The 53,755-nt window shown below is 64.4% G+C and carries 60 protein-coding genes and 2 tRNA genes (1 of these 62 only partly in view); 29 read left to right on the top strand and 33 right to left on the bottom strand.

Features of this window, described 5'->3' with window-relative positions:
• Positions 1–111, bottom strand: the start of a protein-coding gene (locus ACXYMR_RS02690) for a pirin family protein (RefSeq protein ID WP_458941208.1). 744 nt of this gene lie to the left of the window's left edge; only the first 111 of its 855 coding nucleotides appear in the window; the start codon lies at positions 109–111; the stop codon falls past the left edge of the window.
• A 160-nt stretch (positions 112–271) separates the two neighbouring features.
• On the opposite strand from ACXYMR_RS02690, the gene ACXYMR_RS02685 reads away from it, so the two are divergent.
• Positions 272–868: a hypothetical protein gene (locus tag ACXYMR_RS02685; protein WP_458941207.1), complete on the top strand. Its 597-nt coding sequence runs from the start codon at positions 272–274 to the stop codon at positions 866–868.
• Positions 869–910: 42 nt separating this feature from the next.
• Here the strand turns inward: ACXYMR_RS02685 and ACXYMR_RS02680 are convergent, their stop codons facing one another.
• Positions 911–2,833 carry a hybrid sensor histidine kinase/response regulator gene (locus ACXYMR_RS02680; protein WP_458941912.1) on the bottom strand — a complete coding sequence of 641 codons (1,923 nt, stop codon included), beginning with the start codon at positions 2,831–2,833 and terminating at the stop codon, positions 911–913.
• A gap of 187 nt (positions 2,834–3,020) precedes the next feature.
• On the bottom strand, positions 3,021–3,371 hold the full coding sequence (locus ACXYMR_RS02675; RefSeq protein WP_458941206.1) for a Kazal-type serine protease inhibitor family protein: 351 nt from the start codon (positions 3,369–3,371) through the stop codon (positions 3,021–3,023).
• A gap of 80 nt (positions 3,372–3,451) precedes the next feature.
• On the opposite strand from ACXYMR_RS02675, the gene fmt reads away from it, so the two are divergent.
• Together fmt and truA are read left to right on the top strand one after the other, a co-directional pair.
• Complete coding sequence (fmt, locus tag ACXYMR_RS02670; RefSeq protein WP_458941204.1) at positions 3,452–4,384, top strand: methionyl-tRNA formyltransferase; 933 nt, start codon at positions 3,452–3,454, stop codon at positions 4,382–4,384.
• Positions 4,384–5,136: a tRNA pseudouridine(38-40) synthase TruA gene (gene truA / locus ACXYMR_RS02665; RefSeq protein ID WP_458941203.1), complete on the top strand. Its 753-nt coding sequence runs from the start codon at positions 4,384–4,386 to the stop codon at positions 5,134–5,136. The genes fmt and truA overlap by 1 nt, the downstream gene beginning before the upstream one ends.
• Here truA and ACXYMR_RS02660 read toward each other — a convergent pair.
• Positions 5,133–5,720 (bottom strand): hypothetical protein, encoded by a 588-nt coding sequence (locus ACXYMR_RS02660; RefSeq protein WP_458941202.1) that lies wholly within the window; start codon positions 5,718–5,720, stop codon positions 5,133–5,135. The two genes, truA and ACXYMR_RS02660, sit on opposite strands and share 4 nt — an antisense overlap.
• Entirely contained in the window at positions 5,717–6,883 is a 1,167-nt protein-coding gene (dapE, locus tag ACXYMR_RS02655; protein WP_458941201.1) for a succinyl-diaminopimelate desuccinylase, read from the bottom strand. Before dapE ends, ACXYMR_RS02660 begins: the two co-directional genes overlap by 4 nt.
• A 50-nt stretch (positions 6,884–6,933) precedes the next feature.
• Between dapE and ACXYMR_RS02650 the strand changes: the two genes are divergently transcribed.
• Positions 6,934–7,431 carry a cupin domain-containing protein gene (locus tag ACXYMR_RS02650; RefSeq protein WP_458941200.1) on the top strand — a complete coding sequence of 166 codons (498 nt, stop codon included), beginning with the start codon at positions 6,934–6,936 and terminating at the stop codon, positions 7,429–7,431.
• 58 nt (positions 7,432–7,489) lie between these two features.
• Positions 7,490–7,939, top strand: coding sequence for a hypothetical protein (locus ACXYMR_RS02645; protein ID WP_458941199.1), 450 nt, complete (start codon positions 7,490–7,492; stop codon positions 7,937–7,939).
• A gap of 10 nt (positions 7,940–7,949) precedes the next feature.
• On the opposite strand, the gene ACXYMR_RS02640 is transcribed toward ACXYMR_RS02645, so the two are convergent.
• Positions 7,950–8,291: an aspartate decarboxylase gene (locus ACXYMR_RS02640; protein ID WP_458941198.1), complete on the bottom strand. Its 342-nt coding sequence runs from the start codon at positions 8,289–8,291 to the stop codon at positions 7,950–7,952.
• 136 nt (positions 8,292–8,427) lie between these two features.
• Between ACXYMR_RS02640 and ACXYMR_RS02635 the strand changes: the two genes are divergently transcribed.
• Complete coding sequence (locus tag ACXYMR_RS02635; RefSeq protein WP_458941197.1) at positions 8,428–9,645, top strand: BaiN/RdsA family NAD(P)/FAD-dependent oxidoreductase; 1,218 nt, start codon at positions 8,428–8,430, stop codon at positions 9,643–9,645.
• Here the strand turns inward: ACXYMR_RS02635 and dapD are convergent.
• The 7 genes from dapD to rpmH form a co-directional block, all read right to left on the bottom strand.
• Positions 9,642–10,466, bottom strand: coding sequence for a 2,3,4,5-tetrahydropyridine-2,6-dicarboxylate N-succinyltransferase (gene dapD, locus ACXYMR_RS02630; protein WP_458941196.1), 825 nt, complete (start codon positions 10,464–10,466; stop codon positions 9,642–9,644). The two genes, ACXYMR_RS02635 and dapD, sit on opposite strands and share 4 nt — an antisense overlap.
• Positions 10,463–11,173 carry a pyrimidine 5'-nucleotidase gene (locus ACXYMR_RS02625; RefSeq protein ID WP_458941195.1) on the bottom strand — a complete coding sequence of 237 codons (711 nt, stop codon included), beginning with the start codon at positions 11,171–11,173 and terminating at the stop codon, positions 10,463–10,465. Before ACXYMR_RS02625 ends, dapD begins: the two co-directional genes overlap by 4 nt.
• Position 11,174: 1 nt before the next feature.
• Complete coding sequence (locus ACXYMR_RS02620) at positions 11,175–12,170, bottom strand: DUF1036 domain-containing protein (RefSeq protein WP_458941194.1); 996 nt, start codon at positions 12,168–12,170, stop codon at positions 11,175–11,177.
• On the bottom strand, positions 12,167–12,751 hold the full coding sequence (gene yihA / locus ACXYMR_RS02615) for a ribosome biogenesis GTP-binding protein YihA/YsxC (protein ID WP_458941193.1): 585 nt from the start codon (positions 12,749–12,751) through the stop codon (positions 12,167–12,169). Before yihA ends, ACXYMR_RS02620 begins: the two co-directional genes overlap by 4 nt.
• Positions 12,752–12,816: 65 nt before the next feature.
• Complete coding sequence (gene yidC / locus ACXYMR_RS02610; RefSeq protein ID WP_458941192.1) at positions 12,817–14,604, bottom strand: membrane protein insertase YidC; 1,788 nt, start codon at positions 14,602–14,604, stop codon at positions 12,817–12,819.
• 14 nt (positions 14,605–14,618) lie between these two features.
• Complete coding sequence (gene rnpA, locus ACXYMR_RS02605; protein ID WP_458941191.1) at positions 14,619–14,996, bottom strand: ribonuclease P protein component; 378 nt, start codon at positions 14,994–14,996, stop codon at positions 14,619–14,621.
• 5 nt (positions 14,997–15,001) lie between these two features.
• Positions 15,002–15,136, bottom strand: a complete 135-nt coding sequence (gene rpmH / locus ACXYMR_RS02600; RefSeq protein ID WP_236955547.1) for a 50S ribosomal protein L34 — start codon at positions 15,134–15,136, stop codon at positions 15,002–15,004.
• A gap of 168 nt (positions 15,137–15,304) precedes the next feature.
• Between rpmH and ACXYMR_RS02595 the strand changes: the two genes are divergently transcribed.
• Both ACXYMR_RS02595 and ACXYMR_RS02590 read left to right on the top strand, forming a co-directional pair.
• On the top strand, positions 15,305–16,048 hold the full coding sequence (locus ACXYMR_RS02595) for a TVP38/TMEM64 family protein (protein ID WP_458941190.1): 744 nt from the start codon (positions 15,305–15,307) through the stop codon (positions 16,046–16,048).
• An 18-nt stretch (positions 16,049–16,066) separates the two neighbouring features.
• Positions 16,067–17,530 (top strand): sensor histidine kinase, encoded by a 1,464-nt coding sequence (locus ACXYMR_RS02590; protein ID WP_458941189.1) that lies wholly within the window; start codon positions 16,067–16,069, stop codon positions 17,528–17,530.
• Between the two features lie 9 nt (positions 17,531–17,539).
• Here the strand turns inward: ACXYMR_RS02590 and ACXYMR_RS02585 are convergent, their stop codons facing one another.
• Genes ACXYMR_RS02585 through ACXYMR_RS02575 form a run of 3 tightly spaced genes read right to left on the bottom strand, consistent with a single transcriptional unit; the run spans position 17,540 to position 19,335 of the window.
• Entirely contained in the window at positions 17,540–18,136 is a 597-nt protein-coding gene (locus tag ACXYMR_RS02585) for a demethoxyubiquinone hydroxylase family protein (protein ID WP_458941188.1), read from the bottom strand.
• Positions 18,133–18,669: a disulfide bond formation protein B gene (locus tag ACXYMR_RS02580; protein ID WP_458941187.1), complete on the bottom strand. Its 537-nt coding sequence runs from the start codon at positions 18,667–18,669 to the stop codon at positions 18,133–18,135. The genes ACXYMR_RS02585 and ACXYMR_RS02580 overlap by 4 nt, the downstream gene beginning before the upstream one ends.
• A gap of 30 nt (positions 18,670–18,699) precedes the next feature.
• On the bottom strand, positions 18,700–19,335 hold the full coding sequence (locus ACXYMR_RS02575; protein WP_458941186.1) for an exopolysaccharide biosynthesis protein: 636 nt from the start codon (positions 19,333–19,335) through the stop codon (positions 18,700–18,702).
• A gap of 121 nt (positions 19,336–19,456) precedes the next feature.
• On the opposite strand from ACXYMR_RS02575, the gene ACXYMR_RS02570 reads away from it, so the two are divergent.
• The 9 genes from ACXYMR_RS02570 (at position 19,457) to ACXYMR_RS02530 (ending at position 27,840) form a co-directional block, all read left to right on the top strand.
• Positions 19,457–19,541, top strand: a tRNA-Leu gene (locus ACXYMR_RS02570).
• 172 nt (positions 19,542–19,713) lie between these two features.
• Complete coding sequence (locus ACXYMR_RS02565) at positions 19,714–20,583, top strand: YkgB family protein (protein ID WP_458941185.1); 870 nt, start codon at positions 19,714–19,716, stop codon at positions 20,581–20,583.
• 138 nt (positions 20,584–20,721) lie between these two features.
• A complete protein-coding gene (locus ACXYMR_RS02560) occupies positions 20,722–22,515 on the top strand; it encodes a long-chain-acyl-CoA synthetase (RefSeq protein WP_458941184.1) in 1,794 nt (597 codons plus the stop codon).
• Positions 22,512–23,087 (top strand): DUF924 family protein, encoded by a 576-nt coding sequence (locus tag ACXYMR_RS02555; protein WP_458941183.1) that lies wholly within the window; start codon positions 22,512–22,514, stop codon positions 23,085–23,087. The genes ACXYMR_RS02560 and ACXYMR_RS02555 overlap by 4 nt, the downstream gene beginning before the upstream one ends.
• A 168-nt stretch (positions 23,088–23,255) precedes the next feature.
• Positions 23,256–23,480, top strand: coding sequence for a hypothetical protein (locus tag ACXYMR_RS02550; protein WP_458941182.1), 225 nt, complete (start codon positions 23,256–23,258; stop codon positions 23,478–23,480).
• Between the two features lie 56 nt (positions 23,481–23,536).
• Entirely contained in the window at positions 23,537–24,457 is a 921-nt protein-coding gene (locus ACXYMR_RS02545; RefSeq protein ID WP_458941181.1) for an alpha/beta hydrolase, read from the top strand.
• A gap of 117 nt (positions 24,458–24,574) precedes the next feature.
• On the top strand, positions 24,575–25,954 hold the full coding sequence (locus tag ACXYMR_RS02540) for a protein adenylyltransferase SelO family protein (RefSeq protein WP_458941180.1): 1,380 nt from the start codon (positions 24,575–24,577) through the stop codon (positions 25,952–25,954).
• Positions 25,947–26,735: a peptidoglycan editing factor PgeF gene (gene pgeF / locus ACXYMR_RS02535; protein WP_458941179.1), complete on the top strand. Its 789-nt coding sequence runs from the start codon at positions 25,947–25,949 to the stop codon at positions 26,733–26,735. The genes ACXYMR_RS02540 and pgeF overlap by 8 nt, the downstream gene beginning before the upstream one ends.
• A 61-nt stretch (positions 26,736–26,796) precedes the next feature.
• Positions 26,797–27,840, top strand: coding sequence for an NAD(P)-dependent alcohol dehydrogenase (locus ACXYMR_RS02530; protein WP_458941178.1), 1,044 nt, complete (start codon positions 26,797–26,799; stop codon positions 27,838–27,840).
• A gap of 15 nt (positions 27,841–27,855) precedes the next feature.
• Here ACXYMR_RS02530 and ACXYMR_RS02525 read toward each other — a convergent pair whose 3' ends face one another.
• From ACXYMR_RS02525 to ACXYMR_RS02510, 4 genes are all read right to left on the bottom strand, one after another.
• Positions 27,856–28,581, bottom strand: a complete 726-nt coding sequence (locus ACXYMR_RS02525; protein ID WP_458941177.1) for an outer membrane protein OmpK — start codon at positions 28,579–28,581, stop codon at positions 27,856–27,858.
• A 76-nt stretch (positions 28,582–28,657) separates the two neighbouring features.
• Positions 28,658–28,734 (bottom strand) — tRNA-Arg (locus ACXYMR_RS02520).
• Positions 28,735–28,745: 11 nt separating this feature from the next.
• A complete protein-coding gene (locus ACXYMR_RS02515; protein ID WP_458941176.1) occupies positions 28,746–29,402 on the bottom strand; it encodes a DsbA family protein in 657 nt (218 codons plus the stop codon).
• Positions 29,403–29,505: 103 nt separating this feature from the next.
• Positions 29,506–30,063 carry a methyl-accepting chemotaxis protein gene (locus ACXYMR_RS02510; protein ID WP_458941175.1) on the bottom strand — a complete coding sequence of 186 codons (558 nt, stop codon included), beginning with the start codon at positions 30,061–30,063 and terminating at the stop codon, positions 29,506–29,508.
• Between the two features lie 282 nt (positions 30,064–30,345).
• Between ACXYMR_RS02510 and ACXYMR_RS02505 the strand changes: the two genes are divergently transcribed.
• Entirely contained in the window at positions 30,346–31,203 is an 858-nt protein-coding gene (locus ACXYMR_RS02505; RefSeq protein ID WP_458941174.1) for a thermonuclease family protein, read from the top strand.
• Between the two features lie 39 nt (positions 31,204–31,242).
• On the opposite strand, the gene ACXYMR_RS02500 is transcribed toward ACXYMR_RS02505, so the two are convergent.
• From ACXYMR_RS02500 to ACXYMR_RS02470, 7 genes are all read right to left on the bottom strand, one after another.
• On the bottom strand, positions 31,243–32,169 hold the full coding sequence (locus ACXYMR_RS02500) for an RNA polymerase factor sigma-32 (RefSeq protein WP_458941173.1): 927 nt from the start codon (positions 32,167–32,169) through the stop codon (positions 31,243–31,245).
• Positions 32,170–32,329: 160 nt separating this feature from the next.
• Positions 32,330–32,848 (bottom strand): CarD family transcriptional regulator, encoded by a 519-nt coding sequence (locus ACXYMR_RS02495; RefSeq protein WP_458941172.1) that lies wholly within the window; start codon positions 32,846–32,848, stop codon positions 32,330–32,332.
• 220 nt (positions 32,849–33,068) lie between these two features.
• Complete coding sequence (gene fdxA, locus ACXYMR_RS02490; RefSeq protein WP_458941171.1) at positions 33,069–33,410, bottom strand: ferredoxin FdxA; 342 nt, start codon at positions 33,408–33,410, stop codon at positions 33,069–33,071.
• 63 nt (positions 33,411–33,473) lie between these two features.
• Positions 33,474–33,926, bottom strand: coding sequence for a tellurite resistance TerB family protein (locus ACXYMR_RS02485; RefSeq protein ID WP_458941170.1), 453 nt, complete (start codon positions 33,924–33,926; stop codon positions 33,474–33,476).
• 14 nt (positions 33,927–33,940) lie between these two features.
• Positions 33,941–34,240 carry an RNA-binding S4 domain-containing protein gene (locus tag ACXYMR_RS02480; protein ID WP_458941169.1) on the bottom strand — a complete coding sequence of 100 codons (300 nt, stop codon included), beginning with the start codon at positions 34,238–34,240 and terminating at the stop codon, positions 33,941–33,943.
• 4 nt (positions 34,241–34,244) lie between these two features.
• Entirely contained in the window at positions 34,245–36,845 is a 2,601-nt protein-coding gene (locus ACXYMR_RS02475; protein WP_458941168.1) for a helicase-related protein, read from the bottom strand.
• A gap of 40 nt (positions 36,846–36,885) precedes the next feature.
• Positions 36,886–37,698, bottom strand: a complete 813-nt coding sequence (locus ACXYMR_RS02470; protein WP_458941167.1) for a DUF3108 domain-containing protein — start codon at positions 37,696–37,698, stop codon at positions 36,886–36,888.
• A gap of 192 nt (positions 37,699–37,890) precedes the next feature.
• Between ACXYMR_RS02470 and rpmB the strand changes: the two genes are divergently transcribed.
• Together rpmB and ACXYMR_RS02460 are read left to right on the top strand one after the other, a co-directional pair.
• Positions 37,891–38,175 carry a 50S ribosomal protein L28 gene (gene rpmB / locus ACXYMR_RS02465; protein WP_458941166.1) on the top strand — a complete coding sequence of 95 codons (285 nt, stop codon included), beginning with the start codon at positions 37,891–37,893 and terminating at the stop codon, positions 38,173–38,175.
• A gap of 111 nt (positions 38,176–38,286) precedes the next feature.
• Positions 38,287–40,044: an amidohydrolase gene (locus ACXYMR_RS02460; RefSeq protein WP_458941165.1), complete on the top strand. Its 1,758-nt coding sequence runs from the start codon at positions 38,287–38,289 to the stop codon at positions 40,042–40,044.
• Here ACXYMR_RS02460 and cobT read toward each other — a convergent pair.
• The gene (cobT, locus tag ACXYMR_RS02455) at positions 40,041–41,954 is read right to left on the bottom strand and encodes a cobaltochelatase subunit CobT (protein ID WP_458941164.1); all 1,914 of its coding nucleotides are present in this window, start codon (positions 41,952–41,954) and stop codon (positions 40,041–40,043) included. The two genes, ACXYMR_RS02460 and cobT, sit on opposite strands and share 4 nt — an antisense overlap.
• On the opposite strand from cobT, the gene ACXYMR_RS02450 reads away from it, so the two are divergent.
• The 3 genes from ACXYMR_RS02450 (at position 41,947) to ACXYMR_RS02440 (ending at position 44,409) form a co-directional block, all read left to right on the top strand.
• Positions 41,947–42,417, top strand: a complete 471-nt coding sequence (locus tag ACXYMR_RS02450; protein WP_458941163.1) for a hypothetical protein — start codon at positions 41,947–41,949, stop codon at positions 42,415–42,417. The genes cobT and ACXYMR_RS02450 overlap by 8 nt on opposite strands.
• Before the next feature lie 114 nt (positions 42,418–42,531).
• Positions 42,532–43,359, top strand: a complete 828-nt coding sequence (locus ACXYMR_RS02445) for a flagellin (protein WP_458941162.1) — start codon at positions 42,532–42,534, stop codon at positions 43,357–43,359.
• Between the two features lie 81 nt (positions 43,360–43,440).
• Positions 43,441–44,409: an NAD(P)/FAD-dependent oxidoreductase gene (locus ACXYMR_RS02440; RefSeq protein ID WP_458941161.1), complete on the top strand. Its 969-nt coding sequence runs from the start codon at positions 43,441–43,443 to the stop codon at positions 44,407–44,409.
• Here the strand turns inward: ACXYMR_RS02440 and cobS are convergent, their stop codons facing one another.
• Positions 44,410–45,399, bottom strand: coding sequence for a cobaltochelatase subunit CobS (gene cobS, locus ACXYMR_RS02435; protein ID WP_458941160.1), 990 nt, complete (start codon positions 45,397–45,399; stop codon positions 44,410–44,412).
• A 129-nt stretch (positions 45,400–45,528) separates the two neighbouring features.
• Positions 45,529–46,143 (bottom strand): J domain-containing protein, encoded by a 615-nt coding sequence (locus ACXYMR_RS02430; RefSeq protein ID WP_458941159.1) that lies wholly within the window; start codon positions 46,141–46,143, stop codon positions 45,529–45,531.
• A gap of 65 nt (positions 46,144–46,208) precedes the next feature.
• On the opposite strand from ACXYMR_RS02430, the gene ACXYMR_RS02425 reads away from it, so the two are divergent.
• Positions 46,209–46,493, top strand: coding sequence for a BolA family protein (locus ACXYMR_RS02425; RefSeq protein WP_458941158.1), 285 nt, complete (start codon positions 46,209–46,211; stop codon positions 46,491–46,493).
• Positions 46,494–46,540: 47 nt separating this feature from the next.
• Positions 46,541–47,272: a DUF3313 family protein gene (locus ACXYMR_RS02420; protein WP_458941157.1), complete on the top strand. Its 732-nt coding sequence runs from the start codon at positions 46,541–46,543 to the stop codon at positions 47,270–47,272.
• Here ACXYMR_RS02420 and ACXYMR_RS02415 read toward each other — a convergent pair.
• Genes ACXYMR_RS02415 through ACXYMR_RS02405 form a run of 3 tightly spaced genes read right to left on the bottom strand, consistent with a single transcriptional unit; the run spans position 47,269 to position 50,197 of the window.
• On the bottom strand, positions 47,269–48,552 hold the full coding sequence (locus tag ACXYMR_RS02415) for an HlyC/CorC family transporter (protein WP_458941156.1): 1,284 nt from the start codon (positions 48,550–48,552) through the stop codon (positions 47,269–47,271). The genes ACXYMR_RS02420 and ACXYMR_RS02415 overlap by 4 nt on opposite strands.
• Complete coding sequence (gene aroB / locus ACXYMR_RS02410) at positions 48,549–49,652, bottom strand: 3-dehydroquinate synthase (RefSeq protein WP_458941155.1); 1,104 nt, start codon at positions 49,650–49,652, stop codon at positions 48,549–48,551. The genes ACXYMR_RS02415 and aroB overlap by 4 nt, the downstream gene beginning before the upstream one ends.
• Positions 49,649–50,197: a shikimate kinase gene (locus ACXYMR_RS02405; protein WP_458941154.1), complete on the bottom strand. Its 549-nt coding sequence runs from the start codon at positions 50,195–50,197 to the stop codon at positions 49,649–49,651. Before ACXYMR_RS02405 ends, aroB begins: the two co-directional genes overlap by 4 nt.
• Positions 50,198–50,302: 105 nt before the next feature.
• Between ACXYMR_RS02405 and ACXYMR_RS02400 the strand changes: the two genes are divergently transcribed.
• The 4 genes from ACXYMR_RS02400 to ACXYMR_RS02385 all read left to right on the top strand — a co-directional run.
• Entirely contained in the window at positions 50,303–50,437 is a 135-nt protein-coding gene (locus ACXYMR_RS02400) for a hypothetical protein (RefSeq protein WP_458941153.1), read from the top strand.
• Positions 50,412–52,052 (top strand): hypothetical protein, encoded by a 1,641-nt coding sequence (locus tag ACXYMR_RS02395; RefSeq protein WP_458941152.1) that lies wholly within the window; start codon positions 50,412–50,414, stop codon positions 52,050–52,052. The genes ACXYMR_RS02400 and ACXYMR_RS02395 overlap by 26 nt, the downstream gene beginning before the upstream one ends.
• Entirely contained in the window at positions 52,049–52,978 is a 930-nt protein-coding gene (locus ACXYMR_RS02390; RefSeq protein WP_458941151.1) for a site-specific tyrosine recombinase XerD, read from the top strand. The genes ACXYMR_RS02395 and ACXYMR_RS02390 overlap by 4 nt, the downstream gene beginning before the upstream one ends.
• Before the next feature lie 105 nt (positions 52,979–53,083).
• Positions 53,084–53,755 (top strand): carboxyl transferase domain-containing protein (locus tag ACXYMR_RS02385; RefSeq protein ID WP_458941150.1); only part of this gene is annotated, 672 nt, incomplete at its 3' end.

Genomic DNA, 53,755 nt, shown 5'->3' with positions numbered 1-53,755 from the left:
ATGACCGAGCATGCGTGTGAGCTTGACGCCGGCACCGTCCGAAGTCGGCAGGCCGCGCGAAATGCGGGTGATCGGGCGGACGCGGGGCCGGGTTTCGGTCGCCTGGGACATGATATCCTCTGGTTCTGCTTGCCCTACAAGATAGGGGCGCGCCGGCGGAAGGGCAGCGTTCGCCTCTGGAAAGTCGGTGTTTCCGCTCTGGACAGAATCAAGCCCAAGGTCGACCGTCCCAGCTTGAGGTCGTTGCGCGACCAGGTTCATGGAGACTTTGATGCATTTGCCACCACACCGCCGCGTTGGCCGCTCTGTCCTGGCTGGCGCCGGCCTTGTTGCCTTGTCGGCGTGCAGTCCGCAGACGCCTGAAGCCGACTTGTTCGACCGACTGTCCGAGCATTGCGGCCGGGCCTACCAAGGCCGGGTCGTGTCTGACGATCCCCAAGATGCGGACTGGCGCAGCGAAACCCTGGTCATGCATGTGCGCAGCTGTACCGACGAGGTGATCCGGATCCCCTTGCATGTTGGTGACGACCGTTCCCGAACCTGGGTGATCGAGCGTGTCGGGGCAGGTCTGCGCCTCAAGCATGACCATCGCCATGAAGACGGTAGTGAGGATGCGGTCACCCAGTATGGCGGCGATACGGTGGAGGCGCCCAGTGAGATCCGCGCTGAATTTCCCGCCGACCAATTCTCCCGTGACCTGTTCGTACGCGAGGGGCTCGACGTGTCGGTCGACAATGTGTGGTCGCTGACCTTGGACGAGGGCACATTTACCTATGGGCTGGAGCGCCCGGGACGCGATTTCAGAGCCCAATTCGACCTTGAAAACCCGGTTGATGCCCCGCCACCGCCGTGGGGCGCGTCCGACTAGCCCCCAGGAGACGCTGCTGTAGCGCCGGCCGCAGGGCCCGGCTCAATCGGCGACCGCGCGAATGGCTTCCGTTAGCTCACGTTCGGTGAAGGGTTTGGGGAGGCGGGGGGCGTCGAGCTTGTAGCCATCTGGCAGATCGGCGTAGCCGGATGCCAAGATGACCTTGAGATCAGCGCTTCGACTAAGCGCTTCCTCGATCAGCTCTGCGCCATTCATCTGAGGCATCGCGAAGTCCGTGATCATCAGGTCGACGGAGTGCCGGGATAAGATATCGAGGGCTTCCTTGCCGCTGTAGGCCTCCAGCACCTCGTGTCCCATCTCGGCCAACATGGTCGTCGTGTTGAGGAGGATGATGGCATCATCGTCCACCACCAGGATTCGGCACGGACGGTTGGCTGCTGTCGAGGCGCCGGGTTTGGTTTCAGTTTCCGAAACCGCGCTATTCGCGATGGGTAGCCAGATTTCTGCGGTGGTTCCTCTTCCGATCTCGCTGTCGAGTATCAATCGGCCGCCACACTGCTCGACCATGCCGCGCACCATGGACAAGCCCAGCCCGGTTCCCTTGCCTATGCCTTTCGTCGTGAAGAACGGTTCGGTTGCTCGCGCGAGAGTCTCGGCATCCATCCCTTCGCCCTGGTCTTCGATAGTCACCCGGACAAACCGGGTATCGCAGTCCGGCGCATCATCGACGGCATTGGCATGGAGCGTAATGTCGCCCCCGTCCGGCATGGCGTCTCGGGCGTTGACCACGAGATTCATGATGGCCAGCTCGAGCTGAGACCGATCGCCGAGGACAGGGCTGAGGCTGTCTGGAAGATTGGTGTTGATCGTGATGCCGGGGCCGATCGTGCGTTGCAGCAGCTCGGCTGTATCCTTGAGAGAGCCGATGATGTCCATCGGCTCAAGGTTCAGTTCCTGTTTGCGGGCGAAGGCCAGCATGCGCTGGGTAAGCGTTGCGCCCCGTTCCGCAGCCTTCACCGCATTGCTGATGAAGCGTTCCGCGTCCTGTCCAGCCCTCAGCCGGCGCTGAGCGATACCCAGACTGCCGAGAATGGCTGAAAGGATGTTATTGAAATCGTGAGCGACGCCGCCGGTCAGCTTGCCGATGGCTTCCATCTTCTGAGCCTGAAAAAACTGCTCCTGTGACTGTTCCAGAGCCTCTTGTGCCCTTCTGCGCTCAGTGAGGTCGCGGGTGATCTTGGTATAACCAAGCAGTTGGCCGTCGTCGTTGTGTATCGGGTCGATGACGACGTGTGCCCAGAAGCGTTCTCCGTCCTTTCGCAGCCTCCAACCCTCTGCTTCGAAACGGCCCTCAGATGCCGCCGTGGCCAGAGCTTTCTGCGGCACCCCGGCGGCCCGGTCGGCAGGTGGGTAGAAGCGGGAGAAGTGCTGGCCGAGTATCTCGTTTTCGGAATAGCCCTTGAATCGTTCCGCGCCCGCGTTCCAGCTCGAGACCCGGCCGTCCGGGTCCAGCATGTAGATTGCGTAGTCCGTTACTCCTTGAACCAGGAGCCGGAAGCGCTCTTCGCTCTTGCGCAGGGCTTCTTCGGTCTGGCGTTGGACAGACATGTCACGAGTGATCTTGGCGAACCCGATATGCTCCCCGGTTTCATCAAGGATCGGTTCGACGACGACACTGGCCCAGAATCTTGAGCCGTCCTTGCGTATACGCCAGCCTTCGGCTTCGAAGAGGCCGGTCTGAAATGCCGTATGGAGCACCTGTGCGGGGACCCCGCCCTCACGGTCCTCGACAGTGTAGAAACGCGAGAAGTGCTCGCCGATGATTTCATCTGGCGTGTAGCCTTTCAGACGCTCCGCCCCGGCATTCCAGCTGGTGATGAAACCCTCGGGGTCGAGCATATAGATGGCGTAGTCCGTCACGCTCTGGATCAGCAGGTCGGCGCGATGACGGGAAAGCTGCTGTGGTGGCTGTCCCTGACTCGCTTCAGTGCTCTGCGTGTCCATCATCAGATGGCATTCCTTCGGCACCATTCAGGCGGTGTCGTCAATTCCGACTCCCGAGACATCATTCGGCAGTCTAAGTCTTTTCCTGAGCTGATCCAAGGTGGGCCGCCGCTCGAAACCTAAGGCTGGATTCTGACACTTCCGCGGCGGCCCCGCCAATCGCTCGGCCGCTTGAAACGAGCGGCGCCTACCCTCGGCACTCTCCCGCATAGGCGACGCTGGCTCGTTGTGCTGCAGCCTCGCAGGCATTGCCATATGTGCGGCCGTCGCAGCCGCACACTGGGTCATATACCTGAACGCAGGCTTCCGGTGGACGTTCGCAGGTGCCGGTCTGGTCGGCAGCACCACACTGAGCATACGCCGGATAGGCGCAGTAGGTTGCCGGATCGGTACAGATCGCCCCCATCAGGCCGCCACACATGGCGCCTTCACCGCCGCCCGGAGGTTGGTCGGGCGGATAGGTCGGTGGCGGTGTGTGAGCCGCGCAGGCTGACAGGAAGGCTACAAGGACAAGGCTAGGCAAGACACGTATCGGCATGGTGTGGCTCCTGCTTGGCTGGCAGACTGCCGGGACGCTATCACACTCCTACGCCGCCGCCAGCTGGAATTGGACCGATCATGACGCTTCGTCTCGCCTTCATGGGTACGCCCGACTTTGCCGCCCGGTCTCTGGCCGAGATCGCAGCGGCCGGCCATGACATTGTCCGTGTGTACACCCAGCCGCCGCGTCGCCGCGGTCGGGGCCAGGCAGAGCGCAAGACCCCGGTGCACCAACTGGCGGAGGTGCTCGGCATTCCGGTCTCGACACCGGTGAGTTTCCGCGACCCGGAGGTGATTGAGGAGTTCGCCGGCCTGGATCTCGACCTGGCCGCGGTGGTCGCGTATGGCCAGATCCTGCCCCAAGCGGCACTGGACGCACCACGCATGGGCTGTCTCAACCTGCACGCTTCCCTATTGCCGCGATGGCGCGGGGCGGCCCCTATTCAGCGTGCGATCATGGCGGGCGACAGCGAGACCGGGGTGCAGATACAGCAGATGGAGGCCGGGCTGGATACCGGGCCGATCCTGCTGTCAGAGAATGTCGCCATCCGAGAAACCGATACGGCAGCCAGCCTGCACGACCGGCTGATGGATGCCGGTGCCCTGATGTGGCCGCGGGCCCTGGCAGCACTGGAGCGCGGTTCTCTGGAAGCTGTGCCGCAGTCGCAAGACGGGGTTACCTATGCCCGCAAGATCAGCTCGGAAGAGGCGCGAATTGACTGGGCCCGACCTGCATCGGAACTGGCCGCTCACGTGCGGGGCCTGTCGCCTTTTCCCGGTGCGTGGTTCGAGTGGGTCGGCGACAAGGGCAGGGTCCGCGTGAAAGTATTGATGGCCGAAGCCGAGGCTGGGGCAGGCGAGCCCGGAGTCGTGCTGGATGACGCGCTGCTCGTCGCGACAGGCGAGGGCGCCTTGCGCCTGAAACGTCTGCAACGCGAAGGAAAAGGAGCCATGGAGGCAACCGATTTCCTGCGCGGCACCTCCATTCCCGCAGGTGCGGAGCTGGACTGATGCCGCGGTACAAGCTCACCCTGGAATACGACGGTACGCCTTATGCCGGTTGGCAGAGGCAGGACAATGCGCCCTCCGTGCAGGCGGCTCTGGAGCGCGCCGCTGAGCGTCTCGACCAGGCTCCGGTCCTGGTTTATGGCGCCGGCCGCACGGATAGTGGCGTGCACGCGCTGGGGCAGGTCGCCCATATCGACCTGGTCAAGGACCTCGCCGACGACAAGGTGCGCGACGCGCTCAATTATCACCTCAAGCCGGATCCGGTGGCGGTTCTTGAGGCAAGCCGCGTCAGCGACGCGTTTCATGCCCGCTTCTCCGCCACACAGCGCCATTACCTGTACCGTATGATCGATCGACGGGCACCGCTGACGCTGGATCGCGGGCAGGTCTGGCGCGTGACGCGGCGCCTCGATGCCGAGGCCATGCACCATGCCGCGCAGCACTTGGTTGGCAGCCATGATTTCACGACCTTCCGCGATGCCCAGTGCCAGGCGGAAAGTCCGGTCAAGACGCTCGATGCGATTGCCGTGGCGCGCTATGGCGAGGAGGTCCAGCTGACCTGCTCGGCGCGCTCATTCCTGCACAGACAGGTGCGATCCATGGTTGGTTCCCTGGTGGAAGTCGGTGTTGGCAAATGGTCGGTCCGGGATTTCGGCGCTGCCCTGAAGGCCGCAGACCGCAGTCGCTGCGGCCCTGTGGCGCCGCCGGACGGGCTCTACCTGACCGCTGTCGATTATCCCGTGGACGCGGTCTAGGTCGGAATTGCTCCCGGTGACTGCGCGCTGGTCATGGCGAGGAAAACGGCGGTCGAGACGATATGGCCGACCAGGATCGGCACGGCTGCAACCAGGGCTGAAGTGATTGTCGGCAAGCCGAGTGCGCCATAGGCGATCCGCCAGTGCACAAGAATGCGGACGTAGATGTAGAGCCATGAGAAGAGCGCCAGCAGCTCTATACTGAGCAGGCCGGCCACGAACAGTGCGGCCATGCAGGCCTGCAAGCCGTAGAGCCACAATACGCTCCAGTTGTGGATGATGATCCAAGGCACGATGCGGTGCTTGGCGCCGGCCATCCTGGCGGCCACGGCGGCGGCAATAGGGAAAGCCAGCCAAGACAGAACGTACTGCGTTGCCAGGAACGACATTGGCACCGGGTATCCGGCCCGCGTTGCACCGGCCTGGGCCAGAGCAAGTAGCGGAACCGCAAGCCCGGCGGCAGCAAATGATCGCCAGAAGCCGCCGACAGAGATGTTGAAGCAGTTTTCCCAGCCGGACCGGAAGGTCAGCAGGCGCCAGCTACCGATCAGCCCCCGGGCGGCTTCGTTGGCCAGCTTGGTCATGCGGGTGGGTCGCTGAAGTACTGGTCAAGAATACGAGTATAGATCCGGGTCAACGTCTCGATATCGCTGATTGCAACTCTTTCATCAATCTGGTGCATGGTGGCTCCGACAAGCCCGAATTCGGCAACCGGCCCATAGGCCTGAATAAAGCGTGCATCGGACGTACCGCCACCGGTGGTCAGAGCCGGGCGGCGGCCGGTCTCTGCCTCGACACAATCCTGGAGCAGCGAGGTAAATTCACCGGCCGGTGTGAGGAAGGCCTCGCCGGACACCTTGATGTCGGTCTCGACCCGGCCGTCAAAGTGCAGGCCGACGGCGGCGCTCAGATCCTCGATCCAGCGCGTCAGGTCGGCACCGGTATGATTGATATTGAAGCGGATATTGAAGCGGGCACGGGCCTCCGCGGGAATTACATTGGTGGTCGGATTGCCGACGTCGACGGTGACAACCTCCAGGTTGGACGGTTGGAAATGCGGGGCGCCGTCGTCCAGCTTGCGGGCCAGCAGCCGGGATAGCAGATCGAGCAGAGGCGGGATCGGGTTTTCAGCCCGTTCGGGGTAGGCGACATGTCCTTGGCGGCCAACCACGCGTATTTCGCAATTGAGACTACCGCGGCGCCCGGACTTGATGGTGTCGCCGAGCTGGTTGGGGTTGGTCGGCTCACCGACCAGGCAATGGTCGAACCTTTCACCTTCCTCGGCCAGGGCGGCAAGTACACGCTTGGTCCCGTTGATGCCCGGGCCTTCCTCGTCGCCGGTAATCAGGAAGGCGATTGAGCCGTTATTGTCGCCATCTTGGTCCAGATGGCGACTGACCGCGGCCACCATGGCGGCGATGGCGCCTTTCATGTCGGACGCACCGCGGCCCCACAGCATCCCGTCCGCCTCGGTGGCATCGAAAGGCGCGTGCTGCCAGTCTGCCTCGGGACCGGGCGGGACGACATCGGTGTGACCGGCAAACATGAAGCAGGGCGATCCCGTGCCCCGGCGGGCGTAAAGATTGTCGACTTCTTCGAAAGGCATTCGCCGGCACTCGAACCCCAGCCCTTCTAGCGCCGACTGCAGACGGTCAAGGGCCCCGGCTTCGGCCGGCGTTATCGATGGCTTGCGGATCAGGTCGCGGGCTAGGGGAAGCGGGTCGGAGAGGTCTGTAAATGTCGCCATATGCGCAACATAATGGCTTCGCGCAAGCACGCCAGAACAAGGATGCAGTCATGCGAAAATTCGTCGTCAGTGAAGTCGAGGAAGTCCGGGGCACGGCCTATCCGCCACCCTATGATGCGCCGTGTAGGAAGCGGGGCGCGCGCAAGTTGGCGGATGCGGCGGGGCTTAGCCAGTTCGGGGCGAACCTGGTGCGCCTGCCACCGGGCGTGTGGACGGGGCAGCGCCACTGGCACAGTCACGAGGACGAGCTGGTCTTGGTGTTGGAAGGCGAGGCGGTGCTGGTCACCGACGCCGGTGAGGAAATGGTGAGGACCGGCGAGGCGGTTGGATTTCGCGCTGGCGAGCCGGACGCCCACCATTTCATCAACCGGTCGGAGCGGGACTGCGTGCTATTGGCGATCGGTACACGCGATGATGCCGATGCGTGCAGCTATCCGGATATCGACATGCACGCACACCCGGGCCGTTACACCGGATCGGACTGCTTCCGGCGCAAGGATGGGTCGGGTTTGGTTGCATCAGGCGGTCGGGACGCGCAGGGCGGGTGACAACATCCTCTGCGTCGGCCTATGCTCGGCTCTGTAAGATCAAATGGGGGGTACGGATATGGGACGTTTGGTTTTGGCCGTGGTGGCTGCCATTTGCTTGCCGGCAGCAGCCCTGGCCGAGGTTCGGGTCAGAGAGATTTCCAGTCCGGCTGTATGGGTCGATGCCCTATTCGATAGGATTGCCGACAACCCAATGGAAACTATGGTAGAAATTAATATCGGCCTAGGCACAACGGAGTACCAGGCGCGCTCCGCTATTGCTGGTTTCGAGAGCTTCCTCACCGATGGCCAGATGCAGGACTATCACCCCATATCTTATGAGGCGCACGGCGAAGGCGTCCGGCATTTTCTCGCGGCCAGCTACTGGTCCAGCGGCGTCCCGTTGTACTTCAGCTTCGTTTTCCTGAAGACGGGCGAAACCTGGATCCTGGCAGAGTGGCGGGCCAATACGCGATTGGCAAACCTTAGCCCCCTGCCGGGGAAGACCGAACTATTGCCGCTGCCGTAGCGGTCGGCAATCAGCTCTTGCGGCCGTGGGTCTCGCGATAGCGTTCCATCGAGACGGAAATCTTGAAGGTCTCGCGGTATTTGGGCGAGCCGACCGGGCGCGGCGGGTGCTGGGCGGTCAGGGCCAGGATGCGCTCCAGCGTGTCGTGGGCGGCACCGGACTGACCCGCGCCTATGTAGGCGTGCAGTTCGACCAGTGCGTCGGACAGCGGGTCCGAGCCGCGGATGATGAAATAGGGCTCTTCAGCGTCGAGACGCTTGAGGACATCGAATTCCGACGGGTTGCGGGCCGAGCCATAGGGGGCTGCCGGATCAATGTCGGCTGTATCGGTCTTGCTATTGTCATCGGTCATGGTGTGCCCCTGTGCCATCAAGGGACGCATCCCATCAGATTCGGTGGAACGACGGTAGCCACACGCCCGTTCGCTCCACAGTCAAAGGCCGGCAAGGCGAGATGGTGCCAGCGCGAAGGAGCGGCTAGAACGCGGTATGACCGACAGCGCGACCAAGAACATAGCCATTATCGGGGCCGGCCCAGCCGGCCTGATTGCCGCGGAATACCTGTCCGGTCAGGGCCATGGGGTCGAGGTGTTCGAGCGCATGCCGACCCCCGGTCGCAAGTTCCTGATGGCCGGGCGCGGCGGGCTCAATCTGACGCACGCCGAAGCGCGCGAGGACTTCATCACGCGCTATCGCGAGGCGGCCGACTGGCTGACACCCATGATCGAAGCCTTCCCGCCGGACGCCCTGCGCGCCTGGGCCGACGAGCTCGGTCAGGACACATTTGTCGGGTCGAGCGGCCGGGTTTTTCCGCGCGCCATGAAGGCATCGCCTCTGCTGCGTGCCTGGCGGTCCAGGCTGGAAGCGCGCGGCGTGCGCCTGCACCTGCGCCACCACTGGGCCGGCTGGCCCCGGCCGGGTGTTCTGCGCTTCGATACGCTGGACGGTTTGATCGAGCAGGAGTTTGAGGCGGTCCTGCTGGCGCTGGGCGGGGCCAGCTGGCCGAGACTGGGGTCTGATGGCGGCTGGGCCACGCGCCTGCGCGAGCGCGATGTCGCCGTGCGTCCGTTCGAGGCGTCCAATACCGGCATCGAGATTGCCTGGACGAAGCATGTGAAGAGCTTGGCCGGGACGCCGCTAAAGACTGTCGCCCTGCGCTTCCGCGAGGAAGTGGTTATGGGGGATCTGATGCTGACCGAATACGGCATGGAGGGCGGTCCGGTCTATGCGCTTTCGGCGCCCGTGCGCGAGGCGCTGGCCACCGGCCCGGTCCCGCTCCAGCTTGACCTGAAGCCGCACGTGTCGACGGAGGGCGTAACGTATACACTGGAGAAAGCGGGCGAAGGGGCGTCGACGGCCAACCTGCTGCGCAAGGCGGGGCTGGGGCCCGCTGCGGTCAACGTGCTGCGGGATTGTGTCCCGGCGGTGCCGCGGGGCCCCGAAGTGCTGGCCAGCTTGATCAAGTCCGTTCCATTGGAAGTGACGGGCCAGCGTGGCCTTGATCGTGCCATATCGTCAGCCGGCGGCGTCGCCCGCGACGCCGTCGATGACGGGCTGATGCTCAAGGCATTGCCAGGGGTGTTCGTGGCCGGCGAGATGCTGGACTGGGATGCGCCGACGGGAGGCTATCTGCTCCAGGCGAGCTTCGCCTCAGGCATGTGGGCCGCTCACGGCTTGCAAGCCTGGCTGGCCAAGGGGGAAAACTAGCGCAGCAATTCGTTGATCGCGGTCTTGGCCCGAGTCTGGGCGTCGACGCGCTTCACGATGACGGCACAGGCCAGCGATGGTCCGCCCTTCGGGTCGGGCAGGCTGCCCGGAACGACGACCGAATAGGCTGGCACTTCGCCACGAGTGATCTCGCCGGTGGCCCGATCGACGATCTTGGTCGATTGGCCGAGAAAAACCCCCATCGAAAGAACCGCCCCTTGGCGCACGATGACGCCTTCGGCAACTTCCGAACGGGCACCGATGAAGACATCGTCCTCGATGATCACCGGATTGGCCTGCAGCGGCTCGAGTACGCCGCCAATGCCGACACCACCGGAGATGTGGACGTTCTTGCCGATCTGGGCGCACGAACCGACGGTAGCCCAAGTATCGATCATGGCCCCTTCGTCGACATAGGCCCCGATGTTGACATAGCTGGGCATGAGTACGGTGCCGGGGGCGATGTAGGCGCCGCGACGTACGGCGCAGGGCGGCACGGCACGGAATCCGGCCGTCTTGAACTCGGTCTCGCCCCAGCCTTCGAACTTGGAAGGCACCTTGTCCCACCACTGTGCTCCGGCCACACCGCCATCAATTGTGGTCATGGGATTGAGGCGGAAGCCGAGCAGGACGGCTTTCTTGAGCCACTGATTGACCTGCCATTCACCGCTGTCGGTCGGCTCCGCGACACGGCCTTCGCCGCTGTCGAGCATGGCGATTGCGGTATCAACCGCCTCGCGAATATCGCCTCCTGTTTCGGCATTGATGTCGCCGCGGTTGTCCCAAGCCGTGTCGATGATGGATTGCAGGCGCTCGATCATGGCGTGTCGTCCTTGTGGCTGGAGGTCCGGATCGAACCGAGGAAGGTAGGCAGGCAGTCCACCGCGTAGTGGACGTGGTCGGGATGGCTGCCGGGCGCGGCGCTTTCCTCGTTGCGCGGGCCTTCCTTGGCCCGGACGAGCACAGTGGTATAGCCCAGCTCGTGCGCGGTTTTCAGGTTTCGCTCGGAATCCTCGAAGAAGCTGGTCTGTGCAGCAGGAATGGCGAAGCGGGCATTGAAACGGTCGAAGCCGGCCCGGTTGGGCTTGGGCACGAAGCCGGCAGCCTCGACGTCGAAAACGTCGCTGAACAAATGCGTCATGCCCAGCCGGTCGAGAATCCGTTCAGCGTGCCGCAGCGAGCCGTTGGTGTAGACGAGTCGAGTGCCCGGCAGGGCTGAAATCTGCTTTACCAATTGCGGATCGGGGACAATGACGCCGGTATCGATGTCGTGCACGAAATCGAGGAATTCGCGGTGATTGATCTCGTGATTGGCCATCAGCCCGTTGAGGGTGGTGCCGTACTGACGCCAATAGGACTTCTGTAGCGTGCGTGCTTCGCCCAGCTCCAGGCCGGTCAGTCGCGCCACATACTCGGTCATCTTTGCTTCGACCTGGCTCATTACCGGCGCATCTGACGGGTAGAGCGTGTTGTCGAGATCGAACACCCAGTGCGAGACATGGCTGAGATCAGGGCGGGCAGTGGCCATTCTAGGGGCTCCGGAAATCTGATTCCTGCAGGGCCAGCCGCACGCCGCCATCCTGCGGTTCGGGGATGCGTCGGAAGGGGGCTTCGACATAGCCACGAGCGACGCAATCCGTGCGTTCCTCGGCCACAAAGCGGGCCGGGCCGACGCAGAAGCTCTCGTCACCCCCGAGCAGAATACCGCGGCCGGATCGCGTTATGCGTTCGGCGTAGAAGAAGACATTGTCGCTCTCCAGCCGGGTCGCAAGCAGCCGGGCGCATTCGCCGGCATGCAGGCGCCACCAGCCGCGCGACTGCCAGACCCCGCCGATATTGTGCCCAACCGTCGTGGCGATGTCGCCATCAGCCTCATTGCACAGCGTTAGCCCGCTCTGGGCGTTGCGGGCCAGAGCGCGGGACTCGATCGCGTCGATCAATTCCGGCGTAGCCGGTCGGGATGAGCGGCCGATGTCCGACAGGAAGGTCGAAATGGCGCGGCGGGTGCCTCGGCCTTCAATGCCGTCAATATTGACGATGCCGTAGCCGGTCGCCTGGAGCAGGCGCTGAATTGCGGCCGATCCCGCCCTGTCGCCGTAATCGGCCGGCTCGACCAGCACGGTGCGATCGCGCTCGTCGCCTTCGCGGGTGAAGAATTCGCGTGAGGCCATGCCTAGCTGTGCGCATCGCGTATTGGCAACGACCTCGAAATCGGCGTTGTCGACACAGAGCGGGACCGTGCCGCGCCACTCGCGCACGCCGCCGGGATAGGCCTCGGAGGACTGGGCATAGAAGTAGAGGGGCGCATTGCCCGCGAGGTCGGCCTCTTCCGCGATCGCGGCGCACTCGCCGGGACGCACACGCGTCCAGCCTTCAATGGCGACGCCGCCCTCGACCGGCCAGCCGGCGGCGACCTCGACGACATAGCTGGTCTCGTTGCAGATGTCGGCCGCGTGTGCTTGGCCACTGCCAAGAGTTAAAACAGCGACCAGGCCGGCGAGCAGGCTCATCAGGCGATGGATCAAGCGTTCAGTCCTCCCTGCTCCACCAGGGCCGCGATCTCCGCCCGCAGGTCGGAGATGCCATCGGTCTTGGACGAAGACGTGGCGACCACGCGCGGGAAGGCGGCCGGCCGGCGGATGATGGCGGCGAGCGTTTCATCTGTTACGCGCTTCACGGCGGGCGGCTTGATCTTGTCGGACTTAGTCAGCACGATCTGGTAGCTCACGGCGGCTTCATCGAACACGTCCATGATCTTCTCGTCGACCGGCTTGAGGCCGTGCCGACTGTCGATCAGGAGGTAGACGCGTTTGAGGTTGGCGCGCCCCTGCAGGAAGCTGCGGGTCAATCGTGTCCATTTCTCGACCACCGGCTTGGGGGCTTTGGCAAAGCCGTAACCAGGCAGGTCGACAATGCGCAGGTCGGTACCCTCGACATTGAAGAAGTTAAGCTCGCGGGTACGCCCGGGTTCGCCCGAGGCGCGGGCCAAGCCATTATGGCCGGTCAGCGCGTTTATCAGCGAGGACTTGCCGACATTGGAGCGGCCCGCAAAGGCCACTTCCAGCCGGTCCGGCGGCGGCAGATGGTCAAGATCCACTGCGCCCATGAGGAAGGTGCAGGGACGTGAGAACAGCCTCCGCCCGGCACCTTCGTCCAGATCGTCGCTCGCGCTCAGCTTTCGTCTCCTGCCGGTTTGCCGCGCAACCGGGCAATCAGCTTGTCAAGCTGGGTCTCGTTCCCATGCCGACGCATGATGATGTATTGCTGCACGACCGAGAGGAAGTTGTTCCACGCCCAGTAGATCACCAGACCGACCGCGAACTGGGCCAGGAAGACGGTGAAGATGATCGGCAGCATCGACATGATGCGTGCCTGCATCGGGTCACCGGGCGGCGGATTCAGAGCCTGCTGGGCCGACATGGTGATGCCCATGAAGATCGGCCACAGACCGATGGCGAGCACGCCGCCAAGAATCGGCCAGCTCGAGGGGTCGTAGGGTAGCAGGCCGAACAGGTTCCACATGTTGGTCGGATCCGGTGCGGACAGGTCGTTGATCCAGCCCGGGAAGGACGCGTGGCGCATCTCGATGGCGTTGAACAGGGTCTGGTAGAGCGCGAAGAAGATCGGGATCTGCGGCAGGATCGGCAGGCAGCCGGCCAGCGGATTGATCTTTTCCTTCTTGTACAGCTCCATCATCGCCTGTTGCTGTTTCTGCTGGTCGGCGCCGTAACGTTCCTTGATCTCGGCCATTTTCGGCTGCACCGCCTTCATTTTCGCCATCGAGGCGTACGCACGGTTGGCGAGCGGGAACATGACCAGCTTGATGATCAGGGTGAGCAGCAGGATGGCGGCACCGAAATGACCGGTGAAGCCTTCCAGCACGTGCAGCAGCCACACGAAGGGGCGGGTCAGGAACCACAGCCAGCCCCAGTTGATCGCCATGTCGAAGCGCTCGACGCCATAGGTGTCCTCGACTGCGTCGAGCACGTCGAGTTCCTTGGCGCCGGCGAAGACGTGTGAGGTCGAGGTCATGCTCTGGCCGGCCGGTAGCGCGCGAGCGAGACCGGCATAGCTGGCCTCATAGGCGTCGACAGCACCGCGCTCGATGGTGCGGAAGCGGGCGGTGTAGGGCGTTGACTGGTCGGGGATCGCGGCCGCCATCCAGTAGCGCTGAGTGATGCCGACCCAGCCGCCGGTACCGGATACTTCGGTTTGGCCGTCACCGTCTTCCAGCTTGTTGAAGCTGGAGCGGGTCATGGCGCCGTCGACGACCGCGATGGCCCCCTCGAATACCGCCATGTTCTTGATCAGATTGGCCGGCATGCCTTCGCGGCGGACCAGGCCATAGCGCTGCAGATCGACTGACTGGCCAGAATTATTGGTCACCGTGTCGGTGAGCGTGAACATGTAGTCGTCATCGACTGTGATGGTGCGTTCGAAGCGCAGGCCGGACCCGGTCTCATAAGCCAGCACGACAGGGCTGTCCGGGGTCAGCCGGTCGCCGGACACGAGTTCCCACTCGGACATGCCGTTGGGCAGGTCGGTAAACCCGGGCGTCGCCGACTGCCAGCTGTCACGGGCATAGAAAACATGTTCGCCACCGAGCGGATTCAGCACGGCGACCGGAAGGTCGGTGTCGACGCTTGCGGTGTGCCGGCGCAGGCGGATGTCGTCGAAGCGGGCGCCGGTAAGCGACAGCGAACCGATGACGGCGGGGCCCTCGATGGCTACACGCTCGACGTCGGCCAAGGCTTCGCCGCGGGTCCGCGCGGTCGGCTGGGCGGTTTCGATAGTGGACGGCGGAAGGCCTGGGTCGGCCAATTCGCGAGCCGCCTCAATGGCGGCGTCTTCGGCCTGTTCGCGGCGCTGTTGGGCGGGTTCGAGCACCAGGTACTGGTAGCCCAGCATGATCGCCAGGATCAGTCCCAGCGCGATGAAGAGGTTGCGTTGCTCACCCATGAAAACTCGGCCTCTCAGGCTTTAGTGTCGCGCCGATCGGCCGACCTTGATGCGGCCAAATCTTTCAATGCGCCCTCGACATCCCCCAGCAGACGCTGCCAATCCCGTGCGGGCGTGACGGCGCGTGCGATGAATACATAGTCAAAGCCGGGCTGGCCGTGGAGGGGGAGTAGCAGCCGGGCGGCCTCGCGCAAACGGCGTTTGCTGCGATTGCGGACAACCGCGCCCCCGATTTTGCGCGTGGCGGTAAAGCCCGCCCCAATATGCGAAGAGCCGTCTCGCGGGCGTGCCTGGACGACAACACCCGATCGGACGGCTTTTCGGCCTTTTGCGGCGTTTAGAAACTCGCGCCGGTTTTTCAGCCGCTTGAGGGCTGGCGGCGGCGCAGGCATGGTCCTTAAGCGGACAGACGCTTGCGACCCTTGGCCCGGCGACGTGCCAGAACCTGACGGCCGGCTTTGGTCGCCATGCGCGCACGGAAGCCGTGCCGACGCTTGCGGACGAGCTTTGATGGTTGGAATGTGCGTTTCACGGTCGCGCTCCATCGGCGTTCAATTCGAGAGCGGCGGCTAATACGCAAGGGATGGCGGCCCGTCAAGGGCAGCTGCCACCAATTGCACACCCACGCGAGACGTGATGTCAGTCGGGCAGGCCGGTCGGGACAGGCGTGGCGAGAGCACCAGGAGGTGATGCTAAAATAATGGATGGACCTGAAGAACGATCCCGCCCGCTGCTCCGTCTGGCAGTGCTCGCCGCTTTTATCCTTACCGGTATTGTAGCCGTCTATCTCGGTGGGCAGGGCAGCGCGCTGGCCGGAGGCGTGGAGGCGGCCGGTGAGGCGGCCGCGACCTGGGTGGCGGCTCACCCGGTCCTGGCAGCGCTCGGATATGCGCTGGTCTACATGGTTCTCGTGTCAGTGACATTGCCGGGAGCCTTCTGGTTCACACTCGGCGGCGGGTTTCTGCTTGGCTTCTACTGGGCCGTGCCGGTGTCGCTGATCGGGCTGACCGGTGGTGCCGTGCTCAGCCTGCTGATGTTGCGTTTTCTGGTGGGTGAAACCCGCCAGGCGCGGCTGCGCCAGCGCGTCGAGCGCTTCGCGGCTGGCTTTCGCAAGAACGATCTGAGCTATCTGATAGTGTTGCGGCTGGTGCCGCTGCCCTTCTTCCTGGTCAACTTGGCGGCGGCACTGCTCGGCGCCAGCCTCGTCCGCTTCGTGGTGGCGACCATGATCGGGTCGATCCCTTCCACCATCGTCTATTCCGGGCTGGGCAGTGGTCTGGCCGTCCTGCTCGAGGAGGGGCGAGGACCCGGCTGGCGGGACTTTACCCACCCGGTCTTCTTGGTCACGGCCCTGATGGTGCTGTTTATAGCGCTGGCACCGGTCTGGCTGCGCCGTCGACGGGGGCAGGCGGAGGTCGTCGCCTTGTCGGAGAATCCGCACTAGGGTATTGGCCGTGAGGCCATGACCCCAGAGTCTGATTCCGTTCCCGGCGAGCCGACGCCACGCCGCCAGCGCCGTCGCCCGGGTCTGATCGGCCAGATTCTTGACAGCCTGCCGGGTCAATTGCTGATGGTCACGGTCGGGCTGATCGCGCTGGGTCTGGTCCTGGTCTATTTCCCCGCCACCGCCAGTTTTCGCGTGCAGTGGATGACAGAACGGACCGAGGCGGCGCACCTGGCGGCGCTGGCGGCCGATGTGGCGCCGGGCGGGGCCCTGGGCGAGGCCGAGGTTCGAGCGCTTCTGATGGGCGCTGACGCGGTCGCTGTGTCGCGTGTGCGAGACGGCATGAACGAGCTCATCCTGTACAGTGGTCCGATCGGCGATGGTTTGGTGGAGAGTGACCTGCGCTCGACCAGCTGGGCCGGCCACGTGCGGGACACGATCGACACCTTGACCGCGCCACGCGGCCGCCTCCTGCGAATCCGAGCCGTGCCGGCCGGCTACCCGGACGAGCTGATCGACGTGATCGTGCGAGAAGCGCCGCTGAAGGTGGCGTTGCAGGACTTTTCCGGTCGTCTGCTGGCCTATGCCGGACTGGCCGCCCTGCTGGTAGGGGCAGCGGTTTACTGCGCGCTGTTCTACCTCTTCGTGCGGCCGATGCGACGACTGGCGGCGGCGATGACGCGGTTTCGCGAGGCGCCGGAGGACGAGGCCAACATCATCCGTCCGTGCGGTTTGAGAAACGAAATCGGCCAGGCCGAAGAGGAGCTGGCGTTGATGCAGGCTGGCTTGCGCCAGGCGCTGCACCAGCGGGAGCGCCTGGCCGCCTTGGGGTCGGCGGTGGCCAAGATCAATCATGACCTTCGCAATGTGCTCGCAAGCGCGCAGCTGGTTTCCGACCGTCTGGCCGAAGACGAGGACGAGCGCGTCCGCACCATGGGGCAGCGTCTGGTGAGGGCGGTCAGTCGCGGCATTCGGTTATGCCAGGCAACGCTCGAATTCGGTCGGGCCGAGGACAGTCGACCGGTGCGCCAGGCTGTCATCATCGCGGACCTGCTCGAGGATGTGGCGGGCGACGCGGCAGTGGCCGAGGCCGGGATCGCCTGGGACAACCAGGTCGACACCGCCCTTGAGTTGGACGTCGACCCCGATCATACGCACCGGCTCTTCCTCAATCTGTGCCGCAATGCCGTGCAGGCGATGCAGGGATCTGACGGACCCCGCACCCTGCTGGTGCACGCGCGCAGCGAGGACGGCTTTGCCGTGCTGGAGGTGTGCGATACCGGCCCGGGTTTGCCTGCCAAGGCGCGGGACAATCTGTTCAAGGCGTTTGCCGCATCGACCCGGCGGGGCGGCGCGGGCCTTGGCCTGTCCATTGCCCGCGAGATCGCGCGTAGCCATGGCGGGGACGTTTGCCTCGTGAAGTCCGGACCGGACGGGACCGTGTTCGAGGTCAAATTGCCGTTGCGTCAGGCCGTGGCCTGACCGGCGTGATCAGACCCGCTCGCTGACGCCAATGGCGACCCGGCACCCGGCTTCAATGAGGCCGGTCAGGAGGCGGTGGCCGGGGGTTTCGGTGCTGCCTTCCTCGATCGCGGTATCACGGTGCGCGATTTCTTCTTCACGAAAGAGCGTGAACAGGTCGGCCAGCTCGTCTTCGCCGATACGGCGCAATTCCTCGATCTGAGCGGCGTAGTGCTGCTCGATCACGGTCTCGACGGCCTCTGTGCAGGCGTGGGCCGCCTTATCGCCGAGCAGGGCCGTGCCCATGCCCAGCGCAGTGCCGGCGGCTTTCCAGAGCGGAGCCAGCAGGGTGGGGCGGGTGTCGCCATTCAGGATCAGCCCGTCGAATGCATCGAGATGATGCTGTTCCTCCGCTTCCATGTCGCGCAATTGCCGGGCGATGCGGGCTTTGTGCGGCAGGGTGGAAAAGATGGCGCGTTGGCCGCGATAGATGGTGACGGCGCCGTATTCGCCGGCATGGTCGACGCGGATCATTTCCGCCAAGCGCGGCCCGTCGCGGCGTGTGCCGGGCAGAGGCGGGCGCGGCTTGTGACGGCGTGTGTCGACATCGGCGGGTGCAGCGGTCATGCGCGAGCTCCACGGACTGCGACCCAGACGGATGCCAGGGCCAGGACTGCGGATATGATTGCATTGTAGCCGGCCATGGAAATGCCGAACAATGTCCAGGCCGCTTCGTCACACATGACGACCGGACGCTCACCGCTCAGGGCCGCCAGCACGTCCGCCGTGGAAATGCTGCCGCCGGTGCTGGCTGTGCAGGTCTCAGGACCGGCCCACCAGTCATACTCGATGCCGGCATGCCAGGCGGAAAACCCTGCCGACCAGGCAAACCCTGCGGCGATCAGCAGCACCAGGACCGGAGCCAGTCGCGTCCAGGACGGACGCAGGATCAGCAGGGTCCCGCTTACCAGGCTGACGAGGATGATCAGCTTGTGGATATCGCGCTGGTCATAGCACAGCGGGCAGGGGTCGAAGTGGCCGATGTACTGGAACCCCCAGGCGCCGAGCAACAGGGCGAAGGAGACAGCGGCGGTCACGAAGGGCCAGCGGGTCGGGTTCAGGAAGGTGTCGAGACGGGTCATGCGTGTATTCTGATCCATGGAAGCGGCTGTGTCCTGCGACGGATGCGCTCAGGCACCCACGAGGGAGCGGATGAAGTCCTTGAGGATGTCGACGCCGGCACTGCCGAACAGGACGAACAGGGTGATGAGCAGGCAGATCCATGCCAATCCCCAGGCCAGCCCCAGAAGAACCAGAATGCCGTCACGGGTCAGCAGGCCCAGCGAGGCGACCGCGAGCGCTACGCCGGGAGCCGAGTTGGTCAGTGGCAGGGGAACCAGAATGGAAGCGCAGAACAGCAGGAAAACAAAGCCCACCAGCCGTTCCGCGGTCGGGCCGGACAGGAACAGCAGGCGTGGGCGGGCCAGGTTCTCCAGCCAGCCAAACCAGCGCCGGCCAAATCTTGCCATGCGCTCAAGCCCGGGCTTCCCGAGTTGACGCGACTTGAACTTGCCCGGCAGCCAGGGCTCATCGTGACCAAGCGCCATCTGGGCCGAGAGAGCGAGCATGGGCAGGGCGATGAGCTGGGGAATGCCATACAGAAACGGAATGGTCACCGGCAAAGCAAGTGCAAAAAGGACCACGCCGAAAGCCCGCTCCCCTAGCTGATCGACGAAGCTGCCCAGCGAAATGCCACCCTGCGGCGCTGCATCAGCAATCGCTTCCAGGGCGCTGACAAGACCACGTGACCCGGCTGTTTCCGACATGCCTGCTCCTATCCGACAATCGTCGCGACCCTAGCGATGGCATGCTTGGGCGTCGAGCGGAATGGGTTGTTGACAGGACAGGGCCGGATCGGCAGCTTGCGCCTCCGAATTTGCCCGGCTGGCCCCTGTGGCGGAATTGGTAGACGCGACGGATTCAAAATCCGTTTTCTTCGGAAGTGCCAGTTCGAGTCTGGCCAGGGGCACCATTTCCAGACTTCGATGCACTCAGGCCCGGGCGAGGATCCCGGCCTTGACAGGTCGGCTGTCGTTGGCCCGTGTGCGATTGGTTTCGGGTCTCGTCACTGCCGCATCAGGGTGTTAGCCTCGCCCGAGACAGGATGCCGAGAGGATCAGACTGTGTGGTCACCGAGTTTTGCGTTGCTAGCGGCCCGTCTGGCGCTGATCATCCTGTTCGCCTGGTTCGGCGCCATGAATTTCACCGCAGTCGGGGTAGCCACAGTCGAGGGCTGGCTGGCCGGTCACGCCCTCTTGTCGCAACTCGCCAACCAGGCCAGTTCGGCTGCCACCGCTATCGGTATCTACCAGCTTGTGGCCGCTGCGGTTCTGGCCGTGCCGATTGCGGGTTCGAGCTTTCACCGTATCGGCTATGCGATGATCGGGTTGTACGCGGCGCTAGCGCTCACCGTGCTGTTCACCAACCCGGTTTGGTCGGAAGCCGCCGGCGGGTTCCCGGCCATCGGTTCTGGTCAGGGAATCCTGAAATACGTCTCGATACTCGGTCTGGCCCTGTGGGGCGGCAGTTTCGGGACCGGACGCATGTTCACGCACCGGCATTCGGAGATGCGCCTGTGGAGCCAGCCCATCATGTGGTTCGGCCTTGTGCTCGTGCTCGGCTGGATCGGCGCGATGAAATTCACCGCTGTCGAGGCGGCGGGAATCGAGCCCCTGCTGCGCACCAGCCTGTTATTCTCCTGGATTGTCGGCCTGCTGCCGGTGCAACAGATTTCCAATGCCATTGGCGTCGTGGAATTGCTCACCGTGGCAGCGCTGGCTGGCTTCTGGTTCAATCGGCGGCTCTACCGGATCGGACTATGGCTCTGTCTGGTCACATTCCTGGTGACGTTGAGCTTCCTGCTCAGCTTCCCGGGCGCTTGGGAGGCCGGGCTGGGAGGTTTTCCGGCGCTGTCTCCGACCGGGCATTTCCTGCTCAAGGACCTCATCTTGTTCGCTGTCGCGCTGGCATTAATGGCGGAGACCGGGCGTGAGGGCGTACACCGCATGCGCTAAGTCGCGTTAGCGGGTTGACGCGGAATTTCACCGTAACGTTCTGAAATGCGGTTCACACTTGTTGTGCCGAAGGTGTCTGCAGCTTGACCGTACCGGTTGGCTACCTATCGTGCCTGCCTGGCTTGGGAGAATGACCGCATGGGAGTGTTCGGTACGATCGGACGAGAGTTCAGCTATCTGTCCGGTATGCTCCGGGTCCTTGGCCAACTTCGCAAGACGGGGCCGGGGTCCGGCGTGAGGGTGCCCGACCACATCGAGAAAACCGTTGATGCTTGGCCGGACCGGCCCATGGCCATTCTTGATGATGACGTGATTACCTATGCGCGCTTCGATGCCTACGCCAATCGCGTGGCGCGCTGGGCAATGGCTCAAAACCTCGGTGCGGGTGACACGGTTGCTCTGTTCATGAGCAATCGCTGGGAATACATCGCCATCTGGTTTGGCCTGTCCAAGGTCGGCGTGGTGACGTCCCTGATCAACACCCAGCTCACCGGGGCATCCCTGGCCCACTGCCTGACCATCGGCGAAACCCGGCACGCCATTGTCGAGGGAGATCTGGGCGAGGCTTTCCAATCTGCCCGCGCGTGCGGTATCGGCGAAGTGACAGCCTGGGTGGTCGATGGCGAGACGCCAGGCGCAGCTGACCTGACCTCGGCATTGGCCGGGCAGAGCGGCGAGCGCGTGGATCCCGCCGCCCGGGCGGACGTGAAGCCGGAAGATCCGGTGCTGAAGATGTTCACCTCCGGCACGACCGGCCTGCCCAAGGCGGCGCTGATGACCCACATTCGCGCGCTCTACTATCTCAATGTCTTCGCCACCGTGTCGAAAAGCCGCGAGACGGATCGCATGATGATGGTTCTGCCGCTTTATCACGCCACCGGCGGGTTGTGCGGTGTCGGCTGCGCGCTGTCATTCGGCGGGGCGCTGGTCATTCGCCCCAGGTTTTCCGCCTCGTCCTTCTGGCCCGATGCCGTGCGCTTTGCCGCGACGCAATTCATGTATGTCGGCGAGCTGTGCCGTTTTCTGATCAATTCGCCGCCGGTGTCGGAGGAGAAACAGCACTCCATCCGCTGTGCCATCGGCAATGGCATGCGCAAGGATGTGTGGCTCGAGTTCAATGAGCGGTTCGAGATCCCTGACATCATCGAATTCTACGGGTCCACTGAAGGCAATGTTGGCCTGGTCAATACGACCAACCAACCTGGAGCCATCGGCCGCGTGCCGTTCTACCTGAAAAGCCGTTTCAATATTGACCTGGTGAAGTTCGACCTGGCGACCGAGAAGCCGGTGCGCGGCCCGGACGGACATTGCATCCCGTGCGGGCCGGGGGAAGTCGGCGAGGCGATCGGCCGTATCGACCCTGAGGATGCCCGGTTCCGGTTCGACGGATATGGGAGCAAGGCAGATACCGAGAAGAAGATCCTGCGTGACGTCTATGAGGAGGGAGACGCCTGGTTTCGCACTGGTGACCTGATGACGCGTGACAGGGATGGCTACTATTATTTCGTCGACCGGGTCGGCGACACGTTCCGCTGGAAATCGGAAAATGTGGCTACCGGCGAGGTGGCGGCGGCGTTCAATCTGGACGGTATCGAACAGGCCAATGTCTATGGCGTCGAGGTCAAGGGCCATTCCGGGCGGGCGGGTATGGCCGCGCTTGTGACCGATCCCGCCACGCTGGATCTGCAAGCATTGCACAGTCATGTGCATGAAGCCCTGCCAGCCTACGCCCGTCCGCTTTTCCTGCGCCTCCAGGAGCAGACCGATACGACGGGAACGTTCAAGTTCCGCAAGGTGGATCTGGTCAAGCAGGGCTTTGATCCGGCGGCGGTGGACGACCCTATCCTGTTCGATCACCCCGGCGAGGGGCGATATGTGCCCATGACCTCGGACTTGTATCAGGATATCGTCTCGGGAAAACTGAGGGTATGACGGCCAGCCACCCCACGCCCGAGCAAATCCTGCATTTCTGGTTTGAGGATGTGCGTGGACAGGATTGGCCGAAGGCGACGGCGGCACTTGATGCGCGGGTGCGGCGCAAGTTCGCCCGGCCAATCCGCGAGGAGGCGCGGCGCTACTGGGATGGCCGGCATCCCTGGATGGAAGCCGCCGACAGCGCGTTGGCGCTGATCATCCTGTTCGACCAGTTCCCCCGTCATGTCTGGCGCGGGTCGAACAAGGCCTTCGCCTTTGACGGGCTGGCACGTGAGATTGCGCGCCACATGGTGAGCCGCGGCTGGGACTGGGCCATCGAGCCCGGGCGGCGCAGCTTCATCTACCTACCTTTCATGCACTCCGAAGACCTCGCCGACCAGGAGCTGAGCGTCGAGCTGTATCGGACACGGCGGGAGAATGTGGATGACCCGGTCAACCCGCATGCCATCGCCCACCGCGAGCTCATCGAACGTTTTGGCCGTTTTCCATACCGAAACGAGGCGCTGGGGCGGAGCAATACGGCGGATGAAGAAGCGTGGCTGGCCGGCAAAGGCTACCGGCCCGGATAGCGCGCCCCGGACAGTTTGACTCGGCAATTTCCGCCGTGCGGAAGGCCTGTCCCGTGGCCTGCGCCGAGCCTGTGTTTTAATTTGCTGATTTCATTAATCTTATTTGGGCCGGCATGATGGCCCCGCGCTTGCTCCTGTGATGGCTAGTTCTAATCCAGGAGTGTCCGCATGTCGGTCCACGTACACATCACCGTTGAAGATATCCGCCAGATCGCCTGGACCATGGTCGATCTGCATGGGGCCGAGGCCATCGGATATGCCGACGAGGCGATGACGGACTGCAACACCAACGGCCAGCCGGAAGGCGCCGAAGCCTGGCGCGCGCTGCGCTCGGTGATGGAAGATGCTCTGGCCGGGCGGCTGGCGCGCGAGGGCGCGATCACCCTTCACTGAACGGGCGCATAGAGCGCGGCATTCCGCGGTTGCCACGACCGTGCTAGGTCGATGGCATGTCCTATGCTGCCTGGCCCAGCGCCCTGTCCAAACTCAAGCTTGACGATGCGTTCGAACCGGAGCGTGCGGCGGCGCGTCTGCGTCAGGCCCTGCGCAAGGCGACACCGCTGATCGACGGCAAGCCTGAACCAGTCGGAGCGGTGCGCGAATTGACTGTTCCAGGGCCCGATGGCGAACGACCTGCGCGGCTGTACGTGCCTGCGGGGAATGAGGGGCCGTCACCCTGCGCGTTATACCTGCACGGTGGCGGTTATGTGATCGGCGATCTCGACACGCACGACCCGTTGTGCCGCCGTCTGGCGGCGATGTCCAATGTGCGCATCGTCGCGCTGGACTATCGCCTGGCACCCGAACATGTGTTCCCGGCCGCGGTCGAGGATGCCCTGACCGCTCTCGACTGGATCGCCGGAGATGGCGCCGGGGTTGCTGGTGCGAACCCGGACATGCTGGCCGTCGCCGGGGATTCCGCCGGGGGCGGATTGGCCGCAGTGGTGGCTCAGGAGCGCCGCGCCCGGATACGCTTCCAGCTGCTGATTTACCCCCTCCTGCAATTGGCGGAACGGCGCAAGTCCAAACCCAAGGCGGTTGAAGGACATCTGCTGTCGACGCTGGCGTTGGACCAGATCGTGCGGGCCTATATGCCCGGCGGGGATGTGCGTGATCCCCGTGTGTCTCCACTGTTCCAGGACGATCTCGCGGGCTTGCCGCCCGCGCACATATTCGCGGCCGAGCTGGACCCGCTGTTCGATGAGGGGGCGGCGTATCGCGATCGACTGCGAGCCGGCGGGCTGGACTGCGGCTACACGCTCGGTAAAGGCATGCCGCACGGATATTTCAACCTGACCCAGGTGGTTCCGGGGGCGCGTGCGCTGGTGCACGAGGCGGCAGCCGTGCTGGCTGACGGGCTGCGCCGCTGATCGGGTTTGCTTTTGCACGCCCGAATGACCAGCTTGATCGGATGACCGATCCCTCCCGTACCGAGTTTCGCTACCGGCCCGACCCGCGCTTCGCGGCGCTTGGGGACGTGTTTTCCGATGCCGTGGAGCCGGCGGCCTTCCCCAAAGCGCAAGAAGCGCTACTGGAATGTGGCCTGGGCTGCTCGTGTTGGTCTGGACAATCTGGATGCGGGGGCGCGGCAAGCGCATTTCCACCGCTTTGAGCCTTTGGCGGACAATCAAGCCGGGCCACGGGCCATGCGCTATCACGGGCACCAGTTCCGGTCCTACAATCCCGAACTCGGGGATGGCCGCGGCTTCCTGTTTGCCCAGCTTCGCGATGACCAGGATCGACTGCTTGATCTGGCCACCAAGGGATCGGGCCAGACGCCTTGGTCGCGTGGCGGCGATGGCCGGCTGACGCTGAAGGGCGCGGTGCGGGAAGTGCTGGCGGCGGAAATGCTGGAAGCCCTCGGGGTCTACACCTCCAAGGCTTTCTGTGTTTTCGAGACCGGCGAGCAATTGGCTCGCAATGACGAGCCATCCCCAACCCGCTCGGCTGTACTGACCCGGTTGGGACATTCACACGTGCGCTTCGGCACCTTCCAGCGCCAGGCAGCGCTGGGCTCCGAGGAGGGGGTGCGCACGCTCACCGACCATGTGGTTTCTGTCTATCACCCCGACTTGGCCGATTCGGAGGATCGCGCTGCGGCCTTGCTGGACCGTGTCGTTGAGGTCAGTGCCCGCCTGGTGGCCCGCTGGATGGCGGCGGGCTTCGTGCACGGTGTGCTCAATACCGACAATCTCAATGTGACGGGCGAAAGCTTTGATTACGGGCCGTGGCGCTTCCTGCCACACTACGAACCGGGCTTCACGGCAGCCTATTTCGACCAGACGGGCCTGTACGCCTATGGTCGCCAGCCCGAAGCGGTTTACTGGGCCCTGCAACAGCTCGCCGGAGCGCTGGCGCTGATCGGCGACCGCTTGGCGCTCGAAGCAGCGCTGGGGCGCTTTCCGGCGGTCTATCGAGAAGCGGTGCTGGCCGCATTTCTGGACAGATTTGGTGTGGCCTCGCGAGGAATGGCGGAAGATGAGGCCCTGCTGCGCGCCTTCCTGGCCTTCATGCAGGCAAGCCAGATGCCATGGGAAGCGGTGTTCTTCGACTGGTTCGGAGGGGCGGCATCAGAGTCGCGAGCCATGAGCGGGGACCGCGCGGTGATTTATCGGGGCGAGGCCTTCGATGCCTGGCACGGCCTGTTGTCGCGGCACCAACCGGCCAGGGCGGAGCGGCTCGATAATGTGTACTTTGAGCGTCGGAATCCGGTTGCAATGACCATTGAAGTGGTCGAGTCGACCTGGGACGCGATTGCCGACAGGGATGACTGGTCTGCCTTCAATGGTCTCCTCGGCGAGATCCGGGAGGCGGCTGCGGCTTACAGGTTGGGCGAAGGGCGAGCGGGGTTTCTGCAACATGATTGAGATGGAACAGGCAGCCCATCTGGGCGGGGAAACGGGTCTGGTGCACGGTTTCACGACCCGCCAGGGCGGCACCAGCGAAGGGCCGTATGCTTCCCTCAACCTGACACGGTCTCGCGGTGACGAGGCGGGCCGGGTGGCGGACAATCGCGAGCGGGTGCGCCAGGCGCTGGGACTGGAGCAGCTGGTGTTTGCCACACAGGTTCACGGGCGCAGCGTGCTGCGTGTCGACGGACCGCCCAAGGGTGAGCAACCCGCCGGAGAGGCCGATGCGTTGATCACCAACCAGCCCGGACTGGGCCTCGTCTGCCAGACCGCAGATTGCACGCCGATCCTGATCTTCGACCCGGTCCAGCGGGCTGTGGCGGCCATCCACTCCGGGTGGCGCGGCACGGTTCAGAACATCGTCGAGGCGACGGTGGCGGCTCTGGGCGAGGCCTATGGCTCGCGTCCTACGGACTTGCTGGCGGCGATCGGTCCGTCGATCTCGCCGCAGAACTATCGTGTCGGACCGGAAGTCGTCGCCGAGTTCGAGGCCGTGTTCCAACAGTCGGGGGGCATCCTGTCGCCGCGTGACCCGGAAGGCGGCGCGCATCTTGATGTTGGCGAGGCGTGCCGGCGCCAGCTCATCATCGCGGGATTGCCGGAAACTCACGTTCAGCAGTCACCCCTGTGCACCTATGCCGACCGGACGCGCTTCTTCTCGGCCCGCCGATCGCACCATGACGGTGAGACCGGCGTATTTGGTGGGCAGGCGGGGATTATCGGCTTGGTTCGTGATTGACGCGGGTAGGCAGGCTTGATCTGCTGGCCACACCCCATCGCCGTTCCCGGAGATTCCAGTCATGACCGAAACCCTCGCCTATGCAGCCCCGTCCGCCGATGCCGACCTCGGCCCACTGACCATTGAGCGTCGGGCGCCGGCCGCCGACGAGGTGCAGATCGAGATCAGCCATTGCGGGGTCTGTCATTCCGACCTCCACCAGGCCAGGAATGACTGGAAGAACACGCTCTATCCGTGCGTTCCCGGCCACGAGATCATTGGCCGCGTGACGGCTACAGGCGCTGATGTAAGCCGGTTTTCCAAAGGTGATACCGTTGGAGTCGGCTGTATGGTCGACAGCTGCGGGTCCTGTCGCAATTGCGAGGACGGGCTGGAGCAGTACTGCTTGCCCGGCTTCACGGGCACTTATAACGGCACGCTCGCCGATGGGCACACATTCGGCGGCTACTCACAGCGCATCACGGTGCGCGAGGCCTTTGTACTTCGTGTACCGGAGAAGCTCGACCCGGCCGCTGCCGCGCCACTGCTGTGCGCCGGCATTACGACCTACTCGCCGCTGCGCAACTGGAATGTCGGCAAGGGTGACAGGGTCGGCGTCGTCGGACTGGGCGGGCTGGGACACATGGCGGTCAAGCTGGCGGCAGCGATGGGCGCGGAGGTGACCCTGTTCACGACATCGCCGGGCAAGGCCGAGGATGCCAAGCGGCTGGGCGCGTCGAACGTCGTGATCTCCAAGGACCGCGAGGCCATGAAAGCGATCGCCGGTACTCTGGACTTCATCCTCAACACGGTGGCCGCCTCGCACAAGCTCGACCCGTATCTCGACTGCCTCAAGCTGGACGGAACGATGTGTCTTGTTGGTGCACCCGACGAGCCGCACCCCTCGCCCTCGATCGGGCGCCTGATCGGGCGCCGCCGGGCGCTCGCCGGTTCGCTGATCGGCGGGATCGCCGAGACGCAGGAGATGCTCGATTTCTGCGCCGAGCATGACATCGCCTGCGACATTGAAATGATCGCCATGGATGAGATCAACGAAGCCTATGAGCGTATGCTCAAGGGTGATGTGAAATACCGCTTCGTGATCGATATGAGCTCTTTGTCCTGACCTCGGTCAGAACATTCAGTTCAGCACCCATTTGAGCTGCAGCTGGGTCACGTTCTCCGTGACGCCGTCGACCCCGAACTTGTTGTGCCAGTACTGGTGTTCGAGACCCGCATAGAGGCGGCCGGGGCGATCGGCGAGGGCGCCAATGTCCCACAGCAGGCGCGGCACGACGAGCTGGTTGGCGACGCCATGTCCCTCGGCGCCAGCAAGGTCGCTGAAGCCTTCGGCGAGAAAGCGCTGGCCACCGATCTCGAACGGCGCGTTCCAGACCAGGGTGGCCTGTACCGTGCTGCCGGAACGGCGCGGGTCGTCACGGTAGAAACCATGAAGGCGGACGAACCGGAATCCGGGAATGTCCAGATCGACGGCGAGACCGGCTAGATAGCGCTGCAGACCTGCCTCGCCGCGCTCGTAATTGGCGGCCAGCAGGACATCGCGCACCGGTCCGGTGCTCCAGTCGCGGCCGGTCAGGCGGCCGAGGCTGAGCCGGGGTGTGATCTCGCCGTAGAGTGCCGCGTCGCCGTTATTGTCGAATGCGATGTCTGTGAAGATGAAGAGGTCGCCAACGGACCAGCGGCTGGCATGCTCCAGCGTGATTATCGAGCGGTCCGTCGGGCCCAGCCGATAGCCCGAGCCGCGAAGCACCTGGACGTTTTCGCTGTGCCATTCGAGCGGGCTATCGGCTGCGACTGGGGCCGCAAGGCCCAGAGCAAGGCCAAGGATGGCGAGACGGTGCAGCATGAATGGTCCTCCAGCGACAATCCTAGCGGTTCGCCGACTGGGTGCGGGGTCATAATTGAAAACCCGACCGCAGACCTGGTGACCCCGACAGGATTCGAACCTGTGACCTACGGATTAGGAATCCGTTGCTCTATCCGACTGAGCTACGGGGCCATGAGGGCGTCTTAGCGGGTTTCGGGGCGGGGCTGAAGGCCGTTATGTTGCAGGCGCCACAGCAGGATGTCGATGCGGTCCTGACCGAAGAAGGGCTCGCCTTCATGGACGAGGGTCGGAACGCCCCAGTGACCGGCGGCTTCCAGTGCGGCTTCATTGCCAGCGATGATGGCATCGAGACGATCGGTCTGCGTTTCCGCTGTGTCGATGACGGCGTCGGCATCAAGACCGGCTTCTGTCAGAGCGGCGTCCAGAACGCCTTCATCGGTCCAGCGCTGGCCAGACCAGATGTGGCTTGAGAGCGCCATCAGGGCAGCCAGGCCGTGTCCGGTCTCCTCGGCGATGACGCCAATGCGGGTGAGGCGGTGGATGTGGGGTTGCTCGGCGGCAGCGCGCGGTCGGCCCTCTTCCATGACCACCGGATCCGGATTGGGCAGCGCGATCTTCATGTCCAGATAGTCCGCCAGCCGCATGACGTCGATCAGGAGATAATTCATCCAGCCGGGGTGTTCGCGCTCAAAGAAGTCCGGTTGGCGCAGGGCCAGCGGGCGCACCGGTCGGACCCGGATGTCGAGGCACCAGTCTCTTTCCAGGCCGATCAGTCGCGGCAGGGCCAGATAGCTGTACGGGCTGCGAAAGGACCAGAACAGGTCGAGCTGTTTCGTCATCCGGCCAGTAAGCCACTCTCGCAGTGCGATGGGAAGGGGAGCACAAGAAAAGGGCGGCCGGATGAACTGGGGCGCCCTTTTCGTTGTAATGCCTGGCGTTTGATCAGCGGACGCGTTCGCTCAGCGTATTGAGGTGCTGGGCCACTTCCTGGGTCGCCTGGGTCATCTGGTCGACGGCTTCCTTGCCGCGGGCCACCGACTGGCCGGATCCGCGTACGCCGTCGAGGATTTCCTTCACTTCGGCATCGAGGGCGGAGATCCGCGCCGCAATGTCTTCGGTTGCCTTGGCGGTCTGGCCGGCCAGCGCCTTGACCTCGCCGGCAACGACGGCGAAGCCGCGGCCGGCATCGCCGGCGCGCGCCGCCTCGATGGTGGCGTTCAGGGCGAGAAGGTTGGTCTGGGATGCGATCGCCTCGATGGTCGAGAGAATGGCATTGATGCGCTGGGAGGCGTCAGTGAGGGCCTCGACCCGGCGCTCCAGTACCTGGCTCGATTCCTCGACCTGGTTCATGGCATCGCGCGCCACCTGGGCAGCTTCGGCTCCTTGGGAGGCCCGCATGGCCGTTTCCCCGACCGCCTGGGCGATGGCGTGGGAGTCAGTTTCGTGGCCGTCCTCGGAATAAGGAGCCATCGCGTCGTCGGAAAAGGCATGGGCGTTCATGGTGGGCGCTTCCCTGATTACATGTTTCAGCCAGCTTTAGGGGGAGATGGTAAACGGAAAGGTAAACACGGCGGGACACGGTGCATTTTTTGCGAGATCACATATTTTATCACTCACGTGGAAGTGGTATAGATTGCCTTGGCTCCTCAAGGTTAGATCGCTGTGTGGGGTCAGGGTCGGGGCAATGGGTCGACTGGAAGCGGTATGGGGCGACAGACCGTCGAGGTCATTTTCTCGTCCGGGCGGGCTGCAGTGTTCATCATGGGGCGCAAGGAGACCGCTATGCGCATTCAGGTCCTGTTCGCCCTCGTTTGTGGCGCCTGCATGGCTTGTTCGGCCCCGGCGCAGCCATTCGAGGCCGGAGAAACCGGTCAGCCGGGGCAGGTGACAGGGCCCTTGAGTTTTGTGCTCCTCGAGACCGAACCATCCGGCGAAAATGATATGGCGGACCTGTCTGCCGCCAGCCGAGGGGGTTCGGGAAGCAGTCCCGTGGATGCGAACTCTCTCGGTCTCGAAGTGCGACTTGCGGCCTTGGACGCCCCTGACCGGGAGCGAGCGCAAATCGCCTTGAGTGAATACCTGTCGGAAAGCACAACGCTCCGGCTCGCCTACGACGGTCCACGCCGGGATCGCTATGACCGGGCCCTGGCGCAGGTGTTCCTGGGGGACGAGCCAACGGCTCGCTGGTTACAGGCCGAGCTGGTGTCTTCCGGTGCGGCGCGCGTGCTCAGCCATGCCGACAACCGGTTGGCAGTGGTCGACCTGCTGGGCCTTGAGGCTGAGGCGCGGAAGAGGCTGGCCGGATTGTGGGGTGATGCGCGCTACCGGGTCCGGGACACTCATCCGGATGGACTGGCGCAGGATGTAGGCTCGGTACAATTGGTAGAGGGCCGGGTGATCAGCGCCACCAGGCTGCGCTCCGGCCAGATGTACCTGAACTTCGGTACCGACTACCGCACCGACTTCACGATTTCCGTGGCGCCCGAGCACGAAGACGCGTTCGACGCCGCCGGTCTTACGCCGGCGGCGCTGGAAACCCGTCGAGTCCGGGTGCGGGGTTGGTTGGAGATGCAAAACGGACCGATGATCCGCATCGACCACCCCGAGCGCATCGAAGTGCTGGACGAAGACCCCGCCTGACCAGTCCACATCGCGTCAAACACGGTCCGCGAGCCGGTGTCAGCCCGAGGGCAGCAGGCCGGCTTCTGCCGGGTCCCCGACGATCTCGGTAAGCTGGCGTTTCAGCTTGCCGAGGGCCGCCGCCTCGATCTGACGGACCCGTTCCTTGGATACACCAAGTGTGCGTCCCAGCGTTTCCAGTGTGACGGTGTCCTCGCCGAGGCGGCGCTCGCGTATCACCAGCTGCTCGCGCTCACTGAGCGTTGCGATGGCCTGTCCGAGCCAGAGCGAACGGCGCTCGCCGTCGGTGCGGGCCATGACTTCCTCTTCCGGGGCGGGGGCCTCGTCGACCAGGAAGTCCTGCATGGAGGACTGCTCGTCATCGCCGACCGGAGCATTCAGTGAACGGTCGGACCGGCTCAACCGGTCAGCCATGAAGTCGACGTCCTGGCGCTTGACCCGCAACTCTTCCGCGATGTGATCGCGGCGCTCCGGCGTCAGCCCAGAATTGTCGAGATCACCGATCTGTGCCCGCAGTCGGCGAAGATTGAAAAACAGTGTCTTCTGGGCCGAAGTGGTACCGGTGCGCACGATTGACCAGTTGCGCAGGACGAAATCCTGAATGCACGAGCGGATCCACCAGCTCGCATAGGTCGAGAAGCGGAAGCCGCGCTCGGGTTCGAACTTCTCGGCCGCCTTCATCAGGCCGATATGTCCTTCCTGGATCAGGTCGGCGACCGGCAGTCCGTAGCGCTTGAAACGGGTCGCGGTGGCAACCACCAGCCGCATGTGGGCTTCGGTCAGGCGATGCAGCGCCGGTTCGTCGCGCTCGTCTCGCCACAGGCGGGCGAGTTCAGCCTCCTCTTCGCGGTCCAGCAGGGCGCGGGACATGGCGTTTCGGACGAAACGCCGATCACCGTCGACGGCAGCCTGGGATGTAACCGGGGGGGTGGTCTGGCTCGATTTGGCCGGGGCAGAAGAACGCATGGGCAACCTCCTTGTCGCCCGGTCTACGTCTGCTGAAAGGGGCCGGATCACCCGGTGCTGCGCAAAGTGTACATGCCGTGCGGCTTCGCTGGCTTTGACGCACAACAAAAAAACGCCCGGCTGAAGCCGGGCGCCTGAAAGTCCTGATCGGCCGGTTGAACTAGGCCGCCTTCTTGGTGAGTGAGGCCGACAGCATTTCGCGGGCTTCGTCGTGCTCGATGTTCTCGACGGCCGCGAGTTCGCGGACCATCCGGTCCAGGGCCGATTCATAGAGCTGACGCTCCGAATAGGACTGTTCCGGCTGGTCGTCGGCGCGATACAGGTCGCGGACGACTTCCGCGATCTGGATCAGGTCACCGGAATTGATCTTGGCTTCGTATTCCTGGGCCCGGCGCGACCACATGGTCCGCTTGACCTTGGCCTTGCCTTTCAGCGTTTTCATCGCATCCTTGACGATACGGTCGCTGGAAAGAGGGCGCATGCCGGAGGCGTCGGCCTTGGCGGTTGGAACACGCAACGTCATTTTGTCCTGTTCGAACGTCACCACGTATACTTCGATGTCGAAGCCCGCGACGGTGTCCTTCTCGACACCGGTGACCTGCCCGACGCCGTGAGCGGGATAGACGATGAAGTCACCTTCAGTGAAAGACTTGTTGTCGTTGGCGGTTTTTTTCGTCATGGAGGCTCTCTCTCTTGGCTTTCCCTTCACGGAGGCACAATAAGCCGCAGTTCGCTCTCAAAGTATTCCGGCACCCACCCGGCTCTGAGATCGATAATGACTGCGTGCAATCCACCGTGCAGAAAAGCGGGCAGCGCAAGCCGCACTGCCCATCTGTGTGACGACCATACCACAATTTCGGAGAATTTCCAAACGGTAGCGTTTGGTTAACGGCTTGCCGCTAATCGCCGCTGCCCGGCTTCTCGGAGAAGTATTTCTCGAACTTGCCGCTCTCTTCCGCCATCGCGTCGGCATCCGGCGGCGGGTCCTTGCGGACCGTGATGTTGGGCCAGACCTCCGCGAACTTGGAATTGACCTCCAGCCACTTGCCGTTGGCTTCGTCCTCGGTGTCCGGCTTGATCGCCTCGACCGGACATTCCGGCTCGCAAACGCCGCAATCGATGCACTCGTCCGGGTGGATGACGAGGAAGTTCTCGCCCTCATAGAAGCAGTCGACAGGGCAGACTTCGACGCAGTCAGTGTATTTGCAGCGCACACAGGCGTCGGTGACGATATAGGTCATGGCTACCGGACTTGGGATCGGGGACAGGATTTTGGCGGGACATGGGCCGCACGGCCCGCTTTGTCAACGGCTGCGCAACCGTGCCTCTGCACGCGAGCGGGCAAACACCCGGTCACGATCCGTCAGGGCCAGGAGGGGGGAGATCCGCCGGATGAAGGCTTCCTCAAAGGGGGAGCGTTCGCCATCGGCGAGGCTGACCAGCCATAACTGCTCGAGCAGAGCGACACGTTCCTGGCCCGACAGGCAGGCCTTGATGACCTTGGTGAAGCGGTGGTGATCGATCGCGGCTTCCGCAAGTTCCTCGGCCTGGTCGAGCAATTTGGCGGCTTCACCCGAATCCAGCTCGAACGCCGCTTGCAGGATCGCGGTGATCTGGGCCTGTTCGCTGTCGGCGTAAATGCCGTCGACAAGGGCTGCTTCAACCAGCAGGGCCGCCGCCGCGACACGCGGGTTAAGTTCCGGGCGGGCTTCCGCGGACGCGGTCGCACCGAACAGGTTTTTCAAATTTTCGAACATGGTGGCTACGGCTCTTATTCAGCGTCCTGCGCAGAAACTTCGATCATGCGATCATAGCAGACCTGGGCCTCGCTTGCCGGTCCCCGGCGCACAGGCAGGTCGAGGACTTGCAGCCGCACAATCGTGCGGTTGACTACTAGCGTCAACGCGTCGCCACGGCGCACCAGTGCGGAGGCTTTGCTGATACGCCGTGTCGCTCCGTCCCGGGTCAGGCGCGTGCGGCCCTGGTTGACAGCGGCGCTGGCCAGTGTCCGGGTCTTGTAGAAGCGACAGCGCCAGAGCCAGATGTCGAGCCGCAAGGCGTCAGTATCCATTGTGTTACGACTTCTTGCGTTTGCGAGCCGGCCGCCGTTTCGGCTCTGCCTGGGCAGACAGTTCAAGGGTTGCCAGAGCGGCAAACGGACTGTCGGAGGGCACGGGTGCAGGTTCGGGCTTGCCCTGCCGCGCTTGCGGCCGGACTCGCTTCTGACCACCGCCCTTGCGCCGATCCCAGCGTTCACCTTCGGCCTTCTCCGGATCCGGACCCTTCTGGATGCGCCGATAGCCCAGTGCAGTCAGTGTGCCGCGGATGTCCTCAACCGAACAGCCGAGCAAGGCGGTCATGTCGGCGGTTAGCGGGAAGCCCGCCTCCTTGTCGGCCTGGCGCGCTTCACGAACCGTATCGGCGAGGCGCTCCAGCATATCGAAGCGTACCGCCCGCGGCCCGCACGGCAGGAAGCCGATGGCGGCATAGTCGGAGCGCGAGTGCGAGCGGTCATTGGCTATCGACGTCAGACCGGGCGCCGGCAGCCAGGAAATGTCCGGTTCGCCGCGGTGGATCGATTGCAGCAGAGCATTGAGGCGGGCCGGGGCGGGCTTCACCATTTCGGGCACATAGACCATGTGTTCGCCGATGCGCACGCCAACCTGGCGCAGGGCGCGCCGCTCGGGCTGGCCAAGCGTGCGAACCTCGTCGGAGATGGAGAAGCGGGGCAGCGCGCCGCCGGCTTCGTGCAGGCGCCAGGCGAGGCCGCGCGCCGGTCCGGGAATGCTGTCAGACTGGCCCGCTTCACGCAGGCGAAAAATGGGTGCGAGCTGCTTGGCGATGTGCTCGCGCACGCGGGCCTCCAGGGCGGCCCGCGCTTGGCCCTTGGCGGCCTCGGCGCCGAGATCGCCGCCGGTCAGCCTGACCCCGGGCTGGAACGGCGTCGGGCCAGTGGTGAGTTGGGCAACCAGATCGTCTTTCCAGCGAATATGGCCATCATCTGTAAAACTGAGTTCGTCCATGTTTGTCCTGGCCAAGGCCCCCAAGCGGCGATTGATTTCCGGTCGCAGCGCCTTGAGCGCCACGGATTTGAGTGTACGCGCGGCAATTTCGCGCCCTTCTGCATCGGGCCGGAAGGACAATCCGTCAAGCCGTCCGACGAAATGCCCCTCAATGGTGACTTCCCCGTCCCGCGATACTCCGGCCAGAAGATCACGTTCGTCGCGCAGGCCTTTCATCAGCGCACTGGTGCGCCGGTCGACGAAGCGCTGCATGAGCCGTTCGTGCAAGGCGTCGGACAAGCGATCCTCAACGGCGCGTGTCCGTTCGCGCCACAGGGCCGGATCTTCCATCCAGTTGGCCCGGTGCGCCGCATAGGCCCACGTCCGCACATGAGCGAGCCGGGTCGCGAGCGCATCGACTTCGCCCTGGGTGCGGTCAAGACGAGACAGATGCCCCTCAACCCAGCTGTCAGGCAGACGACCATTCTCCTGGGTAAGGTGCATGAAGAAGGACTTCACCAGCCGGGCATGCGCATCCAGCGTGGCGCGCCGGAAGTCGGGCAGCCGACAGGCGTCCCACAGGCGACGGACACCGCCCGCATGACGGGTCCGGTCCAGGATGTCGGGATCGCTGGCCAGCAGTCCCAGCGTGCGCTCGTCTATCGCCTCCTCAGAGCGTTCGAGAGCCTGGTCGGGCGATGGCCGGCCAAGCGAGTCGAGCAGCGCGGGCAGGCTGGTTTCGTCGAGGGCCGGGTTGCGCCACTTCAGCCGCGTCACAGGGGCAAAACGGTGGTCTTCGATGGCACTGACCACATCCGCGCCAAACGGGTGGCAGTCGGCCGTCTCGCCAAAGCTTCCGTCGCTGCGAAAGCGCCCGGCCCGGCCTGCAATCTGGGCCAGCTCGGCATTCGTCAGGCGACGCCGGCGGCGGCCATCGAACTTTCGGCTTTCGGCGAAGGCGACATGGTCGATATCCATGTTCAGACCCATGCCGATGGCGTCGGTGGCGACCAGGAAATCAACCTCACCGGACTGATAAAGCTCGACCTGGGCGTTGCGGGTGCGCGGGGACAGCCCGCCCATCACCACTGCGGCTCCACCCCGCCGCCTGCGCAAAAGTTCGGCGATCGCGTAAACGGCCTCGGCGGAGAAGGCGACCACGGCCGAACGGCGCGGCAGGCGGGTGATCTTGGCGGGGCCGGTGTGGGTCAGGCGGGAGAACCGTTCGCGCTGCACGAGGTCGGCTTCGGGCACCAGGTGGCGGATCATCTGCGTCATGCTGGCGGCGCCGAGCAGCATGGTCTCTTCCGTACCGCGCGCCCGCAGGAGGCGGTCGGTGAAGACATGTCCGCGTTCCCGGTCGGCCGCCAGCTGGACCTCGTCGACGGCGACGAAGGCTACCCGCTTTTCGACCGGCATCGCCTCGACCGTGCAGATGAAATACCGTGCAGTGGAGGGCACGATCTTTTCTTCCCCGGTGATCAGGGCGGCCGCGCCGGGGCCACGCGCCTTGACCACTCGATCATAAACTTCGCGTGCCAGAAGGCGCAGTGGCAGACCGACCATGCCTGACGAGCGCGACAGCATGCGCTCAACCGCGAGGTGGGTCTTGCCAGTATTGGTGGGCCCGAGCGCCGCCGTGATGACGCCCGGTGCGATGTTGCGCGCAACCATGCGGCAATTCCCTGTCAGCTGCGAACCGGACTTAACCGGATCAGTTCAGCTCGATCGAGCGCGCGACGACAGTGGCGCCGCCGAAACCGGCATTGGTATGGATGCGCACCGGCACGTGGATTGATCCGTTGTCCATCGGGGCGAGCCAGAAGGTGATCGGACGAGCAATGTCTTCCGGCGTCGGAAATTCGTCCACCTCATAACCTGAAACCGGCTCGTAATAGGCGTGGCAAACCCGCGCATCGCCCGACCAGGCCCGGGTGCGGACCGCTTCTCTGCCGCCATCGACGAAACGCAAGTTGTAGCGGGCGCGCCCATCGAACACCGGCAATTGGCCTCGGCACACGGACTCGCCTTGTGCAACTGCGCCAACGCTCAGGGCCAGAAGCGTCGACAGCGGGTCGGCAGCGCCGCGGCGCTCTGTTTCGCTGGCGGGTGGTTCGCCCATATTGCCGAACGGCGGATTGATGTTCGGTGTCGCAACACCATCGGGGAAGTCGATGGCGACGATGCGGTTCTTGTTACTGGCGTGATTGAGGTGGCTGTACCGGAAAGGGCGGAGCTGCGGACCGTCCCGATAGCCGGTGACCCCGGCCTCGATGTCGGCATCCGAGAACAGGGCTGCGAGACCGGCGGTCGTGAAGCGAGCCGATGCCTGGTAGGTGTCTGATGAGAATTCGCTCGTGAGATTGATGTCGGCGACCTGGAAGATCAGAACCGAGCCGGAATAGCTGACGGAAAGGGTGCGGGTGTCGGCTGCGGCGGGGGAGACTGCCGCATCATCGGCCTTGGCCGGCAAGGCCAAACTGGCTGCCAAAAGGGTCACCGCACCGAAAACACTCAACTTTTTCACGTTACAAACTCCTTGTGTCCCGCTTAGATGGGGACGCGATGCCATCCTGCCAACTGCAATAACCGATGCAAACCCGCAGCAAGATGAACGCCACGCGCTTGACGGGATGACCGTGCTCCTTTATCTCGCCCGCTCTCGCACTGGTCGCAAGGCCTGTGCGCACGGATTATTTTCGACTCGAAAGGTGCGACTATGGCGCGTCGCTGCGAACTGACCGGAACGGGCGTGATGACGGGGAACAATGTTTCCCACGCGCAGAACAAGACCCGTCGCCGTTTCCTGCCGAACCTCTGCGATGTGACCCTGGCTTCCGACAAGCTGGGTCGCAGCTTCAAGCTCCGCATTGCCGCCAAGGCGCTGCGCAGCGTGGATCATGTGGGCGGCCTCGATGCCTTCCTTTTGAAGGCACGCGATGAAGGGCTCTCCGACCGGGCCCTCAAGATCAAGCGCGATCTCAAGAAGGCCCTCGCGGCCTGATCTGCCGGATCAATACCGAATTTGCACAACGCCCGCTGCATCCGCAGCGGGCGTTGTTGTTTGCGGGTCGCGCAGCTAGGCTCCCGACATCGTTCTGACGGGGGATTCGCGATGTTGCGTCATGTGGTTTACGGGGTAGCCGGTCTGGCTCTGATGGCTCTGGCCGGTTGCAGCGAGCCAGCGACCGATGAAGCGCCGACCACTCCTGCACCAGAGACCGGGGCCGGCACTGATTCCGCCGGCGATGCCCAGGGCGGTGTGGCCGCTGCCGATACAGTATTCTGGGGTGGGCCGATCTACACGCTTGATCCGGAACGCCCGAGGGCCGAGGCGGTTGCCGTTGCCGACGGCCGCATCCGCTATGTCGGTCCAGCCGCCGGTGCGCAGGTCTGGGTCGGTCCGGATACCCGGATCATCGATCTCGACGGGGCGGCGATGTATCCCGGCTTTACCGACAGCCATGTGCACGTGCTGGGCGTGGGGCTGCGGGAGGTGCGTCTCAACCTCGATCAGGTCGGTTCCATCGCCGAATTGCAGGCAGTGGTGGCTGAGGCGGTGGCGGAGAGCCGGCCGGAGGCGGTGATCTCCGGCCGTGGCTGGATCGAGACCCATTGGCCGGAGGACCGTTTTCCCACTCGTGATGACCTCGACGCCGTCGCACCGGACAATCCCGTCATCCTGCGTCGCGCAGACGGACATGCCCTGGTGGCCAACTCCGCCGCACTGGATGCCGCCGGGATCACCGCCGACAGCGTTGCGCCGGATGGCGGCGAGATCCTGTTCGATGAGGCTGGTGAGCCGACCGGCATGCTGATCGATACGGCGATGGGCCCCGTGGCGGCGCTGGTTGCAGCGCCTGTGGGTGAGGAACGGGGGGATATTTACGTAGCGGGCGCCGAGCGCCTCGCGAGCCTCGGCTGGACCGGAGGCCATGACATGTCGGTCCCATACGACGACGTGGCCATGATCGAGGCGCTGGCGGAAAACGGTCGCCTGCCGATCCGCAGCTATGTCTCGATCAACCCGGACGGCTATGCCCGCCTCGCCGAGGAGGCACCGCGGATCGCCGATGATGGTCGGGTAATCACGCGTGCGGTCAAACTCTACATGGACGGCGCCTTGGGTTCGCGAGGCGCGGCCTTGCTCGAACCCTATGCCGACCGCCCGGACACGTCCGGACTGACCATCGCCGAACCGGACGAGACCATTGGCCTGTTCACCGAAGCCCTGCGCGACGGGGTGCAGATGAATGTCCATGCGATCGGCGACCGGGGCAACCGCCTGCTTCTGGACTGGGTGGAGGAAGCCATGGCCAGCGTCCCTCCTGGCGAGCGTTCGGGCAGCGACCATCGCTGGCGTGACGAGCACAGCCAGATCGTCAACATCGAGGATATTCCCCGCTTCTCGGAGCTCGGTGTGATCGCCTCGGTGCAGCCTTCGCATGCGATTGGAGATCTGCATTTCGCGCCCGACCGTCTCGGGGACGAGCGCTTGGTCGGAGCCTACGCCTGGCAGTCGCTGCTCGAAGCCGGGGCGCGCCTGACCGGCGGGTCGGACGCGCCGGTCGAGCAGGGGGATCCGCGCATCGAGTTCTATGCCGCCGTGGCCCGCTCCGATCTGAGCGGCTATCAGGGCGAGAACTGGCATCCTGAGGAGGCGCTGTCGCGCGAGCAGGCCTTGCACCTGTTCACGATGGGGCCGGCTTACGCCTCGTTCCGCGAGGACGAGCTGGGCTCGATCGAGCAGGGCAAGCGAGCGGATTTCTCTGTCTTTTCATCCGATATCATGGTGATCCCGGCGCCGGAAATCCTCGAAGTCGAGCCGGTGATGACGGTGGTCGACGGCGAGATCGTCTGGTCGGCCGACTAGCGGCCGCCTGTCAGGGAGGCCCAGTCACCACGCTTCAGTCCGGAAGTGGCCGCACCCTGCGCGGTGCCGAACTTGGTCCGGCTGGGCGGTCCGTTCTCGTCGAACAGCGAGGCGAGCTGATCGGTCATGGCCCCCCCGAGCTGTTCGACATCATTGATGGTGACGGCGCGGCTGTACCAGCGGGTGACGTCGTGGCCGATGCCGATGGCCAGCAGCTCGATCTCCGAGCGGTTCTCGATCATGGCGATGGTTTCGCGCAGGTGGCGTTCCAGGTAGCCGGCTGAATTGGCAGACTGGGTACCGTCATCGACCGGGGCGCCGTCGGAGATGACCATCATGATACGGCGCTGTTCCGGGCGGGTCGAAAGGCGGCGCCACGCCCACATCAGGGCCTCACCGTCAATGTTTTCCTTGAGCAGGCCCTCGCGCATCATGAGGCCCAGATTGACCCGGGCCCGGCGCCAGGGCGTGTCGGCGCCCTTGTAGATGATGTGACGCAGGTCGTTCAGGCGGCCCGGATTAGGCGGCTTGCCGTCGGCCAGCCATTGCTCCTTCGAGCGCCCGCCCTTCCAGGCACGTGTGGTGAAGCCGAGAATCTCGGTCTTGACCCCGACGCGTTCCAGCGTGCGGGCGAGAATGTCGGCACAGGCGGCCGCTACCATGATCGGGCGGCCGCGCATGGAGCCGGAATTGTCGAGCAGCAGGGTGACGATGGTGTCGCGGAACTCGGTATCACTTTCCTGCTTATAGGACAGGGAGAGGGTAGGATCGGTAATCACGCGGGCCAGCCGCGACCCGTCCAGAACGCCTTCCTCTAGGTCGAACTGCCAGGCCCGCTCCTGCTGGGCCATGAGACGACGCTGGAGACGGTTGGCAAGGCGCCCCACGACCTGGTCGAAGCCCTTCAGGGCGCCGTCGAGATACTTGCGCAGCCGCTCGAGTTCGTCGCTGTCGCACAATTCATAGGCCTGGATGACTTCGTCGAACTCTCGGGTGTAGACCCGGTAGCTCTTGGCGTCGCCCTCTCCGGAGCGCTGCCAGTTGGGGCGCATGGCAGACTGGGCGGAGCCCTCATCGTCCATGGCGTCGACCCGGGCATCGGCATCACCGGTATCGGAATTGATTTCCTCTTCATCGCCTGCCGTGCCGGCGGCATCAGGAGTGTCGGCCTGATCGCCATCCCGGGCGTCGTCGGTATCGTCATCGCCGCTCTGCTGCTCGCGCTCGATGCCTTCGTCCTCGTCGTCGGGATTGTCCGACTGTTCCGGATCGCCGCCGAGCTCATCGGTGAGATCGAGGTCCTGGATGACAGTGCGCAAAAGCTCGGCGAATTGCGTCTGGTTGTCGGCGTTCTCGGCCAAAGCGTCGAGCGAGAGCCCGGCCAGGCTTTCCAGCTGGTCGCGCCACAAATTCATCAAGCCGGCGGCCTCTTCCGGGGCCGGGCGGCCAGAAATTCGTTCGCGCACCATCAAGGCAAGCGCTTCTTCCATCGGCGCGGCCTGGCGGTCCTCGACGCGTTGCCAGCCTTTCTGGCGGCAGCGCGCGACCAGCGCCGCATCCAGATTGGCTCCCATGCCGCGATAGTCGCGGGCGCCAATGCCCTCGACGCGGGCCTGTTCGGCGGCGTTGAAGATGGCCCGGGCCGTCGCACCGGGTGGCAGGGCCTTGCTGTGGGCGCTCTCATTGTGCAAAGCGAGACGCAGAGCGAGGGCATCGGCCCGACCGCGCACGGGGGCGGCCGCCCGGCTGCTCGGTTCAGGACCGGGATTGGGCAGGACCAGTCGTCCTCCAGACAAGCCGGCGATCTCACCACCGAAGCGCACATCCAGGTCGCGATCCTTCGAGATCGCGCGGGTAGTGATGGCGAGGGCGCGCTTGAACGCGTCTGGATCGGAGGGCGGCTTGGACATGCTCATCAATCTAGTGGCTTGCCCGCCGATTTCGAGCCCTTATTCATTGCCAATCATGGCGGCGCTGATGTCGGTCAGACCCGCAGATCAGCGCAATGGTTCAATCGGGCCGGCCGCCGACGAAACAAGCTCAGCTTTCACGCGTTTCCTTCCTACTGACCTGCTTTGGCAGTTTTCTTGGGAGGCCTGCATGACTGACACACTCGATTTCGAAACAGCCCTGAAAGACCCGGCATCCGCGTTCGACAAGCCGGGCGACGTGCTCGGATCCTCTTTCTCGGACGATCAGAAGCGTCAGATTCTGAAGCAGTGGAAGTATGATGCGTCCGAGCTGGAAGTTGCGACGGAGGAAAATATGGGCGGCGGTGAGCCGTCAATGTCGCGCCGCGTATCGCTTGCCTTGTCGAAGCTGGAAGAGGATGCCGGCGAACCGCCCGCAACTGCGAGCAAGCAGGATATTTAATTTCTGATAACCAAGCGCTAACCCTGACGCGCCGAAAGTGGCAAAAGGCCCGCATTTCAGAAGGGTCGTGGCACAGATGGTGAGGCGGTCCGGGTGAGCTTTTCGGTTCATTCCATGGCGAGTGTGAATGACGCCTTGCGGCACCTCTCCGGGGTGTTCCGCGAGCGCGTCGACCTGAACAATCGCGTCGCCACCGGATTGAAGGTCGCGTCAGCCAGCGATGATGGTGCCGTCTGGGCCATGGCTCAGGGTCTGCGTGTCGACAATGTCGGTCGGGAAGCGGCCCTGGGGGCCATCGACATGGCCAGCGGTGTCGTGGAGATCGCGATTGCAGCCGCGGAAGGCATTTCCGATCTGATGATCGACATGCGCGAAAAGCTGGTGGCGGCCAGTGACACCACGCTCGACGAGGGCAGTTGGCGCGCGCTGATGGAGGAATTCGTCGCCCTGGGCGAGCAGACCCAGACGCTGGTCGCCAATGCCCGGTTCAACGACCAGAACCTGCTGGAAGCCGGGGCTGACGACTTGTCCGTCATGGTGTCCAAAACCCCCGGGCAAGTCATCACCATAAGTGCCGAAGACCTCACCGATGGCGGCGGCATCTTCAACGGCACTCTGCCGACCGACTTTCCCGGTGTGGATGCTTCCGCACTGACGGACCGCCCGGATTCCACGATGATCGCAGCGTTCGACCAATCGATCAGCGACGTCAACGCGGCGTTGTCGCGATTGGCGGTCGGTCGCAAAGCGATGGACGTACAGCGCGAACTCGTGGTGACCCAGATCAATGTCACCGAGCGCGGTATTGGCACCTTGATTGACGCCGATCTGGGCCGGGCCGCGGCCAAGCTTGAAGCGCTCGGCGTCCAGGAAGAGCTGGGTCGACAGGCGCTGTCGATTGCCAATCAACGCCCACGTATCATCCTCAACTTCTTCCAGTAGTGTCTGCGCCGTGCGCGGCGTTCCTTTTCTCTGCCCGCTTCCGCCTTAGGTCTGGGGGCGAAGCAGGAGGCAGGAGCCGCAATGAACATCGCGATCATTGGCGCCGGCATGGCCGGCCTGGCCTGCGCCAATCGGCTGAGCGAGGCGGGGGCGCGTGTGTGCGTGTTTGAGAAGAGCCGCGGTCTCGGCGGTCGACTGGCGACCCGCCGCTCAACATTCACGACATTCGATCATGGCGCCCAGTTCGTGCACGCGCGCTCCGACAGCTTCAAAGACTGGTTGCAGCAGGCTCAGAAGGGCGGCTTCGCCGAGCAGTGGGAGCCTTGCGGTCGACCGGATGAGGCGGAGAGCTGGTGGGTCGGCCAGCCGGGCATGAGTGCACTTGCAAAGCCGCTGGCCGACAGGCTCACCATCCAGACCGGCAGCAAGGTCGTTGAAATCCTGCACGGTCCCGACGGTTGGTCCCTGCGTTTCGAGGGTGTGCGTTCGGCCGCCGGTCCGTTCCAGCGCCTGGTCCTCGCCATTCCGGCGCCGCAATGCACCGCCTTGGCCGGCCAGTTCCTGGGATCCGGAGACGGGTTGGACGCGGTCGAGTACGCGCCGTGCTGGAGTGTGCTCCTCGGTTATGACCCGGGTCTTGGAAATGATGTGCCCGACCTGATTGAACCTGCGCGCGGTGCACTGTCCTGGGTGGCTCGCAACTCGTCGAAGCCAGGGCGCAATCGCGAGCAGGAAGCGTGGACGTTGCACGCGAGTGCTGACTGGAGCCTGGAAAATCTGGAACTTGACCGGGACGATGTGACCTCTGAGCTGACTGGCGCTTTCGCGGAAATTGTCGGTCATGACCTGCCCGAGGCTGTCCATGCCGACGCTCATCGCTGGCTGTATGCCCGCGTCACCCGGGCTCTCGGACAGGACGCAATCTGGAAACCCAAGCTCGGACTGGGGCTGACCGGGGACTGGTGCCTCGGTGCGCGGGTCGAGGCAGCGTGGACAAGTGGGCGCGCCCTGGCTCAGTGCATCATCGACTGCCCGACCTGGGACGCCTGATCAGGCCGCGCTGCTTTCGGCCTTTATCGGGGCTTCAGGCAGGTCTTCGTCAAATACGCGCTGGTACATTTCAGCGATCACCGGGCGCTCCAGCTCGTCACACTTGTTCAGGAAGGTGAGCCGGAAGGCGGCGCCGAGATCACCGAAGATCTCGTAATTTTCCGCCCAGGTCAGCACGGTGCGCGGACTCATGACGGTCGAGATGTCGCCATTGATGAAGGCTTCGCGCGACAGGTCAGCGACGCGCACCATGTCGGCGACCTGCTTGCGGCCCTCATCGCTTGCGCCGAGTTTCTTCATTTTCGACAGGACGATGGCATTCTCCGTCTCGCGCGGCAGGTAGTTCAGCGTGGCGACAATCGACCAGCGGTCCATCTGGCCCTGGTTGATCTGCTGGGTGCCGTGATAGAGGCCCGTCGTATCGCCGAGACCGATCGTATTGGTGGTCGCGAAGAGGCGGAAATAGGGGTGCGGTCGGATCACCTTGGTCTGATCCAGCAGGGTCAGTGAGCCTTGGGCTTCCAGGACACGCTGGATAACGAACATCACGTCCGGGCGACCTGCATCATACTCGTCGAACAGAAGCGCTACCGGGCGCTGCAACGCCCAGGGCAGAATGCCTTCCTGGAATTCGGTAACCTGTTTGCCGTCCTTCAGGACAATGGCGTCCTTGCCGACCATGTCGATACGGCTGACGTGGCTGTCCAGGTTGACCCGGACCATCGGCCAGTTGAGTCGGGCGGCGACCTGCTCGATATGGGTCGACTTGCCTGTGCCGTGATAGCCCTGAACCATGACGCGGCGATTGTAGGAGAATCCGGCCAGAATGGCGCGCGTGGTCGCCGGGTCGAAAACGTAATCCGGATCGATCAAGGGCGTGTGCTCGTCCGCTTGCGAGAACATCGGCACGTCGAACCCGCAATCAAAGCCGAACAGGGCTTTACTGTCGGCGGTCTTGTCGGGGGCGGAGAGTGGGAAGGAATCGCTCATCGAACCGGTCTTCTTGCGATGCCGACCCGGACGGGTCGGCTGAAACGTGTTGTGTCGGAGGTAACGCACCCCCGCGACCGCGACAAGGCAGGGACTGCCACTTCGGGATGTGGCCCAGGCTGGACGCCGTCAGGCCATGCCGCAATTCTTGAGGATCTGGTAGGCGGCGATCACCCGGCCCAGCTGTTCCTCGCTGGAGCGGTCGCCCCCATTGGCATCAGGGTGGAAGCGCTTGACCAGTTCGGCGTAACGGCGGCGCACCTTGGATGACTCGGCGTCTTCCGTGAGCCCCATCGTCTCCAGGGCCTTGGTCTGCAGGCGGCCCATGCTTTTCTGCTTTGGATCGTCCCGATGCGGTTCGGAGCGGTCGCCGAACATGCCGTAGGGATCGGAAAAGCCCTCCGAAAAGTCCTTGCTGGCGCGGCTGGCCCTGGCGCTGGCGGAATGCGTGCTCTTCCAGCCCCAGGTCGGGCGGTGCCCATAGGCGGCGCTCTCGCGGAAGCTCTCCGCGGCACGCTCGCTCATGCCCTCGAAGAAATTCCACGACTTGTTGTACTCGGACGCGTGTGACTGGCAGAACCAGTAGAAATCATTGAGCCGGTCATTGGCCTTCGGCGCCCGGCTATCACCGTGCTTGCGGCAGCCGGGCCACTCGCACACGCGTTCTTCCGGCGAGGGCTGGTCCTTCGGCGGCTTGATACGGATGTCCTTGAAGCGCGGTTGGTACTTGTAGGCTCCGGTCATGGCTTCAGATTATGGTGTCGCAGTCGTAAAGCGGCAATGAAACGCATGCCAAAAGAGGTGAGAAAATGAGCCAGATGGCCGACCGCATCCGTGAGCGCCTCGAGACGGCGCTGGCGCCCGCGACCGTTCAGGTGAGCGATGACAGCCATTTGCATGCCGGCCATGCCGGCGCCCGTCCGGGGGGCGAAAGCCATTTCACGGTCGAGATTGTATCGCAATTGTTCGAGGGGCGGTCCCGCGTTGACCGGCACCGGCTGGTCAATGCGGCCTTGAAGGAAGAGTTGGCCGGACCGGTGCACGCCCTGGCCATCCGGGCCAAGGCGCCCTCGGAAACCAGTGGATCCAAATGACCCGTTCAGGCGTATGCTAAGCAACGCCATCTTCCATCGGAGCTGACATGACCCTACTGCGCGCCGCCTTGCTTCCATCCCTTCTGGCTGTGCTGGTCACGGGCTGTGCGGCCAATGATGTACAGCGTGCCCACACACTCAGCCGATACGACCAGATGGAAACGACAACCCGTCGCCTGTTGCCGGTGAATGAATGGGTGGACGCCCAGGCCCTGGCCGACGTCAGCACGATCCATGTCGCCGATGCCGGGCTGGCGCCCGGTGTAGTCGAGGCCAGCGGCGTCGAGGCGGAACGCATCGAGCGTGTCCAGGCCAAGCTGACACAGACGATGTGTCGTCGGCTGGCACGTGGGGGCTTCACCGTAACCCCCGATCCCGATGGTGCTGAGCTGTCCGTGGTCATGACCATCACGGGGTTCGAGCCGACAGACATGGCGGCTGCCGGTGCGTCACGCGTTTTGGGCTTCGCCGTGCCCGGCCCCCTCAGTCCCCGTCTGCCTATCGGTATCGGTGCCTTGGCGGCGGAAGGCGAGGTGCTGACCCGTGACCAGCGCCAGGTTGCTGCCATGCAATGGGTTTCGCGCAATCATATCCTGTCGGGCGGTGGCTTTTCGGAGATTGGTGACGGCTATGACCTGGCTCAGGTCTTTGCCGACAGTTTCGGAGACCTGATCGTGGATGCCCGGGACAGTGTCGACGGGCCGCGCGGTGAAACGGCGGGCGGAGTGTGCAATGACATGTTCGACGCGATCGTCGGTGACGACGTCGCCGCGAACTAGCTCATCATTACATCGTCGGGGCTGACAGAAACCTTGAGACGCAGGATCTGATTGCGCCGACGATCGACGATCTCGAAGCGGGCGCCGTGGAACTGGAAGACCTGTCCGCGTTCCGGGATGGTCTGGGCCTCGTGGATCACCAGGCCGGCAATGGTCACCGCCTCGTCGTCCGGCAGCTCCCAGTCGAGCGCCCGGTTGAGGTCGCGGATCGGCACCGCGCCGTCGACGATATAGGTTCCGTCGCTCTGTGACTGGATGCCCTCCACGGCAATGTCGTGTTCGTCCTCGATGGCGCCGACAATCTCTTCCAGAATGTCCTCCAGCGTCACCAGGCCCATCAGGGCTCCATACTCGTCAACGACCAGCGCGAAATGCTCGCGCTTCTCGCGAAAGGCGTTGAGCTGGTCGAGGACTTCGGTGGTCTCAGGCACGAACCAGGCTTCGCGGCGCAGGGCTTCGATATCGATGACCGAGGCATTGCCGTCGGCTTCGTGCAGCGCCCGCGCGATGTCACGCACATGCAGCACGCCGATGATGTTCTCGCTGTCGCCCTTGTAGAGCGGCAGGCGAGTGTGCGGGGAGTGCAGGGCCTGGGTAACGATTTCCTCCGGCGGGTTGTCGGAGTCGAGCATCAGGATCGACTTGCGGTGCACCATGATGTCGTCGACGGTCAGCTCGCGCAGATCGAGCACGCCGCCGAGCATGTCGCGGTCATCCTTGACCACGCCGCCTTCCTCGTGGTGCAGCGCGATGGTCCCGCGCAGCTCGTCGTGGGAGGACAGGACCGGGCCTTCGACATTGGCCCCGAACAGCTTGAGCACACTGCGCACGACAAACTGCACCGCGCCGACAACCGGGGCGAAAATGCGCACCACCCAAAGCACCGGACGCGACACCACGAGGGCAAAGCGTTCCGGATTGGACAGGGCATAGGTCTTGGGCATGACCTCGGCAAAGACCAGAACCAGAATGGTCATGACCGCTGTCGCCCAGATGATGCTGTTGCCGCCGAGCAGTCGTTCAAACAGCTGGCCGGCAATCATCGAGGCGGCGATGTTGACGAGGTTGTTGCCCAGAAGGATGGCGCCGAGCAGGCTTTCGCCGTCGGAAATCAGGTGATTGACGCGGGCCGCCGCCGGGTTTTTGTCGCGCTCCATCTGCAGCATGCGGGCGCGCGACGTCGCGGTAAGCGAAGTTTCCGAACCGGAGAAAAACGCCGAAAGCATAAGCAGGCCGACAATCATCAGGGCCGGGCCGATCAGGGTCCAGTCAAGGCTCATGAGAGCTGGGTCTCCAGGAAATCAAACAGGTCTTCGGCATCGGTGTCGTGCGCAATGTAGGCGTTTCCGATGCCATGTGCGAGTACGAGTGTGATCTGACCGCCCCTGTTCTTCTTGTCATCGCGCATTCGGTTCACCAATCCGGCTGCCGACCAGTTCTGGTGCGGCAGGGCGCAAGGGTGGTCGGGCAGGCCGATATCGCGCAGATGACGGCGCACTCGTGCTGCGTCGCCGGCCGGGCAATCTCCGCGGCGCACCGAATAATCGAAGGCCAGGCCAAGACCGGCTGCCACGGCTTCGCCGTGCCGGATGGTATCGGGCGGGGCTTCGGCCTCGAGAGCATGGGCAAAGGTATGGCCGAGATTGAGCAGGGCGCGCGCGCCAGACTCGCGTTCATCCGCAGCCACGATACGGGCCTTGAAGGCGATCGCCTCGGCGATGGCGTCGCGAAGATCTGTCCCCGCCAGAATGCCGCCGCCTTTGGCTTCCAGTGCGCCGAAGCGGCGTGCGTCACCGATCAGGGCGGCTTTGACGATCTCGGCATACCCCGCGCGACGCTCGCGCATCGGCAGCGTCTCGAGAAAGTGCGTGTCGGCCACGACGAGTCTTGGTTGGTGAAATGTGCCGACAAAATTCTTGCCATGGCGCGTGTTGATGCCGGTCTTGCCGCCGACCGAGCTGTCGACCTGGGACAAGAGCGTGGTCGGGATCTGCACCACGCCGACCCCGCGCTTGGTGATTGAGGCGGCAAAGCCGGCGAGGTCACCGATGACCCCGCCACCCAGTGCGATAATGGCACCCGTGCGTTCGATATTCTGATCGAGGAGGGCGGAAACGACGGTTTCGAGCCCATCCCAGCTCTTGCTCTGCTCGCCGGCGTCCAGGACCAGCGGTTCGCAGTGCAGGCCGGCGTCGGACAGCGTCGTGATGACCACGTCGAGGTGCAGCCTGGCGACGTTGTGATCCGTGACCAGAACGGTCCGGCCGCGCGGATTGAGCTGTGCGATCAGGCGAGCGCTGTCCGCCAGGGCGCCGGCGCCGACCCGGACGTCGTAACCTGCTGCTTCCAATTCGACCGAGACAGTCACCGTGTCGCTCATGGCTCGGCCTCCCCGGCCGCATGCGCTTTCAGGGCGTCGAGAATCCGCGTTACGGTTTCCTGGTGGGAACCGGTCGAAGCGTCGACATGAAGGTCGGCCTCGGAGTAGGCCGCCCGTCGTTTCTCCAGCAGGGCAGACAGTATCTTCGTCGGGTCGCCATCGCGCAGGAGGGGACGGGTGTCGCGCTTGCGGACCCGCTTCACGAGGGTGGGAATGTCGGCCTGGAGCCAGATGGACAGTGCGTGCTCGCGCACCAAGGCGCGGGTCGAAGGGTCGACAAACGCGCCGCCGCCTAGGGCCAGAATGGCGTCGCGGTTCTCCAGCAGCCGGGCAATCACCTTGCGTTCTCCGTCGCGGAACGCGGTCTCACCGAAATCATCGAAAATCTCCGACACGCTGCGACCGGCCGCCTTTTCAATCTCTTCGTCAGCATCCCGGAATTTCCGACCCAGGGCGGTTGCCAGCCGTCGGCCGACAGTGGTTTTGCCGACCCCCATCAGGCCAATCAGCACGAGGGGACGGTCCGGAAAAAGCACACGGGTCATGTTAGCGGTATAAACGGTCTGGAAATCGCCGCAATCGGGGTTAGGCTCCGGCCAGTAACCCATTGCAGCGATTTGCACTGGGGGCAGGCAGTCAAGGAGTTGCAGATGCGTGGTTTCGTTATCGGTCTGGCCGCCGTGGCCCTGCTGGTTGCCATCGGCTTCGGAACTCTGGTTCTGATTGCCAACGGCCTCGAACCCGAGCGGGAGAATGTGCGTGTTGAACTGGAAGTCGATTCCTGAAGCCGGCCTGCTGGCACTGGCACTTGCCGGGGTCGCCCACGCCCAGACATCCATCGAGGTCGAGCGCCTCGATACGCTGGATCCGTGGCAGGTCGGCCTGCCCAGCGCGGGACTGCGCGGCAATGTCTGGTCGGCCAGTGAGGCGGACATGCTGGGCCTTGTACTCGAGGCCCTGCCGGACGCGTCGTCGCAGAGCTATGACAGCCCGGCCGTGGCCGCCCTCGGCGTCGCCATATTGAGTACCGGCGGGCAACCGCCCCAGGGCGGGCGCGGAGATGCGAGCCTCGCCGTTCAGCGGGTCGATCGCCTGGTGGCCGTCGGCGGGGTGCCGCGCGGCTATGATCTGCTGGAGCGAACCCCGGGCCTGGGCCAGGCCCCGGCGCTGGCTCGCTGGCATGCGGAATTGGCTTTTCTCAGCGGTGATGATGCCCGCGCCTGCCAGACGGCCAACGCGCTGCTCAGTGGGCGCGACCAGCCCTACTGGCTGCGCACGCGCGCTTATTGCCTGCTTCTCGACGGCAACATTCCGGCGGCCGAGCTGACCGCCGAACTGGCGCGTGGGCAGGACGCGAATGAAGGCTTTGAAGCGCGCCTGCACGCATTGAGCCTGGAAGCCGGGCTGGCCGAGAATGCGCCCGGGGTCGAGACAGGCCTCGAATGGGCCATGTCCCGCCGCATCCAGGCCGTGACCGGAAATGGGGGCGCCTGGCCTGATCTGGCAGATACGGCGCCGGCATGGCTGCGGGATTTCAAGGACCGGGTGGCGAGGCCGCGGGTGGAGCCGGCTGCCGATCCGGTTCAGCATCTGGCGGCCGCGGAGACGCAAGTGGGCCCGTCTCGGCTGGCCCATCATGAAAGCGTCCTGGCTCAGGGGCTGGACCGGGAATTGTCGGCGGAAGCGCTCGGGCGAATCTTCGCCGACGCGGGGTGGGGGCAACCCTTCATCCGTGCCGCGCAACGCTATGGTCGCGAGATTGCCAGCCTGCCGGTCACCGAACGCACCATCGAGCACGGCTATCCCATCGCTCTCGCGGCCATCCTGGTCGGGGATCTGCGCACAGCACGCGCCTGGCGCGATGCCCTGGTCGACGGTCCGCCACGGCCGGCACCAGTTCCACTGACCTTGCCCGGCGACAAGCCGGGTGACCTCTCGCCGGCGCTGCAAATGCAGCCCATGCCGGACCCGGTCGAGTGGGAGCCGCCTTCGCCCCGGCGCATGGTGATCCTCGACCTCGCCCTCGCTGTGGCCTCCGATGACCTTGAAGGCGGATCGTTCGAGGCTCTCCTCGCCGCCTGGCTCGAAATGCACGGTGAGGCCGGCCTCGCCGAGACCCTCGCCCTGACCCGACTGGGAGCACCGGACGTCGAGGGGCTGCGCGCGGCTTTGTTCGCGGCGCCCGCGATTGCCGCTCCCGGAGCCGCTGCCATGGATGCGGCGGCGCGTGCCGGTGCCCGCGGCGAAGCGGCGCTGATCGCGCTCGACCTGCTGGCCACGCCGGCGACCGCGGGCGATGCTGATTCCGTGGCCCGGGCCGTGGCGACGCTGGATGCAGTGGGGCTGCGGCAGCACGCACTGGCCATCCTGCTGGAGCGCATCGTCGCGAGGGCGGGGTGAGCGCCGGCCGGGATATCGCGCTTTTTCTCGACATGATGGCGGCTGAGCGGGGTGCGGCATTGAACACGCTGGACGCCTACCGGCGCGACCTGGATGACGTCGCCGCTCGTCTGGCGGCCTCCGGAAGCGCACTTGCCGAGGCTGGCACGGCGGAATTGGAGGGCGTGTTGACCGGCTTTGCCAGGGACGGGTTGGCGGCTTCCACGGCGGCCCGCCGGCTGTCGGCGATGAAGCGTTTCTACCGTTTCCTGGTTTCCGAGGGGCTGCGCGGCGACGACCCGGCGTTGCCGCTCAAGGCGCCCCGCAAGGCGCGTCCCCTGCCCAAGGTGCTGACCGAGGATGATGTCGACCGGCTGTTCGCCGCAGCGGCGCGCATCGAGGGCGCGGCGGGTGTGCGCAGCCGGGCCCTGCTGGAGCTGCTCTACGCGGCGGGCCTGCGCGTGTCCGAGCTGGTTTCCCTGCCGCTGGCCGCCTTCGTCCAGAGCGAGCGCTGTATCCATGTGGTGGGCAAGGGCGGGCGCGAGCGGCTGGTTCCGCTGACCGCGGCCGCGCTGGAGGCGGTCGAGGATTACCGGGCGGTTCGCGCCGAACACTTGCCGGCTGAGAAGGCGGCGGCGGGGCGGGCGGCCAGATACCTGTTTCCCTCGCGGCGGGCCAGGTCCGGTCATCTGACGCGGGAGCGGTTTGCCCAGATTCTCGGCGATATCGCCGTGGCCGCGGGGCTCGATCCGACACGCATCTCGCCGCACGTCCTGCGGCACGCCTTCGCCACCCATCTTCTGGCGCGCGGCGCCGATCTGCGCAGTGTCCAGCTCCTGCTGGGGCATGCCGACGTGTCGACGACGCAGATCTACACCCATGTCCTGGACGAGCGTCTGAAATCGCTGGTCGAGTCGGCACACCCGCTGGCGCGCAAGGGCGAGTGACGGTGTCCGGTTGACCTATGCGTAAACACGGTAGCCCGGACTTGTGACCGGCTTTCCGGGCCGTTAGGTTGCCCGGACTTTTTTGTGCAGAGGTGTTGGCTGGCCATGTCCGATCCCACACGGACCTATCTCGATTTTGAACGTCCGCTCGCCGAGCTGGAAGCCAAGATCGAGGAATTGGAAACACTCTCCGGCAAGTCCGGGGGCGATGCGCCCGATACCAATGAGGAAACCGCCCGCCTGCGTCAGAAGGCCAGCGAGCAGTTGGCCGCGCTCTATTCAAAGCTCGATCCGTGGCGCAAGACACAGGTGGCCCGCCATCCCGAGCGGCCGCATTTCCGCGATTACCGCAAGGCGCTGATCGAGGATTTCGAAGAGCTGTGCGGCGACCGCCGGTTTTCCGAGGATGCCGCGATCGTCGGCGGTCTGGGCCGGTTCCGGGGTCGCTCCGTGGTCGTCATGGGCCATGAGAAGGGCCACGACACCGAGACCCGCATCCGGCACAATTTCGGCATGGCGCGGCCGGAAGGCTATCGCAAGGCGATCCGCCTGATGGACCTGGCCGAGAAGTTCAACCTGCCGGTCCTGACCTTTGTCGACACGGCCGGCGCCTATCCCGGCCTCGGCGCCGAGGAGCGCGGCCAGTCGGAAGCCATTGCGCGCTCTACCGAGCGCTGCCTGACCCTGAAAACGCCTCTGATCTCGACCATTACCGGCGAGGGCGGATCCGGCGGTGCGGTGGGGGGGGGGGGGGGGGGGGGGGGGGGAGGGGGCGAG

Source organism: Maricaulis sp. CAU 1757, from assembly GCF_054482675.1.
This window is presented reverse-complemented; position numbering and strand designations above follow the sequence as displayed.

Coding starts and splice junctions, on each gene's coding strand:
- ACXYMR_RS02485 (WP_458941170.1), bottom strand. CDS start 33,926: ATGTTCGAAAATTTGAAAAACCTGTTCGGTGCGACCGCGTCCGCGGAA.
- ACXYMR_RS02510 (WP_458941175.1), bottom strand. CDS start 30,063: ATGAACGCCCATGCCTTTTCCGACGACGCGATGGCTCCTTATTCCGAG.
- ACXYMR_RS02660 (WP_458941202.1), bottom strand. CDS start 5,720: ATGACCAAGCTGGCCAACGAAGCCGCCCGGGGGCTGATCGGTAGCTGG.
- rpmB (WP_458941166.1), top strand. CDS start 37,891: ATGGCGCGTCGCTGCGAACTGACCGGAACGGGCGTGATGACGGGGAAC.
- ACXYMR_RS02650 (WP_458941200.1), top strand. CDS start 6,934: ATGCGAAAATTCGTCGTCAGTGAAGTCGAGGAAGTCCGGGGCACGGCC.
- ACXYMR_RS02575 (WP_458941186.1), bottom strand. CDS start 19,335: ATGTCGGAAACAGCCGGGTCACGTGGTCTTGTCAGCGCCCTGGAAGCG.
- dapE (WP_458941201.1), bottom strand. CDS start 6,883: ATGGCGACATTTACAGACCTCTCCGACCCGCTTCCCCTAGCCCGCGAC.
- ACXYMR_RS02680 (WP_458941912.1), bottom strand. CDS start 2,833: ATGGACACGCAGAGCACTGAAGCGAGTCAGGGACAGCCACCACAGCAG.
- ACXYMR_RS02590 (WP_458941189.1), top strand. CDS start 16,067: ATGACCCCAGAGTCTGATTCCGTTCCCGGCGAGCCGACGCCACGCCGC.
- ACXYMR_RS02675 (WP_458941206.1), bottom strand. CDS start 3,371: ATGCCGATACGTGTCTTGCCTAGCCTTGTCCTTGTAGCCTTCCTGTCA.
- ACXYMR_RS02555 (WP_458941183.1), top strand. CDS start 22,512: ATGACGGCCAGCCACCCCACGCCCGAGCAAATCCTGCATTTCTGGTTT.
- ACXYMR_RS02550 (WP_458941182.1), top strand. CDS start 23,256: ATGTCGGTCCACGTACACATCACCGTTGAAGATATCCGCCAGATCGCC.
- ACXYMR_RS02545 (WP_458941181.1), top strand. CDS start 23,537: ATGTCCTATGCTGCCTGGCCCAGCGCCCTGTCCAAACTCAAGCTTGAC.
- truA (WP_458941203.1), top strand. CDS start 4,384: ATGCCGCGGTACAAGCTCACCCTGGAATACGACGGTACGCCTTATGCC.
- ACXYMR_RS02595 (WP_458941190.1), top strand. CDS start 15,305: ATGGATGGACCTGAAGAACGATCCCGCCCGCTGCTCCGTCTGGCAGTG.
- dapD (WP_458941196.1), bottom strand. CDS start 10,466: ATGATCGAGCGCCTGCAATCCATCATCGACACGGCTTGGGACAACCGC.
- ACXYMR_RS02505 (WP_458941174.1), top strand. CDS start 30,346: ATGCGCATTCAGGTCCTGTTCGCCCTCGTTTGTGGCGCCTGCATGGCT.
- ACXYMR_RS02495 (WP_458941172.1), bottom strand. CDS start 32,848: ATGACGAAAAAAACCGCCAACGACAACAAGTCTTTCACTGAAGGTGAC.
- yihA (WP_458941193.1), bottom strand. CDS start 12,751: ATGGGCGCAGTGGATCTTGACCATCTGCCGCCGCCGGACCGGCTGGAA.
- ACXYMR_RS02460 (WP_458941165.1), top strand. CDS start 38,287: ATGTTGCGTCATGTGGTTTACGGGGTAGCCGGTCTGGCTCTGATGGCT.
- ACXYMR_RS02400 (WP_458941153.1), top strand. CDS start 50,303: ATGCGTGGTTTCGTTATCGGTCTGGCCGCCGTGGCCCTGCTGGTTGCC.
- ACXYMR_RS02500 (WP_458941173.1), bottom strand. CDS start 32,169: ATGCGTTCTTCTGCCCCGGCCAAATCGAGCCAGACCACCCCCCCGGTT.
- ACXYMR_RS02625 (WP_458941195.1), bottom strand. CDS start 11,173: ATGGCCACTGCCCGCCCTGATCTCAGCCATGTCTCGCACTGGGTGTTC.
- ACXYMR_RS02425 (WP_458941158.1), top strand. CDS start 46,209: ATGAGCCAGATGGCCGACCGCATCCGTGAGCGCCTCGAGACGGCGCTG.
- ACXYMR_RS02430 (WP_458941159.1), bottom strand. CDS start 46,143: ATGACCGGAGCCTACAAGTACCAACCGCGCTTCAAGGACATCCGTATC.
- rnpA (WP_458941191.1), bottom strand. CDS start 14,996: ATGCCTGCGCCGCCGCCAGCCCTCAAGCGGCTGAAAAACCGGCGCGAG.
- fdxA (WP_458941171.1), bottom strand. CDS start 33,410: ATGACCTATATCGTCACCGACGCCTGTGTGCGCTGCAAATACACTGAC.
- ACXYMR_RS02405 (WP_458941154.1), bottom strand. CDS start 50,197: ATGACCCGTGTGCTTTTTCCGGACCGTCCCCTCGTGCTGATTGGCCTG.
- aroB (WP_458941155.1), bottom strand. CDS start 49,652: ATGAGCGACACGGTGACTGTCTCGGTCGAATTGGAAGCAGCAGGTTAC.
- ACXYMR_RS02560 (WP_458941184.1), top strand. CDS start 20,722: ATGGGAGTGTTCGGTACGATCGGACGAGAGTTCAGCTATCTGTCCGGT.
- ACXYMR_RS02530 (WP_458941178.1), top strand. CDS start 26,797: ATGACCGAAACCCTCGCCTATGCAGCCCCGTCCGCCGATGCCGACCTC.
- ACXYMR_RS02645 (WP_458941199.1), top strand. CDS start 7,490: ATGGGACGTTTGGTTTTGGCCGTGGTGGCTGCCATTTGCTTGCCGGCA.
- ACXYMR_RS02480 (WP_458941169.1), bottom strand. CDS start 34,240: ATGGATACTGACGCCTTGCGGCTCGACATCTGGCTCTGGCGCTGTCGC.
- ACXYMR_RS02475 (WP_458941168.1), bottom strand. CDS start 36,845: ATGGTTGCGCGCAACATCGCACCGGGCGTCATCACGGCGGCGCTCGGG.
- ACXYMR_RS02525 (WP_458941177.1), bottom strand. CDS start 28,581: ATGCTGCACCGTCTCGCCATCCTTGGCCTTGCTCTGGGCCTTGCGGCC.
- pgeF (WP_458941179.1), top strand. CDS start 25,947: ATGATTGAGATGGAACAGGCAGCCCATCTGGGCGGGGAAACGGGTCTG.
- ACXYMR_RS02440 (WP_458941161.1), top strand. CDS start 43,441: ATGAACATCGCGATCATTGGCGCCGGCATGGCCGGCCTGGCCTGCGCC.
- cobT (WP_458941164.1), bottom strand. CDS start 41,954: ATGTCCAAGCCGCCCTCCGATCCAGACGCGTTCAAGCGCGCCCTCGCC.
- ACXYMR_RS02445 (WP_458941162.1), top strand. CDS start 42,532: ATGGCGAGTGTGAATGACGCCTTGCGGCACCTCTCCGGGGTGTTCCGC.
- ACXYMR_RS02585 (WP_458941188.1), bottom strand. CDS start 18,136: ATGACCGCTGCACCCGCCGATGTCGACACACGCCGTCACAAGCCGCGC.
- ACXYMR_RS02640 (WP_458941198.1), bottom strand. CDS start 8,291: ATGACCGATGACAATAGCAAGACCGATACAGCCGACATTGATCCGGCA.
- fmt (WP_458941204.1), top strand. CDS start 3,452: ATGACGCTTCGTCTCGCCTTCATGGGTACGCCCGACTTTGCCGCCCGG.
- ACXYMR_RS02635 (WP_458941197.1), top strand. CDS start 8,428: ATGACCGACAGCGCGACCAAGAACATAGCCATTATCGGGGCCGGCCCA.
- yidC (WP_458941192.1), bottom strand. CDS start 14,604: ATGGGTGAGCAACGCAACCTCTTCATCGCGCTGGGACTGATCCTGGCG.
- ACXYMR_RS02415 (WP_458941156.1), bottom strand. CDS start 48,552: ATGAGCCTTGACTGGACCCTGATCGGCCCGGCCCTGATGATTGTCGGC.
- ACXYMR_RS02420 (WP_458941157.1), top strand. CDS start 46,541: ATGACCCTACTGCGCGCCGCCTTGCTTCCATCCCTTCTGGCTGTGCTG.
- ACXYMR_RS02515 (WP_458941176.1), bottom strand. CDS start 29,402: ATGACGAAACAGCTCGACCTGTTCTGGTCCTTTCGCAGCCCGTACAGC.
- ACXYMR_RS02580 (WP_458941187.1), bottom strand. CDS start 18,669: ATGGATCAGAATACACGCATGACCCGTCTCGACACCTTCCTGAACCCG.
- cobS (WP_458941160.1), bottom strand. CDS start 45,399: ATGAGCGATTCCTTCCCACTCTCCGCCCCCGACAAGACCGCCGACAGT.
- ACXYMR_RS02685 (WP_458941207.1), top strand. CDS start 272: ATGCATTTGCCACCACACCGCCGCGTTGGCCGCTCTGTCCTGGCTGGC.
- ACXYMR_RS02540 (WP_458941180.1), top strand. CDS start 24,575: ATGCCGTGGAGCCGGCGGCCTTCCCCAAAGCGCAAGAAGCGCTACTGG.